Source organism: Flavobacterium sp. ZE23DGlu08, from assembly GCF_030505335.1.
In the GTDB taxonomy this organism is placed as follows: Bacteria; Bacteroidota; Bacteroidia; order Flavobacteriales; family Flavobacteriaceae; genus Flavobacterium; species Flavobacterium algoritolerans.
The window spans coordinates 2,652,342-2,710,012 of record NZ_CP130045.1; the positions used below are offsets into that span (position 1 = coordinate 2,652,342).

The following is a 57,671-nucleotide window of genomic DNA, read 5'->3' on the forward strand; positions in this document are numbered from 1 at the left end:
GAAAAAATTCGCAATTTCGAACAAGATATGTGGAATTATTAATACCGGTTTTAAAATATATTAAAAAACTCTTACTGTAATGGTAAGAGTTTTTTTGTTTTAATGTGTTTACTTTGCACTTATTTAAAAGGTATAATTTCAAATGATTGATTATTTAATTATAGGTTCTGGTTTAGCAGGTATTTCATTCGCAGAGATTGGTTTGTGGAATAATAAATCTATTTTGGTTTTGGATAATAATTCTCAAAATTCATCTAAAATTGCTGGAGGTTTGTATAATCCTGTTATTTTAAAACGTTTTAGCGAGGTGTGGCAGGCTCAAGAGCAATTAGTTTTAATGAATGAATTTTATACTCTTTTAGAAAAAAAACTAAATTGTAAGGTTGATTTCAAAAGCCCTATTTTAAGAAAATTCTTTTCCGTTGAAGAACAGAATAATTGGTTTGCAGCTTCGGATAAAGTTACGCTTGCTCCTTTTTTGTCAACAGAGTTGATTTCTAAAAAGTACATAGGAATTGATTCTCCTTATGGTTATGGCGAAGTTTTACAAACGGGCTATGTAGACACCGCTTTGCTTTTAAATAAATACAGAGAGCATCTGAAGCATAACAATTTGTTTCAAGAAGAATCTTTTGATTATGATGCTTTAATAATTAATTCTGACGGTATTCAATATAAAAATATTCACGCCAAGCATATCATTTTTGCGGAAGGTTTTGGAATGCATGCTAATCCTTATTTTAATCAGTTGCCTTTAGACGGAACCAAAGGAGAGCTTTTTATTATTAAAGCACCTGAGTTAGATTTAGATGTAATTGTGAATACGAGTGTGTTTATTTTGCCACTTGGGAATGATTTATTCAAAGTTGGCGCAACGTATAATTGGAAAGATAAAACGGATTTGCCTACTGAGGAAGGAAAAACAGAATTAGTAGATAGAATAAAGGAAATTATTACGTGTGATTTTGAAATTGTCGAGCATTTTGCTGGCGTTCGACCAACGGTGAAGGACAGAAGACCATTAGTGGGAACGCATAGAAATTATGAATCCATACATATTTTAAATGGTTTGGGAACCAGAGGAGTTATGCTGGGACCGGCAATGGCAAAAGCATTATTTGAAAATATAGAACATCAAGTTCCACTAAATAAGGAAATTGACATTAAAAGATTTTTACCTAAAGGACAGCGGTAATATTATTTTCGGTTCGTTTTTGGATCATACGAAACAAACATATTGATGTATATGTTTCTGGACCAACGCAAGACAAATGGGAATAAGACAATAAGTGATGCAATTATAGCAATAAAAGCCACTTTTAGGCTGGAGCCAAAGATTACAAATGAGATTAAAAAAGCTGCTATTCCAACAGCGACATTTAATCCATAGCTGACATACATTGCACCATAAAAAAAGGAAGGTTCAATTTGATATTTTAAACCACAATGGCTGCAATTTTCGTGCATTTTCAAGATTTTATTGAAATGTAACGGATTTTTGTCCAAATACATACTCTCATTCTGACATTTAGGACAAGTTCCTGTTAAAATGCTATATAATTTGGATCCTTTTTTTAACATTTGCAAAAAATTTAATTTTTCCTTTCTTAGAGTTACAAATTTACACATTCGAAAAGGAATAAAATAACAATACATGCTTAATATACACAATTTATCCGTTTCGTTTGGTGGTACTTATTTGTTTGAAGAAGTTACCTTTCGATTGGGTGCCGGAGACCGTGTGGGTCTTGTAGGGAAGAATGGAGCGGGAAAATCTACCATGCTTAAAATGTTGGCTAAAGATTTTGCTCCTGATTCAGGTGTTATTTCTCAAGAGAAAGATCTTCGTATGGGATTCTTACGTCAGGATATTGATTTTGAACAAGGAAGAACAGTTTTGGAAGAAGCATACGAAGCTTTTACAGAGATTAAAATTGTAGAGAAAAAGCTCGAAGAGATTAATCACTTGTTAGTTACAAGAACGGATTATGAAAGTGATGAATACAGTCAAATCATAGAAGATTTATCGGATTATACCCATCGTTTTGATTTATTAGGTGGTTATAATTATGTGGGAGATACAGAGAAAATTTTACTTGGTTTAGGATTTAAAAGAGATGTATTCGACAATCAAACCGAAACTTTTTCGGGTGGATGGAGAATGCGTATTGAATTGGCCAAATTATTATTGCAGGCCAATGATGTTTTGTTGCTGGATGAGCCTACGAATCACTTGGATATAGAAAGTATCATCTGGTTAGAAAGTTTCCTTCGAAATTATCCTGGAGTTGTGGTGATTGTTTCGCACGATAAAATGTTTTTGGATAATGTGACGAACAGAACGATCGAAATTTCCCTAGGAAAAGCATATGATTTCAATAAACCATATTCTCAATATTTAGAACTGCGTCATGAAATTCGTGAGAAGCAATTGGCAACGCAAAAAAACCAAGCCAAAAAGATTGAAGAAACGGAAAAATTAATTGAAAAATTCCGTGCTAAAGCTTCCAAAGCATCGATGGCACAATCGTTAATCAAAAAATTAGATAAAGTAGAACGTATCGAAGTGGATGAAGATGACAACTCGGTGATGAATATTACTTTTCCTGTTTCAAAAGAACCGGGGAGAGTTGTAATTGAAGCCGAAAACGTGACTAAAAGTTACGGTGATAAAACGATTTTGAAAGATATCAGTTTGTTAGTGGAACGTGGAAGTAAAATTGCATTCGTTGGACAAAACGGACAAGGAAAATCGACTTTCATTAAAGCTATAGTCGACGAATTCGAGTATAAAGGAAATATCAAGTTAGGACATAATGTACAGCTGGGTTATTTTGCGCAAAATCAAGCCGAATATCTGGATGGCGAAATCACTTTGTTGCAAACCATGGAGGATGCTGCTGCAGATACAAACCGAATGAAAGTACGCGATATGTTGGGTTCTTTCTTGTTTCGTGGTGATGATGTAGAAAAAAAGGTAAAAGTCCTTTCTGGAGGCGAAAGAAACCGTTTAGCGCTATGTAAATTACTTTTGCAACCAATCAATGTTTTGCTGATGGATGAGCCTACGAATCACTTGGATATTAAATCTAAGAATGTTTTGAAAGCCGCACTTCAAAAATTTGGTGGAACTCTATTGCTGGTTTCTCACGATAGGGATTTCTTGCAGGGAATGTCAAATTTGGTTTACGAATTCAAAGACCAAAAAATAAAAGAATATTTAGGGGACATCAACTATTTCTTAGAGCAACGCAATATGGAAAATATGCGTGAAGTGGAGAAAAAAGATGCCCAAAAAGCAGCTGCGCCTAAAGAAAGCAACAAAGCTTCTTACGAAGATCAGAAAAAAGGGAAAGCGTTACAGAATAAGTTGAGCAAAGTCGAGAGTCAAATTAAGCAATTAGAAAAGGACATTCAGCAAGATGATAAAATGCTCGCTTCTAATTATGATAAACACATTGAAGACGCTAAATTTTTCACAGCATACAATAAGAAAAAAGCAGAATTGGACAAACTTCTCTCTGATTGGGAAATAGTTCAGGAAGAAATAGATAATTTATAAAAACGAGAGTTCCAATTTTGGAACTCTTTTTTTATGCAATAATCCCAATCATTTTAGAGTGTGCAATGGCTTCGCTGCTATTTTGAAAATAACAAACAGAAACTTTCAAGGTTTCTAAATTTTTCAAAACCGTAGTTACTTTTTCTTTTTTGCTAGTTCCTGTTTGTCTAATATAAACGGCTTTTACGGTTACTGGAAAAATTTTACAGATGGCCTCGTATAGAAATGGATCGTGTTGCGAATCATCTCCAAGAAGCACGTATTCTAAATTGGGATAAAATTCTAAAATGTGTTTTATTTTGTCAAACTTATGATTGTGATTGCCTCTGCCGGTCAAGAAAAAATCAGTGAGGCTTGTTTTAATATCCTTCAATAATAAAACTGCTTTCGGGAGCTGATGAATTTCGGTGAATTTTGTGATAAAACGATACAAATTCCATTCGCTGCTGGAAACATAGAAAAAAGCATTGAATTCCTCTTTGTTTTCCCTTCCTGCTGTGCTTAACGCCTGATAATGCGTCACAACATCTTCATAGATTTTTCTCTTGTTTACGTTTTTAAATAATAAAACATATAATTTTTTTAAAGGATTCAGTGTATGCGATACTAAAAAAGTATCATCAATATCTGATATGATTCCTAAATTTCCTTTGTGAGGTCGAATGTAGCTGTCTCGGGTTGTTATGGATTCATTTTTGTAAACAATACTTACTTCGTAATCAATCCATCCATAATTAGTGTTTTGGTCTAATGGAACACAGAATTTAAAATAACCGTCGATTAATGTTTTGGTATGAATTTTGGCATTGTTGTGTTCTAAGTATACATCGGCGTTTGCCTGTGTTTTTATTTGAAACATTTTAATTACCGAAGTAGCGTTTTTCAGATTCTTTTTTTGAAAATTATACTCTTGAATTGTTGTTGGCTTAAAAACATGCCCCATCACAATCAATTCCTGTTCATTAGCATAGCCGCGATATAATTTTAAAATTGGTTTCATTTATTGTAGTACTTTTGAGTGTTGTTGAAATTAATTGTTTTTAATCAATAAAAGAAGAAAAAGTTTGAAAAATAATATTATGCTGGTTGTAAATCCAATCTCTGGTGATGTTGACAAATCAGAGTTGATTGATGCGACAACAATTTTTGCAGGAAACGAGAATTTAAATCTTGTAATTTATAATACTTCGGGAGCCTCTGATATTGAGAATATAAAAGTGCTCTATGAAACCTATAATCCGGAACGAATTATTGTTGCCGGTGGTGATGGGACAATAAAAATGGTTGCTGAGGCTATGGAAAACCATGACGTTATTATTGGGATTATCCCGGCTGGTTCTGCCAATGGTTTAGCTGTAGATTTAAATTTGCCATCCACAATCGAAGAAAACTTAGAAATCGCATTTCATAACGACTACATGGAAATAGATATGATTTCTATCAATGGGAAAAAAAGTATCCATTTGAGTGACTTAGGCGTAAATGCAGAAATGATTAAGAATTATGAAAATAGTAGTATTCGAGGAAAATGGGGATACGCGATACAAACAGTTACCACTTTGATTGATTTAGACGATCCTTTTACTGCAACAATAACAGGCGATTTTGAAACAATTGAATGTACAGCTAGGATGATTGTGATTGCGAATTCTCAAAAATACGGTACAGGAGTTTCTATCAATCCCAATGGCGTTATGGATGATGGAAAGTTTGAATTAGTTATTTTGAAAAATTTAGATTTGGTAGTACTTGGAAAAATCATTTCAGGAAATATGCCTTTAGATTCAGAGGATGTTGAGATAATTTCTACAGATAAAGCAATGGTTAGGACAAATGTTCCGGTTAGTTTTCAAATTGATGGGGAATATTGCGGTACCGAGACAAATCTGAATATTGAAATTTTACCCAAACAAATGAAAGTAGCTATTCCGAATTTAATTAGCGGGATTATTTAAAGGGGTTTCGTTCCTGCCAATTGGTTTCAGGTTCGAGATATCTAAATATTTTAGGCATATACGAATTGACTATTTGATTGCTATGGGCTATAAATCCATACATTTTTATAGGTTTTGCGCCAACAGAACTTTTAATTTCCAATGCCGTTCTTGCAAACACAATTTCCTTAAAACCTTTATTGATGGAATATGCGATCATATCATACAGCATATTCAAATACAGCATTTTTTCGCGTTGAATACTTTCGTCATACCCAAGAAAATAAGTGTCCATTACAGCACCATTTTTTATTAAAGTATTAAATCCAATTAATTTTTCATCAATAAAATAGCCATAAAAAAGAAACTTGTCTTTAAAGATTTCTTTGAAAACCCTAAAATGGTTTTTAGGTAGAAAAAAAGTATTGAAAGGCGCATTTTTGGCCACATGAAGATACAAGTCATAAATAGTATCTTCCAGAGCAATGATATCCTCCAAATGCATTTTTCTTTTCTCAATAATGGTTGCTTTTTTTCGGGCTCGTTTGTATTGATCTCTGTATTTTTTTGAAAGTGAGTCAATGTAGTCTTGTTCAGATTTCCAGTTTTCATTGATGTGAAAAACCATATTCGGTTGTGTCGAAAACTGATAATCATTTTCGAATTCCGGAATGCCAAAGTTCGTAATGTCTTCTTTGTGAAAATCTTTATAGGTGGTAATATGAATCTTTTTACCTTTGGACTGAAACATTTTTTTCAATGCTGTTGTTGCTGATCTCAGGGTTTGCAACGCTTTCTTTTTATCAATAGACTCTGACAACGCAAAAGAATTTTGCCCGGTCAGCATGTTGTTTCCAATTACAAGAACATGAGAGCCGAAATTTCTGAAAACTAAATTTCGAACAGTAGTTTTAATGCATTTGTCTCGATCTCCAAAAGATTCCAGTAGGTTTAAATCTAAAAATTGAGAGAGAGCAATCCCAACTAAAGTTTCATTTTCGAATAGTCCAATAAAATGACACACCATATTTTCCGGAGATGATTTTTCTAAAATCTCCAAGTATTTTTTGGATAAAAAAATGGTAGAAACAGCTAAGTCGTCCCAGTTTGAAGGAAGTTGCGCTGTCTCACTATAAATTTTAAAAGAATAAGGTGTAGTCAAAATTGAAGAGTAATTTTTTTTCAAAATTAGTTAATAAAGTTAAAGTATTTCTCAATGTCTCGAAATTAACTAACTTTATATAAATTAAAAAGTACATTATGGAAACCTATTCAGCAGAGACAATTCAACCAGAGTTAAAAGTGCTTAAAGACTGGCAGTTTGCTAATAATGGAATTGAGAAAAAGTTTGCCTTTTCAAACTTTACTCAAGCATTAGGTTTTATAGTGCAAGTAGGAGTGATGGCCGAGAAAAGAAATCACCATCCGGAATTATTCAATGTGTATAATAAAGTCACAATCAGGCTGACAACGCATGATGCAAGCGGAGTTACCGATAAGGATTTAGATTTAGCCAAAGCTATTGAGGGAATTCAATAAAAATAAATTTCGTTTTGAAGAATGCCAAGACGAAATTTATTTTATTTTATTTTTGGAAATTATTTCCAGGCACAAATAATTCCTCCCATAATCATAAAGCATACGATCCAAAAACCGCCTGTTACCAGAGTGTATTTGAAGCTTCTTCTTTCGTATAATGCATTAGTTCCTATAACCGGTAATACTAAAAATAGTCCAGTCATAAAACCATGTAAAGCTCCATGCTTGAAAGTTCTGAATGCCATTCCGTAATCTGCCATAAAAGCCTCATAAGAAGGTTTTGCGATACTTGGATCTCCTCCCACCATTCCTAATGCGCCAAATTGGTGTATTGTCAGCATTTGTATTATAAAGCTTATGAAAAAAGCGTACAGTAATGATAGTCCAAATGTCAAGAGCATATTTCCTCCTTTCATTTTTTCTTCGGTCATACCGGATTCTTTCATCCAAATGGTTCCAAAAACTTTTGGATTGTACCAAACAAATCCTACTACAAGTGTAGATAGCGCAGCAACAAAAAGTGCCAGAAAATTGATTTCCATAAAATTGGTTTTAAAGATTAGTAAATCAAATTTAACAAATTAATATTTAATTAAGAAAATTGAACATTCTTGTAAGATATAACTCTATAAAAATTACAAAACAGTGTAGTTCATCGATTTTATTTGCTGATTGGCTTCGTAGTGTGTAGTTTTATGTGTATTAAAAAAATAAATCTGACGTTATGAGAAATATAACTACTCTATTTTTAACCCTTTTGTTTTCATTTTCAATGTTTGCAGATGTGTCTCAATCTGAGAAAGATGCGTTAGTAAAACTGTATCAATCTACAAATGGAGATCAGTGGAAAGTAAAATGGGATTTAACATCACCTATTTCTACTTGGCATGGTGTTACGTTGCAAGACGATAAAGTTATTTCTATTGCCTTGGACAATAACAATTTGATTGGTGAAATTCCTGAAGAAATTTTAAACCTGGTAAGTTTACAAAAATTGGATTTACACAAAAATCAAATATCAGGAATAATTCCTTCTTCAATAGGGAAATTAAAAGAAATGAAAGTATTGAATCTTTCGTTCAATAGACTATCAGGAACAATTCCTTCTTCTATTTGTGAAATGAGTAATTTGAAAGATTTAGAATTGTATATGAATGCAATTTCAGGAGAATTACCAATGCAAATAGGAGCTTTGAATCAATTAGAAACACTTTCGTTATTCAATAATGAAATAGTAGGGCAAATCCCAACTTCATTATATGAAATAAAAACGCTAAAAACATTGCTTTTAAACAGTAATAAACTTTCAGGAGGATTAAGTAGTGAAGTAGTAAACATGACATCACTTGAAAATCTTAGTTTATTTGATAATAAGATGATTGGTCAGATACCTTTCGAGCTTGAGAAATTGGATAAATTGAAAGAAATGAATATTTCTTATAACATGTTTAATGGATTGACATCTAGAAATTTAGCGGTTTTAGATACCTTGAATATGACAATGATAAATGATAAGGGAGTAGCGGTTTTATTAGAAGTGAATACTGGTAAAAATACAGCTATTGCTTCTGAAGATTAATTTAGAAATAATAAAGAGTTTGCACTACTCTTTGATATTACATATTTAGTTGTTTTAATAAACTTAGTTTGTCTAAACCTGTGAAGCTTGCTTCACAGGTTTTTTTTTGTTTAGATTGTTTTGGTGTAGTTGTAAGCTCCTGATTTTTCTGAAGCTTTCAAGTCCTTAACGTGGTAAGCGTGAATGTTTCAAATTATAAGTTTAGATTAAGATTTTGAATAAATTCTCTCCCAGTTGCGGATTTTAAATATTTTTCTCTTTTCATTGCTGCTGATTTTGAATTGAAAAACTCAACATGAATAACCTTCCAAGGTCTAAATTTTAAAGTATATCCTTTTGTCCCTAAAAGATTATGAGATTTGAATCGTTCAATTAAATTAGAAGTAAAACCAGTATAATTCTTTTCGAATTTTTCAGAATATAGAATGTACACAACAAATTCATCCATAATTACAAGGTATAAAAAAACCATCAATTTTATTGATGGTTTTTTCTCAGTAGCGGGAACAGGACTCGAACCTGTGACCTTCGGGTTATGAGCCCGACGAGCTGCCTACTGCTCTATCCCGCGATGTGCGTTTGTATTTTAATAAAATTCTTAACAGCATTTGGCTTAAATCTGTGTCCGCCGTGGCGGTTATGAGCCCGACGAGCTGCCTACTGCTCTATCCCGCGATGTGCGTTTGTAATTTCAATAAAATTCTTAGTAGCGGGAACAGGACTCGAACCTGTGACCTTCGGGTTATGAGCCCGACGAGCTGCCTACTGCTCTATCCCGCGTTGTTTCGGGTGCAAATGTACGACGAATTTCTAAATTTCCAACGAAAATTTTAAAAAATGTTTTATTTCGTCTATTGACTTGATATGACTACCTTTGCGGAATAAATTATAATAGAAATGTCACATAAAGCAGGTTTTGTAAACATCATCGGGAATCCAAATGTTGGTAAATCAACACTTATGAATGCCTTTGTTGGAGAAAGATTGTCAATAATCACATCAAAAGCACAAACAACACGTCATAGAATTCTGGGAATTGTAAATGGAGAAGATTTTCAAATGATCTTATCAGATACACCTGGAATCATCAAACCCGCATACGAAATGCAGGAATCAATGATGAATTTTGTGAAGTCCGCTTTTGAAGATGCTGATGTGCTGATTTATATGGTTGAAATTGGAGAACAAGAGTTGAAAGACGAAGCGTTTTTTAATAAAATTATCCATGCCAAAATTCCTGTTCTGTTATTATTGAATAAAATCGATAATTCAAATCAGGCGCAACTGGAAGAACAAGTGGCTTTCTGGACTGCCAAAGTTCCTAATGCTGAAATTTTTCCAATATCTGCTTTGCAGAATTTTAATGTACCGGAAGTTTTTGGAAGAATCATTGAATTGTTGCCGGAATCACCTGCTTATTATCCAAAAGATCAATTGACAGATAAGCCGGAGCGTTTCTTTGTAAATGAAACCATCCGTGAGAAAATCTTGTTGAATTACAGCAAAGAAATCCCATACGCAGTAGAAATTGTTACCGAAGAGTTTTTTGAGGATGAAAACATCATTAGAATCCGTTCTTTGATTATGGTGGAGCGCGATACCCAAAAAGGAATCATCATCGGGCATAAAGGTGCCGCTTTGAAAAAAGTTGGAATGGAAGCCCGTGTCGATTTAGAGAAATTCTTTGGCAAACAAATCCATATTGAGTTGTACGTGAAAGTGAATAAAAACTGGAGAAGCAACGCAAATATGTTAAAACGATTCGGATACAATCAATAATATAATTTGGGCGTGACCACAAGGGTCAGGCTATACGTTACAATCTTTGTTGCAAAAAGAATTGCAACAAAGGATTTTCACTGCTATCCTTCACGCAAAAAACGGATAGCTTAGATTACAAAATAATAGAGTACCTTTGCAAAATATTTGAATTTATATTATGAATAACATTGTTGCGATAGTAGGAAGACCTAATGTAGGGAAATCAACCCTTTTTAATAGGCTGATACAAAGAAGAGAAGCTATTGTAGATTCAGTATCTGGGGTGACCCGAGATAGAAACTATGGTAAAAGCGAGTGGAACGGAAAAGAGTTTTCTGTAATTGATACAGGTGGTTACGTACGTGGGTCGGATGACGTTTTTGAAGGCGAAATTCGTAAACAAGTGGAACTTGCTATTGATGAAGCGGATGTTATCATTTTTGTGGTTGATGTAGAAGAAGGGATTACGCCAATGGATGATGCTGTTGCGAGATTGTTGCGTAAAGTGACGAAACCGGTTTTACTGGCAGTAAATAAGGTGGATAATGCGATGCGTGAGAAAGATGCGGTAGAGTTTTACAACCTTGGTTTAGGAGAATATTATACGTTTGCCAGTATTTCAGGAAGTGGAACAGGAGATTTATTGGATGCATTGATTGATGCTTTTCCAGTGAAACCAGAACCAACGCAAGAAGAAGTTGCATTGCCTCGTTTTGCAGTTGTAGGTCGTCCTAACGCTGGAAAATCAAGTTTTATCAATGCCTTAATTGGTAAAGACCGATATATTGTTACTGATATTGCGGGAACAACCCGTGATTCTATCGATACAAAATTTGACCGTTTTGGTTTCGAATTCAACTTAGTGGATACTGCGGGAATCCGTCGTAAAGCAAAAGTAAAGGAAGATTTAGAGTTTTACTCGGTAATGCGTTCGGTTCGTGCGATTGAGCATGCTGACATTTGTATTTTGATTATTGACGCCACTCGTGGTTTTGAAGGTCAGGATCAAAGTATTTTTTGGTTAGCGGAGAAAAACCGTAAAGGTGTTGTCATCTTAGTGAACAAATGGGATTTAGTCGAGAAAGAAACGATGTCAACTCGTGATTATGAAGCTAAAATCAGAGAAGAATTAATGCCATTTACGGATGTGCCTATTCTTTTTGTTTCGGCTTTGACAAAACAACGTTTGTTGAAAGCTTTGGAAGCTACAGTAAAAGTTTTCGAAAATAGACAACAACGTATTGCTACTTCAAAATTCAACGAATTTATGTTGAAAGTGATTGAAGCATACCCACCACCAGCTACAAAAGGGAAATATGTAAAAATTAAATATTGCATGCAGTTGCCAACACCAACACCACAATTTGTGTTTTTTGCCAATATGCCACAATATGTAAAAGAACCTTACAAACGTTATCTGGAAAATAAAATTAGAGAAAACTGGGACTTTTCAGGAGTGCCAATCGATATTTATATCAGAGAAAAGTAGCATACAAAAACAAATAAATACCAAAACGTATTAAACCCCTGTAAGTTCTATATTTACAGGGGTTTTTCATTGTTTTCTGTATTGGTTGTTTATGGTTGTTATTTGTTTGTTTTGTTTATATTTGTACCGTATTTGTACCGCAAAAATATTCAACTATGGCAATAAAAGTAAAGCTTCGCAAAAGAAAGGTAACAGGGGATAGACATAGTTTGTACCTCGATTTTTATCCAGCAGTAGTAAATCCCCAAAATGGGGAGTTATCTCGTAGGGAGTATTTAGGTTTGTACATCTTTGATAGTACAAGGAATCCACTTGACAAATTGCATAATACAAACACTTTAAACCTTGCTGAACAGATAAGACAAAAAAAAGAAAGTGAGTTTAATAAACCTGAAATATACAGCGCACTAGAGCAAGAGCAAATTAAAAAAAATAAAAAACAGGATGGGGATTTTATCGCATATTTCAAAAAACTAGCTGAAAAGAAAAATCTATCTAATCGTTTCTTATGGTTGGGGAGTTGTGACTTCTTAAAATTATTTAAAAAAAATGGGTTGAAGTTTTCAGATATTGACCCTGAGTTATGCGATGATTTTAGGGAATTTTTAGAAACCACTAAAAGCAAAAAGAGTGATAAGATGCAATTGTCGGCAAACTCAATAAAAACATATTTCGACAAATTTAGGTCGGCTTTGAAACAGGCTTATAAAGATGGCTATCTATCGGATAACATTGCAGAAAAAACCAACGCTGTAAAGCAAGTTGAATCACAAAGAAACTATCTAACACTTGAAGAACTTAACGAACTTGTTAAAACATCTTGTAGAAGTAGCGAGATTAAGACACAGGCTTTGTTTTCGGCATTGACAGGATTAAGGCGTTCCGATATTCAAAAACTGATTTGGGGAGAAGTTCAACACGTTAAGGGTAGTGGTTATCTAATTAGATTTAAACAAAAGAAAACAGGGGGTTCAGAAACTTTACCAATTACGGAACAAGCTTTTAATTTATTAGGAGAAAGAAAAGAGCCAAAGGATGCAGTTTTTACTTTGATACAGGCGACAAATCAAAGAGAGAACAGACATTTAACTAAATGGATTTTGGATGCTGGAATAAGCAAGAAAATAACATTTCATTGTTTTAGACACACGTTTGCTACATTACAATTATCAATGGGAACAGATATTTACACAGTATCGAAAATGTTAGGGCATAAAGATTTAAATACTACACAGATTTACGCCAAAATAATTGACGAAACCAAAAGGACAGCTTCAAATAGAATTAAACTTGAAATGTAAAGATGGTAGAAGAGATAAATGAAGGTTTTTGGATTTCTGATTATATCCAAACACAAATAGATAACAATACTGATCTGTATAAATTTTTCAAAAAGAATATTGACAGAAGTGGTTATTACAGAATTAAAGTAAAAGAAAATCCAATCGCAAAAATTTATACTACTGAGCTAGCAATGGTTTTATGTGGAAATGAAATAGATGGAATAAATACTTTTCCTTATCTTGAATCTTATTCAATCGCTTTCAGTAAAGGAGTAGAATATTTTAAGGAAAACCATTTTCCAACTACAAAAATACTTTATGGAGAGTATGCGAAACTCTATGTTAAAGATGTTCATAATAATTATTTTCATATTAATCACGGAAACGGATTTATAGGCTGGAATAAGGTTAAAAGAATGCATCCATGCAATTTATACATTAATAATATTGAAGATTACGGGTTTTATTCTGGAATAGTTAGTGAAGTAGATATAATGATTGAAAAATATTTTGAATTATTTAAAGAATTAGATAAAGGATGTGATTGTGAAGGTTTTATTCAATCTCAACAAACGGAAAATAAGAAAGAAAGTGAAAAGATAAAAGCACCTGTATTAGCATTATTTTGTAAATTGATTAATGCAATTGGTATTGAACAAAAAGATGAAATAGAAAGCGTAGAGAAATACTGTAAGCGTGTTTGTGAGAGATATGATTTAGTTTATACAGATAGGGTACGACAGAATTTTAATGGCAATGAAACTAAAGGTAACCTAAAATTATTAACTGAAAACGTTTTACCCTTATTAGATTTTGAAACGCAAAGTAAAATTCAACATCATTTAAAAATTAAACAGCTACCAAACCAAAATTTGTACGCTTAATTGTACGTACATATAAATGTACTTAACTTGTTTCTGACTGAATCTTTGTGGAACAAAAACACAAAGTACTATGCAAGCAATTACAATTACACAGATTACACCATTAGAACTTGAAACGCTTATTGAAAATTCAATAATGAAAGTTTTGAGTACACAACAAACTGAACAGCCAACCACAATAGACAGGTGGTTTGACCTTAATGAACTTTGCAATTACCACCCTGACAAACCAAAACCAGCCACCGTTTATGGGTGGGTATTTGCTGGTAAAATTCCAGTTAACAAAGGAGGTAAAAAATTAAGGTTTTTAAAGTCTGAAATTGATGAATGGCTAAAGCAAGGTAGAAAAATGACCGTTGCAGAATCTTCTTTGAAAGCGGAACAATATCTTAAAAATAAATAAGCGATGGAAAGTCTTGACACTAACCACCGCAAAAAAAATCTTTCTATTCCACAAAGTAAAGATACAAAAACAATGGGGTTAAAAGGATTGGGTACTGCAATTGACAATGCAATGAATAGTGTTTCAGTTTCAAGTGAAAACCAATTTCCGATTGATGCATTACCTAAACTATTCAAGGATTTAACAATTGATTTAAACAAAAGTTTGAATTTTCCTATTGACTATACGGGAACAGCAATTTTAACAGCAGTTGCAACAGTTGTAGGGACAAGCGTAAAGATTAGAGTTAAAAATAATTGGTTTGAATATGCTTCACTTTATAGTTGTATAATCGGGAACGCTGGAGCAAATAAAACTCATCCAGTCAATGCAATCTTTGCGCCGATAAAAGACTTTGACAAAATCAATCACGATAATTTTACAAGTCGTTTAATGAAGTGGAGTAAATGGAACAAATTGCCAAAAGCAGAAAAAGAAGGAACGACAGAGCCATCTTATCCAATCTTGACGAAAAGTATTTTAACCAATTTCACACCCGAAGTTTTGTATAAAAGGATGGATGAAAATTTGCGAGGTTGTACAGTTTTGAGCGATGAAATGGCGACTTTTTTTGATGGAATGAACAACTATTCCAAAGGCGACCAAATAGGGGTTTATTTGTCGTTTTGGAGCAACCAATCCACAACGATTGACAGGATAGGAAACCCAATTCCTTTATTTATTCAAAATCCTTACTTGTCAATTATAGGAGGGTTACAGCCTAGAGTTTTAGCAAATTCCTTTCCAGTTCAAAAATTGAATAACGGTTTTTTTCAAAGGTTTTTATTTGCTTTTCCTGATACCTCTTTAAAAAGTCCCATAAATGATAATGAATTGAATAGTGAAACATTTGATAAGTACGTGAAATTTATAAAAACCTATTATAAAAATTCAAATGTAGTAGAAATAGAGGGACATATTAACAGTAAAACTTTAAACTGGACTGTCGAAGCTAAAGTGTTTTTTTATAACTGGCAAAAAGATAATTGTGATTTAGTAAATGAATATAGCAACTCTATTAAGGGAGAAATTGCATCAAAATTTGACAACCATTTCGTAAGGCTGGCTTTGTTGCTTCAAATGATGGAAAACCCTAATAGTGATTTTGTAGAGCTCACAGCAGTGAAAGGAGCAGAAAAATTATGTGCCTATTTTATGAATTGTAGTTTTAAAGTATTGGCAGTTATTCAAGACCCAACGGAATATTTAGGAACATTAGCCGATAATAAACAAAATTTTTACAATAAGCTTAAAGAAAGTTTTACCACCGCTGAAGCTATAATGTTAGGGTTAAATTTTGATATTCAGGAAAGGAGAGTAAAGGAATTTTTAAAAGATACAGTTCTATTCAAGAGAATTAAGCACGGTTTTTATGAAAAAAGTATAAAACTGCAACAGGGCTAAAATTCAAATTTTTTATAAATGCACTTCGCATTATCGGCATTATCAACATTTTAAAAGTGCTTAAAGTGTTGAAAGTGCAAAATGCAAAACAGTATTTGAATCTATGAAACAGTATAAATACACTCTCGATAAAAGCAGTAAAAAGTTTCTTTGTCCGAAATGCAATAAAAAAACCTTTGTCAAATTTATTGAAACAGAAACCAATATTTATTTAAGTGATGAGTTTGGACGTTGTGACCGTGAAAGCAATTGCGGTTATTATCGAAAACCTGAAACGGAATTTCAAAACACTTATGAAGTGGTTAATGTTCCAAAGTCAAAACCGAGTTTTCACAATCTTGAATTGGTAGAGAAAACCGTTTTAGGAAGTTATCAAAATAATTTTATTGAGTTCCTGAAAACTTTGTTTAATCCTGATGAGGTTGAAAAAGCAATTCAAAAGTACTTAATAGGAACGTGGAAAAGTTGGAAAGGAACGACAGTGTTTTGGCAAATTGACCAACTAGAAAAAGTGCATCACGGCAAAGTTATGATGTACGAACAAATAACAGGAAAGAGAGCCAAAAACAAAGATGGTAACGGAATTTTTAGCACAGTACGAAGTCTTTTAAAATTAGAGGACTTTGTTTTGAATCAGTGCTTATTTGGGCTTCATTTAATTGATGAAAATACAAAAGAAGTCGCATTGGTGGAAGCAGAAAAAACAGCCATTATAATGAGTGTTTTTAAACCTGAATATGTTTGGCTATCGACTGGAAGTAAAAGCGGTTTTAAGTATGAATTTCTAAAACCTATTAAGAAATTTAAAATAGTTGCATTCCCTGATAAATCGGAATATTTCGACTGGAGTGACAAAGCGATAGAATTAAACGGATTTGGTTTTAAAATTTCAGTAAGTGACTGGCTCGAAAACACAGACTATCCAAACGGAACAGATTTAGCGGATGTTTATATTAATGAATTAAAAAAGCAAGTTCCATCGATTGACTGGCAACCAATGGGAGAACCCGAATTTTCAAAAGGCAGTTTGGAAGTTTATAAAATAGTACAAGAGCGTAAAGCTAAAAAAACAGAATTGACTAAAGAGGAATCATACAAAGCAATTCAATATTTTATTGAAAATAATGGCACATTTTAAGTTTAAAGCCAACTATTGTTTTACTACAACGTCTAATAATTCCTTTGGCTCAATATCTAAAGCATTGGCGATGTTTATTATCGTTCCTAAGGTTGTGTTAATCTCTCCTCTTTCTATTCTGCCTATTTGTCTCTTGGACATACCACAGTCGTTAGCTAAATCTTGTTGAGACATATTTTTTTTCTCACGCAATTGTCTTATGTGAACACCAAAATTTGTAATAAAAATGTCTTTTGAAATATCCATATTCAAAAGTCCCTAGATTTATTTTTTGTTTGAGGACTTCTATGTCCTCGATTTGGTTATATTTGAAAATAATAATTAAAGAAAGAATGGAAAAAATAATATTATTTGCGGTGCTATTTTTTAGTACAATAGGGTTTTCTCAAAACAAAAATTTTATAATTGAAGACAAATTAATTATATGGAAATTGGTGTATGAAGATTCAACAAGTATTTCTGAATTAAAAAGCAATCCACGTTTAGAATTTATTACAGATTCAACAGGGTATATTAAAAAAACTAATTTCAATGATAAAAAGGTTAAACAACTGATTGCGGAATTTAAAATTGAATCTAAAAAAGGAAAATACCGTGTTTCAATTTTTAATGTTAAATTCTTTGTTGAGCCAATTGGAATTAATTCGGGAATGTTTAGCACTCAAACAATTTCAGAACACACAATTGAAGAATCTTTAATAAAAAAGAATGGCACAATTAGAGAGTCATATCTTGGGTACAATTTAACCGAAACATTGAACCCACATTTTGTAGAATTATTTACGATTAAGAAATTAATTAAATCAGAATGGTAAAATAAAAAGTGAATTCTAACGAAAATGCACCCCTCCATTTAAAACTAAAATCTCTATGAAAATTTTAAAATGGCTTTTTGACAATAAAAATGAGGACGTTAAAGAATTTGAAAGTCAAGAAAATAATGATTTCAAAATTACAAAAGCCGAAATTGAACCTGAAGCAATATGCCCCTATTGTAAAGCTACATTGAAAAAATTTCCAATCAGAAAAACAAAATGTCCTAATTGTAAAAAATCGATTTTCGTTAGGAGATTAAATGAGTCGAAACTTAAAGATCTTCTAACTGAAGAACAAGCACAAGAAATTGACATCGAAAGAGAAAAGGAATATTCAAAGTATAGAGGATTCCTTGATTTAGAAAAATTCGGTGTTACAAAAGATGAATTTATAAAACGAAAAGAGGAGCATTATTTGAAGCATGGAATTGAAAACAATAACAATGATGTTGTTTGGTCTCTTTTTAATGAATTACTAATTAAGAATGCGAATGATGTTGATAAATTAAGAATGATTTATTATACAATGGCTGTCCTACTTCAGCAAGAAGGTAAAGATAATTTCAATTTATTACAACTAAGCGCAAAAGCTACATTAGACAGTCTTCAATTAAGAAATCAATCGAGTAATTTAGTTTTTAATTTTACAATTATGGGTTGCGGAAATTCGTGTGAGAATTGTAAAAAACTAAATGAGAAAATTTTAACTATGGAAGAAGCATATTTATTGCCAGTGCCTTGTAGTGAATGCACTCATTCAATTGGTTTTTGTAGATGTACTTACGGTTCTTTGCCTATTCGAGATGAAGAAGGAATGCTAATATTTAAGAAATGAATTTTTATTTAAATATCATTAAAAGTGGGTATTGTGACAGTCTTACAAATACTATTCCTTTATGAAAGTACTAAAAAATTATCTACAATAAGGAAAACCGTAAAGTATTGTTGAATTTATAGGTTATCATTACTGGATTAATTATTTAAACAAATGAGAAATGAAAAAAATATTAACTCTATTAACATTGTCGGTTGTTTTGTTTTCGTGTAAGAATTCAGATAACAAAAATCAATCTAATGAAATTGTAAAAACTGAAACTAAAATTGACTCCAGTAAAATTATGAAACAAGAAGCTATAAGACTGCTAAATGAAGCAGATGGTTGGGTAAAAAAAGGAGTGCTGAAAGAAATAGCCACTTCAAAAGTTAATGAGAATATTAATCCGTTAATGAAGAAATTTGAAGTAATACTTTCTAAGTTGGATAAAAAAGATTCGTTAGCCGTGCAAGAATATAGAATTAAGCAGATTAATAAAATGATTGATTTACAAATGCAACAATAAAGAAATGAAAAATATAATATTAATAATCTTATTTTATATTTTATTAACTTCATGCACAAAGGATGAAGTTCAAGAAGAACCAATTCCAAAAGCTATTTGCTATAGAATAACATCTGTGGGTGTAGATTCGAGAGGTAATTTTATTACAATAGAAATAAACTCACATATTGAGAGATATAAAGTTCAAAATTATATGGACTATTATCAAAAACGTCAAATTTGTGATTTAGCAAATCTAACAAAAGAACCAATGTAGAGAATATAAAATTGAAGATAAACAAGAAGTATTGACTATAGTAATAAAGAAAGGCGAACCATAATGGAACGCCTTTTATTTTTAAGATAATTTAGCATTCGCTTTATGACAACCGCTACAAGTATAATTATTAGCTATGAATAATATTTATTATATTTGTTTTATCTATAATAGACAATAATAGACCAATGGCAACAGGAGCAAAAACAGGCGGACGAACTAAAGGAACTGTAAACAAGACAACTTCAGAATTAAGAGAGAAATTTTCTTTGTTGTTGGGAAACAATTTTGATAAACTTCAAAGTGATATTGATTTACTCGAACCTAAAGACAGGATTAAGACTATTTTAGAACTTGCAAAGTTTGTTGTTCCTACATTAAGAGCGATAGAATTAAGTACAGAAAATGAAAATGGGATAAATCCAGTAGTTATAAATTTAGGTAACGGCATAAGTCCTGAAGAAATACGGCACATTCAAGCTGAACTGGAAAAGAAGTATTAAATGATAATTAAGACAAGACTTTTGTAAATATTTGTACCTTATTTGTACCGTTTGTTTTTAACTTATTGATTAGTAGATGTAAATATTTATATCAGAGAGAAATAGTTTTTATTTCTAAATTAAAATAGAAAGTTTATTGAGTTTGCAAAAGCTCGATAAACTTTTTTTATTTTTATGAAAAAATATGAATGCAATAAATGGCAAAGTAGTTTGGATTACAGGCGCTTCAAGCGGAATAGGAGAGGCTTTAGCGTATGAATTAGCTGGTAAAAATTGCAAATTAATTCTTTCGGCTAGAAATAGTGATGCTTTAGAAACGGTAAAATCTAAATGTTCAAACACAGAAGTCGCCATTTTACCTTTTGATTTGGTTGATTTTGACAACGCCAAAAATCATGCAGAAAAAGCCATTGCCGCCTTTGGAAAAGTGGATCTGCTTATCAATAATGGCGGTGTTAGCCAGCGCTCGCTGATTGTAGAAACCGATTTTGAAGTAGATAAAAAACTCATCGAAACAGATTATCTCGGGACGGTTGCCTTAACAAAAGCATTATTACCTCATTTTATCAAGAATAAGAAAGGCCATTTTGTAACCATTACCAGTTTGATGGGGAAATTTGGTTCGCCATATCGTTCAGGATATTGTGGTGCAAAACATGCTTTACATGGTTTTTTTGATGTTTTGAGAATGGAACATCAAAAAGACAATATCAGTGTGACACTCGTCTGCCCTGGATTTATTCAAACTAATGTAGCTAAAAATGCCTTGACTGCAGACGGATCAAAACAAAATATAGATGATGAAGCAACTCAAAACGGAATGCCAACAAGTGTTTTTGCCAAAAAATTTGTGAAAGCAGTTGAGTCAGATAAATTTGAAGTTTATATTGGTGGCAAAGAAACGCTGGGGGTTTATATGAAACGATTTTTCCCAAAGTGGTTGCATTATTTTGTTTTAAAAAGCAAAGTAAGATAAATTTCAATATTGTCTAATGAAAATTTAAATCAGAAATTGATAAGAATAAAAAATCCCGAGCAATCGGGATTTTTGTTATTTAATAAAATTATAATATTCCTAATTTTCATCTTCTTCCAAAGTTTCCATTGGATGATCACCGTACCAATCTTTAAATGTTTTTGTGGTTGTATAATCATCATGTAGTACGGTATAAACCATAAACAAGATTAATGGTATGCCAACGCAATATAAGGTCATTATTACCGGCAAAGCTACGTTAGTTTGACATAAACCGGCAAATACAAAAACATAAATGGTAGTAAACCAAACGAGTTTAATTGCAAAATTTTTCATGGCTATATCTTTTTATTAAAGTTACGCCGGAAATTCAAAATATTTAGTTAATGTATTGGTAATCAATGTTTAAAATTAAAATAAATCATTGATTATTCATGGTAGTGAAAGGTCATAAATACTATTCTAAACCTTTTTTTGGAGTTTTATTTTATGAAAAATACTGAATCGGATAATATCTCTATTGAAATAATCAATTCCATTGGTTCGGCGTTGAAAACTGTTTAGATAACCCAACTCTAATGCAATGTTTTTGTTTATGCCATATTGTAGCGCAGCATAAATCCTATTTTGATCAAAAGTGTTTTTAATAATAGTTTTTCCCGCATTGAACATTATTTCATCTGAAAGAATAGTTTTTAAAAATTGATTCTCTTTTTTCCAAAAAATGTAATCGGCTTGAAGTCTGTATCTGAATCTCCATGTAAATGTAGAGCCGGGTAACAATGATTCTTTATTGGCATTATGAATGAATCGTTCTTCTGCTTGAAATCGTTGCAGCAATGTTACTTTATTAACGTTTAGCTTCCAAGTAAGATCTTGTTGTCCTCTGTATTCCGGTATTTTAAAATCATAGGAAACTTCAGGTTCTTGTGTAGCAACAGAGAAATGGGCAAAGCCAATTCCTGCTTCTAAATGTTCGTTGATTTTATAGCGGCCTTGAATTCGTATGACATATAAATTCTCTTTTACTGGTTTTAAAAAGACTCTATTGTCAAACTCGGTATGCAAAGACCATTTTTCATTTAATACCAATTGATTGTTGTATCGTGTCCAAAGAATGCTTTGATGATCTATGTTTTTCTCTGTTTGCGCTTGACAGAGAACTGTTACAAATAAAAAGAAAATGATTCTAATGGTTTTCACGGAGTTTTATTTCAATTTTGGCAAATTTACAAAAACTCTATTAATTCTATGGGTTGTATTTTTTTTTTAAAAGGACTTCAATTAAATATTTTAATTTGTCAAAATTTACATCGTTTATTTAGAACTATGTGTCTATTAGTTTCAGTAAAACACCTAAGAGTGCAGCAATACCAATAATATGTGGTTCTTGTATTTTTTTAGTGTAAATGAGAGTTAATATTGCTCCTATAGCAATCAGTATTGTGGGAAAATCTATAATTGAACGAGAGGCAATGACAATTACCGCTCCTACTAAAGCTCCTATCACCGCAGCGGTAATTCCATCTACAAAGGCTCTGATGCTTTGGTTTTTGGCAATTTTTTTGAAATAAGGAGCAGGAATCACAGTAAAAAGATAACAAGGCAGGAAAGTCGCTAACGCAGCAACAACAGCTCCTTTATAGCCGGCAACCAAAAAGCCAATAAAACCAACTGTAATGACAACTGGTCCAGGAGTGATCATAGCTACGGCTACGGCATCAACAAATTGATTCTCCGTTAACCATCCATATTCATTGACAACTCCACTATGTAAAAATGGAACAATTGCCAGCCCGCTTCCAAAAACAAATGCTCCGGCTTTTGTAAAGAACCAGGCCAAATCACCTAATTTTCCAAGTTCTATAGTAGAGAATCCAGCAGAACCTATTAAAAAATAAGAAGTTGTTTTAGGTCGTTTGATCCATTCCGGCGGAGCTTTGACAACCATGTATAAAAAACCTAAAGCGATGAATAAGAGCACCTCTTCTTTTTGAGTTACAGCCGTTAGTATAGCACAACTGATATAAAAAAACCAAAGTAGCCAGTTTTTTTTAATCCCTGAAATTTCAAATTTACTAATCGATTTGATGGTAAGTTTGTAGGAACTCATTACGATGATTCCAATTACGGCAGCACTTACTCCGTAAAATATGGCTTGCATCCAAGGTAAACTTCCATAGGCTTGATAAGCTATTCCTATCAATATAACCATGATGAAGGAGGGAAGAACAAATGCAAATCCTGAAACAGTTGCGCCCAAAATACCATAGTGAACATATCCAATATAAATGCCTAATTGAGCAGCCAAGGGACCGGGAGCTAATTGAGAAAGAGCCAGTCCTTCTTTAAAATCAGATTCGCTAATCCATTTTCGAGTTTCAACTAAATCATTTTGCATATAACTGACCAAAGCGACTGGACCTCCAAAACCAGTTGTCCCCAGTTTAAGAAAATATTTTATTAAATCCAGTAAAGTATAATTTGGAGTTGTTATTTCTGGCTGAGACATATATTTTAATTAAATGGTTCAGGATGTTAAATGCGATTCTAAATTGGAATTATAGAGTCATGGAAGTTGGTCTCTGATTTCCAAATCGGAAGTTAGTTTTAAATCTATTTAAACTTTAGTTTGAATTAAAAACACCGCAGTCGTTATAAAACGAATTGCGGTATTTTTGTATTTATAATTTAAAAGTTTGGAACTACTATAATGAATATTTCAATGTAACTCCATACGTTCTTTGATCGCCTAATACACCTGCATATTGTCCTGAATTCCCACCGGCAGGCAATAGTTGTTCGTAATAATCTTTATCTAAAAGGTTACGTCCCCAGAATTGTACAGACAAACCATCTGTTGCACGGAAACCTAAACGAGCATTAAATAGGGCATAACCCTGAACTACTAAATATTTTGAAGCAGAAGGACTTGAAGAGAATTCAGAACGTGCATAAGAATCAATTCCAAGGAATATTTTTCCTGCATTTCCAAAGAATTTTGCTTTATCTGAAAGTTCTCCTCCTAAAGATCCTGCCCATTTCGAAGCACCCGGTAAAGTAGTTCCGGAAACATCTTTAAAGGATACTGCCGCTCCTGTTTCTTCTAATGGAAGAGGTGCATTTGTAAATTTAACATATTTACCGTCTGTATAGGTTGCTGCTCCATTGATGGTTAAATGTTTGCTGATTACAAAACTCGCATCCAGTTCTACCCCTTTTACCTGTACTTTATCTGCATTGGCAAGATAGCCACGGTTTACACCTAATTCTGCTGCCTGTACATTGGTTTGAAAATCTTTGATATCAGTATTAAAGAAGGTTAAATTGAATATTGAGTTTTTAAACGGTGATGTTTTTACTCCAATTTCATAATGATTTACTTCTTCAGGTTTAATTACGGCAAGTTCAAGAATTGGCTGTCCGGCAAGCGTAGGTAATCCAGCTACGTTTACTCCAACAGGTTTGTAGCTTTTTGCAAAGGTTGCATACGCATTAATCTTGTCAGTAGCTTTAAAAGAAACGGTTATGTTTCCAGAAAAGTCAGTGTTATCAGTGTTAGATGAAAATGATTGATCTGTATAAACTAATTTTTTCAAAGCAATTAAAGCTGGGTCACTCGTTTGAAGCCCTCCGTATGTTGTACGGTTATAATCAGCATCTTTTTTGTCAAAATTATGGCGTAAACCCGGTAATACGTGTAAACGTTCTGTTATAGCCCAGTCCAATTGACCAAATACTGCTGCACTGGAAGCTCTAATACGGGCATCGGTTTTGATACCGTAACCTTCAAATAGATTTGGTGTTTTCCATAAATTACTGGTGGTACTTTGTGCAAATCTCCATTGTGCATTACCGGATTCTTCTGTACCATCTGTTTGTGATGTCTGGTCAATAAAAAAGACACCTACAACACCACTTAATTTAGAGGTAAGCTGACCTGCATAACGTACTTCTTGTGTTATTTGTGTTTGTCTGGTTGGGTTTTGCGATTTTGCTAACACTTGTAATCCTGTAAAATCCCTATCGTTTGATGGATCCCAATTCCAAAAACGCCAAGCGGTAGTTGCCGTAAGTGTTCCGTTTCCAATTTTTGTATCAACATTAAGAGATATACCTCCCATATCTTGTCCGGAACGCCATGGAGTATCGTGGTCAATTTTACGATCAAACGCATTCAAACTCGGAAGCTGGTAATTCAAATCAGCAATAATGGCATCAAATTGACGGTAAGCTGCTCTTTGTGTGGGTGCTACACCAGCAACTACCTGAGCATATCCATCTGGACGTTGCGTGGTAATATCTGCAGCTATTATAATATTGGTTCTTTCAGAAGGTGTATAAAGTAATTGTCCTCTTATTCCTTGATTATTGAGGGAATTTGTAGGTCTTCCTGTTGCGACATTATCAATTAGGCCATCACGTTGCGTACCGGAAAAAGAGATACGACCTGCAATTTTTTTAGCTAATGCTCCTGTAACAGATGCTTTGGCTTGTAGGAATGCATAATTTCCATAGCTCACTTCAAAGTCAGCACCTGAAGTAAAACTCGGTTTGCGAGTAGTGATGTTAAAGGCTCCTGAAGTTGTGTTTTTACCAAATAATGATCCTTGTGGGCCTCGCAATACCTCAATTTGTTCGATATCGATAAAATCTAGAGTGGTTGCCGCTGGACGGGCATAATAAACACCATCAACATAGAAACCAACACCTGGATCAATTCCATCATTTGTAAGTCCAAAAGGAGAGCCTAGACTTCGAATATTAATACCTGTATTTCTTGGGTTTGAAGAATATAATTGAACTGATGGAACAAGTTCTTTTATACGATTAACGTTAAAAGCTCCGGTTTGTTCTGCTTGTTTTCCTGTTATTACTGATATTGCGATTGGCACATCTTGTACTTTTTCTATTCGGCGTCTTGAGGAAACTACCACCTCTACCAAAGCATTTTCTTCAATAAGCGTTATTTGCAATGAAGGTATTGCTAAAGAAGTAATTTCTATTTCTGCAGTTTTGTATCCTACATTTTGAACTAAAAGAGTTAAAGGGAGTTTTCCTTTTGTGTCTATTATAAATTTTCCGCTAGAATCAGAAATTGTGTTAGAAGTTGTTCCTTTTATAACAATATTTGTTGCTTCTAACGGAATGTTTTGGTTTGTTGTAACTAAACCTTCAATGTTTTGTGCAAATGATATTGAGAAAGTTAAAACGGATAATAGAGTAAGTATATTTTTTATAGAATTTTTCATTTATATTAAGTATATGTAATTAGTAGAATTTAATTTAAATTTTTTTAAACTAACACATACACATCATTTGAGAGCTCTTTTTTTCAATTACAATTAGTTGATTTTTTCCGGGTTGCTTATTCAATAAAGCAAACTTACTTTGGTACGTTTTCATACGTTTAAATTTGGATTGTTAATTATGTATTAAATCTGGGGCAAATATATGATTAATTCTATAAAATTAGTAGAGTTTAAAAAATATTTTTTTATTTTTTTACTAATGAAGCAATAGTGATGCCTTCCATTGCCTTTAAAGTTTCTTCTCTAATGGTAATCAATCCGTGTCGTAATAGGCATTCCGATTCATCGATGCAATCAGAACAGCGTTCATAAAAATTTAATGATGCACAAGGAAGTAAAGCAATTGCACCATCAAAAAGCCTATGAATATCGGCTAAAGTAATGTCGTTTTTAGATTTTAGAAGATAATAACCGCCAAATTTACCTTGTTTACTTCCTACGAAATGTCCGCGTTTTAAATCCAATAAAATCTGTTCCAAAAACTTTTTTGGAATAGAGGCTGCCTCAGCAATTTCGATAGTTCGAGAAACATGGGTTTCTTCTTGTTGCGCTAAATATAAGAGGGCTTTTAGCGCGTATTTGGCTTTATGTGAAAGCATTTTACTGTAATTGATTTATGTTTTTTTGAATTTCGGATGTAATTATTTTTTAAAGATAGGGAATGAATATTACCAATCTCCGCCAGATCCACCGCCAGAGAAACCTCCGCCACCAAATCCTCCGCCGAAACCGCCTCCGCCAAATCCACCACCAGATGAACCTCCACCGAAACCACCTCCGCCACTGTTTCTTCCAAGACTGCTTAGAATAATGACATCCAATAAACTTGGGCCAATACCGCCGCCTCTGTTACCGGAATTTCCGCCACCACCTTTGTTTCGGGATATCAATACCAGTATAATGATGACAATAACGATTAAGGGTAAAATGGGGAATCCTTTATCTTTGGTTGTTTTTTTTACTCGCTCTCCTTTGTATTTTCCTTTGAAAACATCAAATAAAGCATCCGTTCCTTTATCAAGTCCTTTGTAATAACTTCCCGCTTTAAATTCTGGAATAATAATGTTTCGTGTAATTTCTCCACCAATACCGGCAGTCAATCGATCTTCAAGACCATATCCTGGTGAAATCCATATTTTTCTTTCGGCTTTTGCCAATAAAATAAGTACACCATTATCGTTTTTTGCAGTTCCACCAATTCCCCAAGCATGTCCCCATTTTGGAGTAAGGATACCAATATCTTCTCCTTTGAGGCTTTCTATGGTAATCACTACAATTTGAGTAGTAGTAGAATCTGAATATTTAATTAGTTTTTCTTCTAATTGTGCTTTTTCTGTTGCGCTTAGAACATTAGCATAATCATAAACAGAAGTTTGTAAAGTTGGTTTTTCAGGAATGGTAAATTGCGCAAAGCCAATTTGTGTGAATAGCAAACATACAAACAGCTTTAGGAAAATTAGGGTACTCTTTTTTTGTAATAGCATTATCCTCTAGATATTTCGTTTGATAATTCATTTGTATCGCCTTCTTGCCAAGGGAAATATTTTTGCAATTGTTCGCCTGCTCTGGCAATTCCATCAACAAGACCTTGCTTGAAATCCCCTTTTTTGAACTCAGCCACCATAATATCGCGGGTACAATTCCAAAAATCATCTTGTACGACATCATTAATACCTTTGTCACCACAAATTACAAAATGTCTGTCTTCTACCGCTAAGTAAATCAAAACGCCATTTTGGAGCTCAGTTTCATCCATTTTCAGTTCATGAAAAACTTCCAAGGCGCGATCATACGCATCCAAGGAAGTTGTTTTTTCTATGTGAACTCTAATCTCGCCAGAAGTATTTTTTTCAGCCATACGAATAGCTTCAACAATTTCTTGTTCTTCTTCTTTGGTTAAAAAATCTTCTACTTTTGACATTGAAATATTTTAAAGGTTGTTTCTTGAATTTAAATTTGATTTATTTAGACTTCTAAAAATCTAGAAGTCTAAATAATCTAACTTTAGAATTTTACTTCAACTGGTTTATCAGCACCTTCAACTGCATTAAAGTATGCTTTCTCTTTGAATCCAAACAATCCTGCGAATAAGCTATTTGGGAATGTTTTAATATGAGAGTTGTATGGTTTAACAGCTTCGTTGAAACGCGTTCTCGCTGTTAGAATTTGATTTTCTGTACTGGCCAATTCGTCTTGTAATTTTAAGAAATTTTGGTTGGCTTTCAATTCAGGATATGCTTCAACAGTTACTAATAATCGAGACAACGAACTGCTCACACCGCTTTGTGCTTTGTTGAATTCAGCTAATTGTTCCGGAGTAATATTTGCTGGGTCAATTTTTACAGAAGTAGCTTTAGAACGCGCTTCGATAACTGCTGTCAACGTGCTTTTTTCAAAATCAGCGGCACCTTTTACAGTATTTACTAAATTTCCAATAAGGTCATTTCTCCTTTGATACGCTGTTTGCACATCACCCCAAGATTGTTCTACATTTTGGTTTAAAGTTACTGCGGTATTATTAATTCCTTTAACCCAGCTGTAAATTACAAAAATTACAACTGCTCCGATAATCCAAGGCAAAAATCTTTTCATGTTTATTTAATTTAAGTTTATTGTTTAATTGTTTAAAAATTCCAATCGATAAGTAGTCTTAAATGGCTACAATTCGTTTTTTATATTTGTTAATTGTGTGCGTATCGTTTCTAATTTTCGAATGATATCAAATTTATCCAACGTTTTTTTCTGTCCTTCTTTCAAATGGGTTTTGGCACCTTCCAGCGTAAAACCTCTTTCTTTGACCAAATGATAGATCAGTTGTAAATTAGTGATATCCTCCGGAGTAAACATTCGATTGCCTTTCGCATTCTTTTTTGGTTTCAGAATATCAAATTCATTGTCCCAAAAACGAATCAGCGATGCATTCACGTCAAATGCTTTGGCTACTTCGCCAATGCTGTAATATCTTTTATCTTTAGAAAGCTCAATATGCATGTTTCTTTTATTTGACTTTTAATTCTGCAACCTGTAGACTTTTTTCTCCTACACCTGATTACTTTTCAGGAGCATTAATCTAATGATTGATTCTCTTGATTTGCTAATTGTGCAATCACAACATATTCTACAGCCGAAATATTTCCGTAATAAAAATTAAGCGGATTCACCACTTTTTTATCCTTGTGAACCTCATAATGCAAGTGCGGTCCTTCGGATCTTCCCGTGCTTCCTACATAACCTATAATGTCGCCTCGTTTTACACGTTGTCCTGCTCTCGCTTTATATTTGCTCAGATGCGCGTATAAAGTTTCGTATCCAAATCCATGCCGAATAACAATATGATTTCCATATCCTGAGGCAGTATTGTCCGCTTTTGCTACAACTCCGTCGCCTGTGGCATAAATTGGAGAGCCTGTTTTAGCTGTAAAATCCATGCCTTCATGCATCTTCCTTGCTTTTGTAAAAGGATCCGTTCGGTATCCAAAACCAGATGCCATTTGCTTTAAATTTTCATTTCGTACTGGCTGAATGGCAGGAATAGCTGACAAAAAATCACTTTTGGCTTCTGCCAATTTCAAAATTGCATCCAATGATTTCGACTGAATCGCTAATTCCTTGCTAAGGACATCAATTCTTTTTGTGGTATTGATTACCAACTGGGAATTGTCATAACCTTCTAGTGTTTTATACCTGCTTATTCCCGGTAAACCCGCTTTTCGAATAGAATCCGGAATCGCTGATTTGTTGAAATACACACGATACAAATTATTATCTCGATTTTCAATAGCTTCAATAACGCCATTTACCTGATCCATTTTTTTGTTCAGCAGCGCATAATTCAATCTCAAATTTTCAATTTCACGCGCTTGCAAACGGTCTTTTGGTGTTTCAAAATAAGGAGTGTTCAATAAAACAATGAAACTCAAAAAACCAAACAATGCCGATGCCAATAAAAACAGAATAATAACACCAAGTTTTCTTCTTTTTCGTGTTTTTATTTTTCTATAGGCTAGATTTTCGGAATCGTAATAATATTTTACTTTCGACATATTTTAAAATACCCTATTTTTGCACACTGTAAAAGGTTAGACGAACAAATTTAATAAATGTTTCATTTGTTACACCCTTTTTTCAATAATAAATAAAATAATGTGCCTATTCCAGCTATTCGTTACAAGTTCTCGTTTATAAATCTTTTTTTCTAATGAGCCAGCAGGAGCTTATCCCGAGACTTCGGGAGTCGCTCTGCCATCTCAAGAAAAAATAAATTTATAAATCTCGAAGCTTTTCACTGCTATCTGGGGCAAAAAATGTTGATTTGATTATTTGGTTATTCGTTTATGCGATACAGCCGATTAACCAAATTAACAAATAACCGAACAAACAATAAAAATGAAATCACAAGACGTACGTAAACAATTTCTGGATTTTTTTGCATCAAATGGACACTTAATCGTTCCATCGGCACCCATAGTTCTAAAGGATGATCCAACACTGATGTTCAACAACTCAGGAATGGCGCAGTTCAAAGAATATTTTCTGGGGAACGGAACTCCAAAAAGCACCAGAATTGCCGATACGCAAAAATGTCTTCGTGTTTCAGGAAAACATAATGACTTAGAAGATGTAGGTTTTGATACGTATCACCACACCATGTTTGAAATGTTGGGGAACTGGTCTTTTGGTGATTATTTCAAAAAAGAAGCCATCAACTGGGCTTGGCAACTTTTGACAGAAGTGTATAAAATTCCAAAAGAAAACTTATATGTTTCCGTTTTCGAAGGAAATCCGGATGAAAACGTACCGTTCGATCAGGAAGCTTGGGACATTTGGAAGGAATTGATCGATGAAGACCGAATCATTCTTGGAAACAAGAAAGACAACTTCTGGGAAATGGGAGATCAAGGTCCGTGTGGTCCATGTTCAGAAATTCACGTTGACATTCGTTCTGCAGAAGAAAAAGCTTTAGTTTCAGGAAAAAATTTGGTAAACAATGACCATCCGCAAGTTGTGGAAATCTGGAACAATGTATTTATGGAGTTCAACCGTAAAGCCGATGGTTCTTTAGAAAAACTGCCTGCAAAACACGTTGATACCGGAATGGGATTTGAGCGTTTGTGTATGGCATTGCAAGGAAAAACTTCGAATTATGATACCGATGTTTTTACGCCACTTATTGAAAAGGTAGAGCAAATTACAGGATTAAAATACACTTCAAACGAAGTTTTAAATATCAGCGAAGAGCAAAACAAAACCAATATTGCTATTCGTGTAGTAGTTGATCACGTTCGCGCGGTAGCTTTTGCTATTGCCGACGGACAATTGCCCTCAAACACAGGAGCTGGTTACGTAATTCGTAGAATTTTACGTCGTGCAATTCGTTACGGATTTACGTTCTTGAACACCAAAGAACCTTTCATCAATCAATTGGTTGCTGTTTTGGCGAATCAAATGGGGGAATTTTTCCCGGAAATCAAATCGCAACAACAATTGGTTACCAATGTGATTCGTGAAGAAGAAGCTTCTTTCTTGAGAACATTAGACCAAGGATTACAATTATTAGAAAATGTAGTTGCCGAAACTAAAGGTTCAACTGTTTCTGGAACAAAAGCATTTGAATTATACGATACTTTCGGATTTCCAATTGACTTAACTGCATTGATTCTTAGAGAAAAAGGATTCGAACTGGACGAAGCTGGTTTTAATGCTGCTATGCAAGAACAAAAAAATCGTTCCCGTGCAGCATCAGAAGTTTCTACCGAAGACTGGTCAGTGTTGATTCCTGGAAATGTAGAAACATTTGTAGGGTATGATCAATCAGAAAGTGACGTGAAAATCACTCGTATCCGTAAAGTTGACAGTAAAAAAGATGGTGTTTTATACCAAATTGTTTTAGATAATACGCCATTCTATCCAGAAGGTGGAGGTCAAGTGGGTGATAAAGGAACGTTGGTTTCGGCAAATGAAACCATAGAAATCATCGACACTAAAAAGGAAAATAATCTGATTTTGCATTTTGCAAAAAAATTACCTGAAAATGTAAACGCTGGTTTTGTGGCCAAAGTAAATCAGGATTTGAGAAGTTTATCTTCCAGAAATCACTCGGCTACGCACTTGATGCACCAAGCATTGAGAAGTATTCTTGGAACGCACGTAGAACAAAAAGGATCTTTAGTAAATCCAAACTATTTGCGTTTTGATTTTTCGCATTTTGCTAAAATGACGGAAACTGAATTGCAACAAGTAGAAGATTTTGTAAACGCAAGAATCCAAGAACAATTGCCACTTATCGAAAGAAGAAATATTCCTTTTGCGCAAGCGGTTCAAGAAGGAGCGATGGCGCTTTTTGGAGAGAAATATGGTGATGAGGTTCGTGCGATTAAATTTGGCGAAAGCATGGAATTATGCGGTGGAATCCACGTGAAAAACACAGCTGAAATCTGGCATTTCAAAATCGTTTCTGAAGGAGCGGTTGCTGCGGGAATTCGTCGTATTGAAGCCATTACAAGTGATGCGGTAAAAGCACATTTCGCATCGTATGAAAGCACATTGAATGAAGTAAAAACAGCCTTGAAAAATCCTCAGGATATTTTGAAAGCCGTTCATTCGATGCAAGAAGAAAATGCAAAATTGTCCAAACAAATCGAGGCTTTGGTAAAAGATAAAGTCAAAAACTTAAAAGCGAGTTTAATTGCTGAAATACAGGAAATAAACGGCGTTCAATTCTTGGCAAAACAAGTCGATTTGAACCCGGAAGGAGCTAAGGATTTGGCTTATGAATTAGGAAATTTAGGGAATAATTTATTTTTAGTTTTGGCTACAGCCGACGAAGAAAAACCAATGTTAACCTGTTATGTTTCTAAAGAATTAGTCGCAGAGAAAAACCTAAATGCAGGACAAGTTGTTCGTGAATTGGGTAAATTTATCCAAGGTGGTGGTGGCGGACAACCGTTTTTTGCTACAGCAGGAGGAAAAAATGTCGCAGGAATTCAACAAGCTTTGGAAAAAGCGATTGACTTTGTAAAGTAGAACAAATTTATTTTTTATAATAAAAACCCTTTTAGGACAGATGTTCTAAAAGGGTTTGTTTTTTTGTTCGACACACTATTTATGGGGTCTTCCTTATTGTGGCATAGATAAGTTTAAAAATAGTAGTTTAACTGAAATATAGGGATTGTAACGATGAATATTGTCGTTTTTACTTTATTTCTCTAGGTTTGATCGATGTAGCACCCCAAGGTTTGAGGAAGGTGAATCGATTTATTTATTATAATGAAAAAAACAAAAAATATTTTTTGGGTATTATCAATTTTTTTATTGACACTTTATTCGTGTTCAAATGATAATGACGATAGTCTAAAATTGCTAAAGAAAGTTGTTGAAACTTCAGAAAATGGGACTTCAGAAACAACTGTATATACTTATAATGGAACTGAAATAGTTAGTATTGATGGCGTTCAGAAACGTACTGATTTCACGTATACGGATGGTTTAATTACAAAAACTGTAATACTAAATAAAACAAATCAGCTTTCGGAGACCATTGAATACAGTTACCTTGTGGGTAAATTAGTTGAAGTTGAATCTTTAGGTAATTACAGAATAAATTACATTCATAATACAGATAAAACGGTTTCTTATGAAAGATTCAGAATTTCAGGCAATCAGCAAGTAAAAGAATTTCATGGAACATTGTATTTTGAGAATGAAAATTTGATCAAAAATGAAAGGATTTCAGATACTATGCCAGTAGGAATCACCTCAAGTGAGAGTATAACTTTTGACTATGATGCTAAAAATAATCCGTTGTATAATGTCTTGGGATATAAAAATTTATTGGACCATATGGAGACCATATCGTCTAATAACAGTTTAATAAATACAGTAATTGCAACTACTACAAATGGAGACCAAGTATTATCGGTAGCTAATTTTTATAAAAGCTCTTTTAAATACGATTCTGAGAATTATCCAACAGAACGGGTTTCGGAAACAGCAATTTTAGCTAATGGAAATACGGGGTATTTAAAAACACAATACTTCTACTAATGTAAGAAATGCTCACTGATTCTTCCAGACATAAATCAAAACTCAAATATCGAATTAAAAAGATATTTGAGTTTTTTTATACAATTAATAGTGTTAAATTGTTTTTTATAGTTTAATTTATTAAAAATTATAATATGAAAAAAATAACTTTAATCTTAAGTGTTTTGATGCTAGTGTCATCGTGTTCAAGTGATAGTAGTAGTGAAAGTGATACACCTGTAACACCATCATCAATACTCGTCAAAAAAATTATTGAATTAGATAAGGATGGAAAAGAAATGAGCACGACTGATTTTGTTTACAACGGGAACAAAATTGTCAGCGAAGTTATAGCAAAAAAAGATCTTTCTGTAGTTGGGAACATAGGCTTTTTGTATAATTATAAGACTGAATATACTTATACGGGTAATTTAATCACTAGTATAAAAGTAAAAAACATTATTGCTAATCAGGATAAACTTGTTCTGAAAACAGATTTTTTGTACGATAGTAACGAAGATTTAATTTCTTCTACCAGAGAACAATATTTTGACACGTTTAAAGGTATATTGAGAGTAGTATATGCTAAAATAAATACTAATACAGTTAATTGTAAAATGTACTCCAGTGATTCAAGAGATAATATAGAAACGTTTGTATGGGAGGGTAAGTTTTCTTTTGATGTAAATAAAAATCTTATTAAATCAGAGTCTTTGGATGCTAGTTTTCTTTTTGGCACTTTTGAATACGATACGAAATCGAACCCTAAAAAGGGCGTTTTAGGTTTAAATAAGATTATGTTTCAAGAGATTCCACCTCTTTATAATGTCTCAGCTTTACAATATCATTTACATAAGTTTAATAATGTTTTGAAATCTAATATTTCGGGCTCTTTCCCTAAATTTAATCAATATACGTATAATGCTAATGGATATCCAAGTGAGATGAAAGAGTATTATATCTATAATGGAAACAATATTCACGATGTAACTTTTCAATATTTTTATGAATAAATTTTTGAGTTTATAGGATTGATAAACCCTTTCAGAGTTTTAAACTTTGAAAGGGTTTTTTATACCAATGAAAAAAGAACTAAACCTCATTTAATTCGCTAAAATTATTCAAATTTGTAGTAAATAAAATAGCAATGCAATTCAGAACCCAAATTCCCATTCCTAAAAGTGATTATCCAATAGATTATAATGCTACTATTATGTCTTTAGGTTCTTGTTTTGCGGTAAATATGGCGGAGAAACTGGACTATTTTAAATTTAAAAACAGCTGTAATCCAATTGGGATTTTGTTTCATCCGTTAGCGATTGAAAAGTTAATTGATTTTGCAGTTTCAGGAAAGCAATTTACAGAAAACGATATTTTTTTTCACAATGAACGGTGGCATTGTTTTGATGTACATTCAGATTTGAGTAATTCTAGTAAGGAGGAATTATTAGCATCATTAAACACAATAATTAAATCAACAAATCAACAAATAACCGAATCAACACATTTCGTCATCACGTATGGAACCTCATGGGTTTATCGTAATATAGAAAGCGATTCTATTGTGGCGAATTGCCATAAAGTACCTCAAAAACAGTTCAAGAAAGAATTACTTTCTGTTGAAGAGATAAAAGAAAGTATAGCAAATACAGTAGAATTAATTCATTCTGTAAATCCAAATTGCACTATTATTTTTACCGTTTCACCGGTACGACACATCAAAGATGGTTTTGTCGAAAACCAATGGAGCAAAGCCAATATAATTAGTGCGCTTCATGAGTCTTTTGACTTTCGACTTTCGACTATAAATTACTTTCCTTCTTACGAGATCATGATGGATGAACTTCGGGATTACCGCTTTTATGCCGAAGATATGTTGCATCCCAATCAAGTGGCAATCGATTATATTTGGAAGCGATTCCAAGAAACTACTATTTCTGAAAATGCTTTTGCGACGATGGATGAAGTAGAAAATATTCAAAAAAGTCTTTCCCACAAGCCTTTTAATCCAGATTCTGAAAGTCATTTAAAGTTCGAGACCAAAGTCAGAGAAAAAATCACTAAATTGGAGAATCAATATTCATTCATGAAATTTTAATTATGCTTAGAAGAATACTTATTGGAATAGGAGTTGTTGTTGGAATATTTTTATTATTCAAATACTGTGATTTTAAGAAAAACGATGATGAAGATATCACGTACAATACGAATCTTATTCAACAACAAATTCTGAACGTTGGGAAATTGGTTGTTACAGAAGGACATTTCTCTGAAGTGATAACCTATAAAAATCAGCAAAAATATTTGTTGGACATGCTTTCTTTCGAGAAAAAAGCCTTGGTTGTCGTCAATGCGGATGTGACTGTAGCGTATGATTTGCACAAAATGAAATACGATATCGATGAAAAGAATAAAACCATAACAATTGTAAGTATTCCAAAAGAGGAAATAAAAATAAGTCCTGATATTCAGTTTTATGATGTAGAACAAAGTAAATTAAACCCATTTACAGGAGATGATTACAATAAAATCAACAAATCGGTAAAAGCGAATCTGGCGAAGAAAATAGAAAAATCATCGTTGAAAACAAATGCTCAAAATCGCTTGATAAGCGAATTATCTAAAATATTGATTCTGACCAATACCATGGGGTGGAAATTGCAATACGAAGGAAAGGTTATCGAAAGCGAGAAAGATTTTGGGCAAAAAATAAAATTATAATTAAAAAAGAACCGCAGATTAACCCATTTAATAATTTGCGAATCTCCGGTTCCTTTTTTAAGCTTTCTCTTTATCGAAAATCAAGTCCAAACCACCAGCAATCAAATGTGCTACTTCGGGTCTTTTTACTTTCAATTGATCAAGATAAACCATTATTTCCTGTAGCAATTGAGGTTCGTTTCGGTCCTTCAAAAGCTCTGCGATTTCAACAGCTAACAACCAGTCGTTTGGATGATTGGTGTGTAATTTATCAAAAATTGGAGCTAAAGAAGCTTCAGTATCCTTTGTTTCTCTTATGTTTCGAATCGTTTGATATAAAACCTCTAAATCATCACGTTCCGCAGTGTGTTTCGCTTTGATGGTTTTGCTTGTTGGAACATGCAAAATCAAATCAAAACTATTCACATCAGCAGGTCCTGAAAATGCTGAAATCACTTTTTTACCTACAGCCATATCGTAAATTCCCCATTCTGGTTGAAACAAAATAGTTTCTCCGTGTGTCACGGTACAATTCTTTAAACTGATTAGAATAATCTCTCCGTGTAGGTTTCTGGATCCGGTAATAATTTCCCCTTTTACGGTGATATCACCTTCAAATTCTAAGGTTACAGTTTTACTTTCAGTGATAGAATAAGCACTTAAATCTCTTGGACTCATGTCTTCAATCGCTAGATTTATACCTTTTAATTTTCCAATCGGACTTCCAAAACCTTCGGCATGTTTAATTGTTCCATGACCTACTAACTCTTTTTCACGGTATGATAATGCTGTTTTTCCGGTTGTTTGGATATAAACGGGTTTTCCTTCTTCTTCAATAACATTGGTAAAAACGCCCGAAATCTGAATTCCGGTACTCAATTCAATTGTTCCTAAAGCATTGGAATGAATCAGTTTATTAATTCCGGATAATCCTCCGGTTCGCAACGCCATTTTATTGGCAAACTCTTCCAAAACCAGGCTTAAATAAGCAAAATCTGGAGTAACGTAAAGTTGCGGCTGCAGTTTTGTAATATCAAAACTCTGGTTCGCCGCTGATATATCGTAAGGTATTTTCTTCACATTATCCGTCATGCACCACGCACTTTCTCCAATAGACGAAAGCAGTCCGGCACCATAAATTTTTGGATTGTCGATAGTTCCAATCAAACCATATTCCACAGTCCACCAATGCAGGTTTCTAATTTGTGCCATTTCTGATAATTCACCCATATTATTCTGCAAATCTTCCACTGCTTTTTCAGCAGCATCAATATCGGCTTGCGGTGTATCTTCAGCTTCTTTCAAGATTGAAAGCAGTCTGATAGCTTCATACATTTGGTAATCTTTATGCGAAGAAATCGCTTTACAGCCTATTTCCCCAAAACGACGCAGGTATTCCGCATATTCGGGATTGGCAATAATTGGCGCATGACCGGCACCTTCGTGAATAATATCCGGCGCGGGCGTGTATTCTATATGTTCGAGTTGGCGAATGTCAGAAGCAATTACAAGCACATTATACGCCTGAAATTCCATAAAAGCATTCGGCGGAATAAATCCATCCACGGCCACTGCAGCCCAACCTATTTCGGTCAAAATACGGTTCATGCCATACATGCTCGGAATATTGTCAATTTCGATTCCCGTTTTTTTCAAGCCTTCCAAGTAGGAACTATGCGCCACTTTTGATAAGTAATCTACATTTTTGCGCATCACATAACGCCAAACCGCTTGATTTATGGGCGTATAATCGCTATAATCCTGAGGCTTAATGAATTGTTTTAAGTGCTTTGGCAATCGGTCTAATAACGGATTGCTTTCTATAGTTGAGTTCATATCGAAAACGTTGTAGTTCTACTGCAAAAGTACGAATTTCAGGAGCTATTTCCCGCTTTTCATTGCAAGTTTTTGCAAACCCGTTTGTTTTTCTACGGTTCCCGCAGGAGCTTCCTTTGGTCGCTCTGCAGCAACAAGAAAAACCAAAACGGCCTTCGCAAAAAGCTTTTCATTGCAATCGGGGCTAGGGGAGTTGGGGATTGACAGCTTTTTTTTGGATTTACTACTTCACCAACTCAAACACCAAAACCTGTGTTTTTTGTTTATCTGAAAAATTATTATCCGAAATAAAAATGATGGATGGATTACCATTTGTCAGTTTTGGTCCAAAAGTAAGTCCTTCGATATTATCAATAAAAATTCCCAAGTCATCCATGTTTAGGATTAGTTTTTTAGAAGCCAATTCCAATTTTTGGTTTTGTAAGGAAAGGTGGTTTTTAACATTAGTTGCCTTTTTTAAATCACATAAAAATACTTTTATTGTGCAGGCTTGTGTTCCGGTCGAGTAGGAGCGTTCCACAACCAGCAATTGGTTTTTACCATAATACTGAATTGCTGAAACGCCATTTACACCAAAAGCTCCTTTCGGATTGGGTTCACGAGCAATGGGTTCCAGTTGGTAGCCAAATTGAGCAATGTTCTTTTTTGTTTTGGCATCAAATAGATACAATCTGATTAAACCTCCTTTGCTGGTATTGGCTTGGTCGCCATCTTCAAATAAAGGTTCTTCAATATTGGTGTAAATATTTTTGTAATTAAAATCGAATGTAATTCCTTCTAAAGTTCCATTATTTCTCGGGCCTTTTTCTAGCTTTTTCATTTTTAAATTTTCCGGTAAAGTAACATTGCCTAGAAAATCACCTTTTAAATCCATAAAATTTAGTGAAGGATTTTGTAAAACTTCCTTGTCGGCAGTTAGCACTCGCGCACCTTCGCTGCTCCAAATCAAAGTATTCGTTTTTGGATTGAATCGGATATCTTCGGGATCTGCTGAAGTAGTTGGTGTGGTGTTCCAATCGCCATACGCTGTTCCGGTTTCGTTTTTTAAAGTGCTGACACTTTGGAAATCGATGCCTTCTACTTTATTTTCGAGCAAACGAATTTTTGCAGTATAAAATCTAGAATCGTTAAACATCGATCTGTCATCACATATCAAATAATACAAATCATTTTTTGCATCATAATCAATTCCGGACAATCCGCCCACTTTGGTATTCTGAAACGTTTTGTCAAAAGGTATTTCAATGGAACTGACCAGTTTTAAACTTGGAGTTGGTTTGTTTTCAGCGGTTTGTTTTAAATTGGAACAAGAAAGAAGAAAAGCGGGTAAAACGACAAGAAATAATAATTTGCGCATAAAAAAATGTGTTGTTGTTTGCAAAAAGGATCTGATTTTTGGATTAAAAACCCACTTTAAAAACTATGAATTGTTCGTTTGATTTTTTTCAAGATTGCGGAAATAATCAATTTTGTAATGGAACATTTCAGCCATATTTTTAGCACGTAGTTTCGCTTCTTCGGCTAATGGACCTGTAAATAAACTATCGGTAGTTGCTGTGAAAATTTCCATCCAGCGGTCAAAATGTTCTTTGGTAACCGGTAATTGTTTGTGTGGTGGAAATGGACTTCCGGAATAAGAATGAACTTCGAGCAAAATAGTTTGCCAAAAGCGATACATTTTTTCCAAATGTTCTGGCCAGCGATTTCCTATTTTTTCGTTGAATATGGGTCCAATAAATTCGTCTTTTTGAACTTTAGAATAAAAAGTATCAACCAGTAATTTGATATCTTCGAATGTGGTAATGTCGTTAAATTGTGCCATGATTGGGTATAAAAAAAGCCTACGCAAAGGTAGGCTTTTATGTTGAAATGTAATGGTAAACTATTTTGCTTTAGGAGGAAATTGCTCTAAAATTTTTGCGACAAATTCATTGATTTGTTTTTCTTTTTCAGTGCGGTTTTCAGTTAGATAACCAACACCTTCACCTTGCCAAACCAATTCTTTTTTCTTGGCATCAATTAAATCAATATACAATGTTCCTTCGGTTGAAGAGGAAACATAAGTGCTTCGACCTCCCCATAAATAAGGATTCCATCCGTAACCCCATCCATATCCCCAACCAGCATTGTATTGGTTTACGTCTATTCGTTCTCTTTCTTTGGTAAGAATATTAATCAGCAAATCTGGATTTTCACTTTTGGTCATCCCTTTTTTGCTTAATTCTCGGTCTATGGCATTAAGGATTCTTTTTTTATCCAATTCTGAAATTTCAACTCGATCGATGCCTTTTTTATGGAAAGCATACGTTTTATATTGACTAAAATTTATGTTATTATCATAATCGGAATACACTCTTACGGAACTGCAAGATGCAGCTACAAAAAGTAGGAGTACTGGAAGGAGTTTAATTGCTTTCATGGGTTAGTTATTTGATTACTATATGTTTACTAAAGTTACGTTCAAATTTTTAAAAATCCAACAAATTGTCGGCTACTATATTAGGGATGGTTACTTTCAATAAAGGTTGCGTCTCCATCGCTCTTTTTATTGCAAATAATGCTCCATCATTTCTAGCCCAGCTTCTTCTGGAAATTCCATTGTTGACATCCCAGAAAAGCATTGATTCTAAACGTCTTGAAGCTTCTTTAGATCCATCAAGAACCATACCAAATCCACCGTTTATTACCTCGCCCCAGCCTACGCCACCGCCATTGTGAATGGATACCCAAGTAGCACCTCGAAAGCTGTCTCCAATTACATTTTGTATCGCCATATCAGCTGTAAATCTTGAGCCGTCATAAATATTTGAAGTTTCTCTGTATGGAGAATCAGTACCGGAAACATCATGGTGATCCCTGCCTAAAACGACAGTTCCTATTTCACCTTTGGCAATAGCCTGATTAAATGCTTCGGCAATTTTAACACGACCTTCAGCATCAGCATACAAGATTCTTGCTTGGGAACCTACGACTAATTTATTTTCTTGTGCGCCTTTTATCCAATGAATATTGTCCTGCATTTGTTGCTGAATTTCTTCGGGAGCTGTTTTTGCCATTTCTTCCAAAACCTGACAAGCGATTAAATCTGTTTGGGCTAAATCTTCTGGTTTTCCCGAAGCACAAACCCATCGAAAAGGACCAAAACCATAATCAAAACACATTGGTCCCATAATATCTTGTACGTAACTCGGATACCTGAAATCAATATGATTCTCTGCCATAACATCAGCACCGGCTCGGGAAGCTTCCAGTAAAAAAGCATTTCCATAATCAAAGAAATAGGTTCCTCTGGCAGTGTGTTTATTAATTGCCGTGGTATGTCTGCGTAATGTTTCCTGAACTTTTGTTTTAAATAAATCAGGATTATTAGCCATCATTTCATTGGCTTCTTCAAAGGAAAGATCAGCTGGATAATAGCCGCCCGCCCAAGGATTATGCAAGGAAGTTTGATCGGATCCTAAATCGATATGGATATTTTCTTTATCAAATTTTTCCCAAACGTCAACTACATTTCCAAGATACCCGATAGAAACAACTTCTTTATTGGCTTGCGCCAAAGCGACTCTTTTTACGAGTTCATCCACGTTTTCTATCACTTCATTGATCCATCCTTGACTGTGACGAATGTGTGTTATTTTTGGGTTTACTTCGGCACAAACGGTGATACAACCGGCAATATTTCCGGCCTTTGGTTGCGCGCCAGACATTCCGCCCAAACCAGAAGTGACGAATAAGCCGCCTTTTGGACTGCGTTTTATTTTACGAAAACCGTTCAAAACCGTTATAGTTGTTCCGTGTACGATTCCCTGTGGACCAATGTACATGTAGCTTCCTGCCGTCATTTGCCCGTATTGAGAAACACCTAATGCATTCATTTTTTCCCAATCGTCCGGTTTAGAATAATTAGGAATTACCATTCCGTTAGTCACGACAACTCGCGGAGCTTCTTTATGGGAAGGGAACAATCCCATTGGATGACCGGAATACATGGTCAGCGTTTGTTCCTCTGTCATTTCAGACAAATATTGCATCGTCAAAAGATATTGTGCCCAGTTTTGAAAAACGGCCCCATTTCCACCATAAGTAATCAGCTCATGCGGATGTTGTGCTACGGCATAATCCAAATTGTTTTGAATCATCAGCATAATTGCTTTGGCCTGTTCACATTTTCCTGGATATTCAGCAATAGGTCTTGCGTACATTTTATAATCCGGACGCAAACGGTACATATAAATACGACCATAGGTTTCCAGTTCTTCTGAAAATTCTTTGATTAATTCAGCGTGATGCTGCGGTTCAAAATAACGTAAGGCATTGCGAAGTGCCAATTTTTTTTCTTCAACCGAAAGGATTTCTTTGCGCTTTGGTGCGTGATTGATGTCAATTTCGTATGGTTTTGGTTTTGGTAAAACCGATGGAATTCCTTGTTGTATTTGTTCTTGAAAAGTCATTTTTAGCTGTTGATTCGTTAATTTTTTTGTGTTGATTCATTTAAGAAGCTTAAACTTTATGTAAAAAAATGTAACAACTAAGGATAACGAATATCCGACCTGTGGTAGGATTTGTGAATTTTGATTCTATATTTCTGTGAACAAATATCCATTTTATTTGATGTTTTTTAAAACTGACGTTTTCTTATTTTGTTGATTTTGATTCTAAAATGCGGTTACTTTTTATTGGTTCCTGTTTTTTTATCAAAACCATAGGGACAATGGCGACAGCCACTTTTACAGCAATAACCACGTTTTAAATGGTATTTTTCAGTAAAGCATTTATAGCCCTCGGGTGTATAATAGAAATCTTCCCCTTCTATCAATTTATTTTCATTACTTTGGTCAATCATGTTTGGGATTATTCTATTGTAAAATTTATTTGGATTGCTAATTCATTAAAATCAACTCAAACGATTGAGATTTTCATTAAATAGAACCCTTTTATCATTACAAATTTATAAATTTTATAGCGAATGTTTCTGATTGTTGCTAAATATTTAATTCCTAAAGGATATCGTGGATTGGCTGTATTTCCTTTTGTATTTGTAAAATATGAAATGGATAAAGGAAATAGAATTTTTGTCAATCACGAGAAAATTCATCTTCGCCAACAATTAGAATTATTAATACTTCCCTTTTTTATTTGGTATCTGATAGAATATTGTGTTCGATTGGTTCAGTATAAAAATGCAAATCTGGCTTACAGAAACATTAGTTTTGAAAGAGAAGCTTATGCAAATGAATCAAATTTCGAATACTTAAAAAACAGACCTTCTTTTCGAGTCTTAAAATATTTAGACATAAAAAAGGAATAGTCTTTCGATAATAATTTGGTTACATTCGATTGTATTTTATCGCTTTTTGTTTGTTGAGTTAAAACAATTCTACAGTATTAACTTACAGGGTTTTAAAGATTTTTTTATTTAAAATGCGTAAATGTTTAATTGCTATTGTTTAATTTTAAATTGTAAGAAATTATATATTTTAAATTAAAAAAGATGTATTTAATCGATTATTTGTACTTTTTATCGGTGTTTATGCTGATTCCTATTCTATTTTTTTTGTAACTTTAAATAAAAATAACTCAAAACAGCTTTTATTAGCTGAAATCCTTGATTTAGGAATGTGTTTTTAGACCTTTTTAAGGCTAAAGTAGATTTCATTTTTTAAAAATTAAAAGGACATTATTTCAAGTGCAATGTCTTAATAAAGAATATAATTTATTTCATACAAATTAATTTAAAATGTTGGCTTATGGACTCAAAATTACTTAAACGAACACTGTTGATTGTTACCGGATTATTTTTACAGAACAGTGTAAATGCCCAGATGTATGTAAGTCCTAACAGTTATGTTTTTGCAAATAACCAAGTAGTTTTTGTGAAACAGCAACTGGAGTTAAATGCTGCCAGCAGTAATTTCTATTTAAGGACAGATGCTCAGTTGGTTCAAGGTGCTACATCAGGAAGTGCTAATAAAGGACTTGGAAGCTTGTCTGTTTTTCAAGAAGGAACAACAAACAATTATCAATTTGATTATTGGTGCTCTCCAGTTGGTGGCAGTAATGCAATTGCAGGAAATTCTGCTTTTGGAATCACACAACTAAAAGATATTTTAGATGTAACTAATAGTGCTAATTCAACACCTTTGGCAATGAATAATTATAATGGCACTGCCAGCCCATTTGCAATTGCACCTTACTGGATTTTTAAGTTAACTGCTTCATCCAATTATTCAGATTGGATTCAGGTAGGAACAACTTCGAATATTAATGCAGGAGAAGGGTTTACGATGAAAGGGAGTTCAGGGACTAATTTAACAACAGTAAATGGAGTTCAGAACAATCCTGGAGGTATACAGCGCTACGATTTTAGAGGGAAGCCTAATGATGGGACTATTTCCATTCCAGTTGCATTTGAACAATTTACATTGACAGGAAATCCATATCCATCGGCAATAGATTTGTCTGCTTTTTTAATTGAACAAACACATTGTACCGGAATTGCTTATTTCTGGGAGCAGGATAAAACAGTTGATTCCCATTTTATTGCGGATTATAAAGGCGGATATGGAACTTTTTCCCCTATCTCCAGAGGAGGATCAGGTATATACGTGCCAGCTACTTTTTATTCCTATGATGGCTCTGGGAATGAAGCATCGGCTTCTGGTGCAGGAGGAAATTATGAAAGACGTTTTTCTCCTATTGGACAAGGTTTCATGATTGATGGTTTAGTTAACGGAACTGTGGAGATGAAAAATAGCTACAGGGTTTTTGTTAAAGAAGGCGCATCGAATTTTTCTGAATTTGAAAGAAATATAAATTCAAATAAAACAAAGACTACTTCGACTTATATGGCTGATATTCCATCAGTATCCGGTTTTGATTACAAAACCGTAAGTGTTTTACCAACACCTCAAATCCGATTTAATACCTTATTGAATAATCAAGGAGTTCGTCAAATTGTTCTGGCATTTGTTCCAGGTGCTACTGATGGAGTTGATCGTGCGATGGATGCAATATCTTCCAGTGATGATTGTCCGGCAGATGTTTATTTTGTGATAGATAACGATGAATATCTTATCAATGCAGTGAATTTTGATATGGATAAAAAGATTCCAATTGGTTTTAAAAATACAAATCAAGCTAATTTTAAAATTACAGTAAAGGGAATGTTGAATTTTACTGGGACCAATGCCGTTTATTTACACGATAAAACAACCGATTTATACCACGACATCAAAAACGATTTCTATGATTTGACATTGCCGGCAGGAGTAAACAACACACAGTTTGAAATTACTTTTAAAAACAATGTTGCTTTAGGAGTTGACGAAACAGCTCGCCAAAGTTTTGTGGTTTATCAAAATAACACAACTAAGAACTTAACCATTAGTAATCCATTATTACTGGATCTTGCTACTTGCAATTTGTATGATGTAGCCGGAAAATTAATTTTTAATAAAAAAGATTTAGGATCGAATTCGTCTTATACCTTTTCTACTTCGGGACTTAGTGATGGAATTTATATCGTTAAAATAGCAACTAAAGATAAAATTGAAGTTGGTCAAAAAATAATTATCAGAAGATAAGAGTCAACATAAATGAAAAAAATGCAATCTGTAAGGGTTGCATTTTTATTAGATATAATTTTACCTTTGTGCCAAAATCACTTCCCTTGAATCAACAGGTAACATCTCCGTTTCTAAACTCTATTTCAGTAGCCATCAAACGGGAGGATTTGATTCACCCTTTTGTTTCCGGAAATAAATTCAGAAAGCTGAAATACAATTTGCTGCAAGCGAAAAAGGAGCATTTTGAAACGCTGCTTACTTTTGGCGGGGCTTTTTCAAATCATATCGCAGCAGTAGCTTTTGCAGGAAAAGAAAAAGGATTTAAAACCATAGGAATTATTCGTGGGGATGAATTAGGGAGTAAAATAGCAGAGAATCCCACATTGGCATTTGCTCAAAATTGCGGAATGCAACTGGAATTTATTTCAAGAGAAGAGTACCGCTTAAAAAGCGAGGCTTCATTTTTAGAGAAATTAAAACAGCAATTTGGCGATTTTTATCTAATACCTGAAGGAGGAACAAATGCTTTAGCCATCAAAGGGTGTCAAGAGATTCTAACTCCGGAAGATGCTGAATTTGATTATATTTGTTGCTCAATAGGAACTGGCGGTACCATTTCTGGAATTATTAACAGTGCTTTACCGCACCAAAAAGTTTTAGGATTTCCCGCTTTAAAAGGTGATTTTTTGAAAGAGGAAATTCGTAATTTTGTCCAAAATGAAAATTGGGACTTAATTACGGAGTATCATTTTGGGGGTTACGGGAAAGTAAATGAAACCTTAATTGGATTCATTAATCAGTTTTACATGGAAAATCAAATTCCCTTGGACCCCATTTATACGGGAAAGATGGTTTTTGGCGTTATAGATTTAATTCAAAAAAACTATTTTCCTGCCGAATCAAAAATTTTACTAATTCATACAGGTGGAATTCAGGGAATTCAAGGAATGAATATGAAATTAAGAAACAAACAATTACCAACAATCAATATCAATGTTTAAAAAAATCCTACTGCTTCTTACCATAATTACTTTGATAGGTTGTAATGCCGCAAAACCTGTTATTGTAACAAAGAAAGCTCCCATAAAACCAAAACCAGAGGTAGTACGCACGATAAAAAAACCAGCTGCGTCAAGTCCTGCCACTACAAGACCAACAGTTGCAAAACCGGTAAAAAAAGAACAAAGTAATCGAGAAACAGAAGTAATTGTTTCAACTTCAAAAACAGTGGTTACTAATGATGTTATTGTATCGTATATTTCTAAATTTAAAGAAATTGCAATGGGTAACATGAAAAATTATGGGATTCCCGCAAGTATTATTTTGGCTCAGGGGATTTTAGAATCAGGTGCAGGAAGAGGTGATTTAGCGATAAGTGCCAATAATCATTTTGGAATAAAATGTCACGTAGGATGGACAGGAGAAAGCGTTAAGCATGACGATGATTCTGACCAGGAGTGCTTTAGGAAATATGACAATCCTTCAGAATCCTTCAAAGATCACGCGTTATTTTTGACAGGAAGAAGTAGGTATTCCAAGCTGTTTGAATTCTCAAAAGGCGATTATAAAGCATGGGCAAAAGGGCTAAGAGCTGCAGGTTATGCTACAGATCCAAAATATCCGGATAAGTTGATTTCTTATATTGAGCGCTACAATTTGCATCAATATGACAATCAGGTTTTAGATGTAAATTATGTGCCTAATGAAAAACAAATGGTTGAAGAATTAACGATTGAATCTAGAAATACAATCAATCAAGACTTATTTTCATACGTTGTTCAAAAAGGGGATACGCTGTATTCCATTTCAAAAAAATTCGATTTAAAGGTTGATGATTTAAAACAAAAAAATAATCTTTCTGACAATACACTTTCTATTGGACAGAGGTTGATGGTAAAATAATTGAAAAAATAACTATAATTCATAATTCATAAATGTTGTATAAAAGAAGCAGTCAGCTTTTTGCTGAAGCAGAAAAAGTAATTCCAGGAGGTGTAAATTCGCCAGTAAGAGCTTTTAAAGCGGTGGGTGGAACTCCAATTTTTGTCAAAAGTGCCAAAGGTGCTTATTTGTACGATGAAGATGGAAACCGTTTGATTGACTATATCAATTCTTGGGGACCGATGATTTTAGGACACGCTTACGAACCGGTAGTACAAGCCGTGATTGAGAAAGCTAAGTTAGGAACCTCATTTGGGATGCCAACAGAATTGGAAACTCAAATTGCAGCTTTGGCTGTTTCCATGGTTCCAAATATCGATAAAATTAGATTTGTAAATTCAGGTACCGAAGCCTGTATGAGTGCTGTAAGATTGGCTCGCGGATTTACCAAAAGAGATAAAATAATAAAATTTGCAGGTTGTTATCACGGTCATTCGGATTCGTTTTTAATCCAAGCCGGAAGTGGAGCAATTACTTTTGGTTCGCCAAACAGTCCCGGAGTTACAGCTGGAACGGCCAAAGATACTTTGCTTGCAAAATACAATGACTTAGAAAATGTAGCGACTTTAATTGAAGCCAATAAAAATGAAATTGCAGCTATAATCGTAGAACCTGTTGCGGGGAATATGGGTTGTATTCCGCCAAATAAAGGCTTTTTGGAAGGCTTGCGCCAATTGTGTACCGATAATGGAATTCTATTGATTTTTGATGAGGTTATGACTGGTTTCAGACTCGCTAGAGGTGGTGTTCAGGAATTATTCAATATAACTGCTGATATTGTTTGCTTCGGGAAAGTAATTGGTGGAGGATTGCCTGTTGGTGCTTTTGCTGCCCGTGAAGAAATTATGAATTACCTAGCTCCGTTAGGTCCCGTTTATCAGGCAGGAACATTATCAGGAAATCCATTAGCAATGGCTGCAGGATTAGCGATGTTACAGGCTTTAGATAGTGACCGTGCTATTTTTCAAAGATTAGAAGAGAAAACAGCATATTTGGCTGCGGGAATTGATAAAGTGTTGAAAGCAAATAATGTTACCTTTACAATTAACAGTGTTGGATCAATGATTTCGGTTCATTTTGATGCTGCTCCAGTTGTAGACTTTCAAACCGCTGCAAACGGCGATAACGAAACGTTCAAGAAATTCTTCCACGGATTATTACAAGAGGGAATTTATATTGCACCATCAGCTTATGAAACGTGGTTTATTACTGATGCATTAACGTATGAGGATTTAGATTTTACCATTCGGGCAATAGATAAAGTTTCGAAAACATTTTAATAAAAAAAAGCCCCTGATTAGGGGCTTTTTTATGAACTAAGATGAAATAGTTTAAGTAAATGGATTATTTTTTTTCGCCCATTTTTGCTGGTTTTCCGTCTTTATGGTGCATCATCCTTTTTTTCATTCCGTGATGTCTTTTATCTTTCATGTCATCCCATTTTTTATATTGGTCTGCTGAAAGAATTTTTTTCATTCTTTCTTTCATTACAATTTGCTCGTCTAACATTTTGCTTTTTTTAGCAAAAAGTTCGTCAGAAGTAAGTTGTTTTTTATCCGAATCTTTAGTTGCTTTTCGTTCTGCCATTTTAGCTTCTCTTTTGGCACTTTGTTCCGCGATGATTTTACTCATTTCTTTTTGCTGTGAAGCATTCAAATCTAATTCCAGAGTCAATTTTTTTAAATGCAATTGGTTTCTTTGCTCAGGAGTCATTTGCTCCATTTTGGCTCTCTCTGGTCTTGCTTTTCTTTCTTGTGCAAAGCTTGTCATTCCGACAACTAATAATGCAACGATAAATAATTTTTTCATATGTATTGTTTTAAGTTTTATGCATATAGGACAAGGATAGCATTTAAAAGTTTAATCGTTAACAAAAGTTTATCGTTTGATTTTCTGATTAGAAGTAGAAAAATCATAAAAAATACTTGATTAAGTATGATTCCAGTCATAATTAATGCGCTAATCTAATCGCAAATTTGTTAAACAATTCTAAAAACAATTTTATGTACAAATTAACTTTTTTTGTAGTTGCATTCGTAATGTTAACTTCATGTGGTGATAAAACCAAAACTAATGATGACTTTTCAAAAGATACTGCTGCTCCTTCTGAGGAATCTGCGACCAACCCAACCGATGCGGCTACGTATGATCCAAACAGAGGTATTGGAAAACATACATCAGTTGATTTAGGTGATAAATTGGATGAAGCAATGGCTGCCGAAGGAGAAAAAATCCAATCCGTTAAATGTTCTTCTTGCCATAAATTGACTGATGAAAAATTAGTTGGCCCAGGATGGAAAGGAGTTACTCAAAGACAAAAACCAGAATGGATTATGAACTTTATCACCAATCCTGACCCAATGATTGATAAAGACCCAAAACTTCAAGCACAATTAGAACTTTGCTTGGTTCGTATGCCAAATCAAGCTTTGACAGATGTTGATGCAAGAAACTTGTTGGAATACATGCGTAAAAACGATGGGGTAAAATAATTTAATTCAAAATAAAATGAACAATATTTTTATAAAAACAAGTCTTGCGATAGTCTTGGTAAGTGCACTTTTTGGTTCTTGCAGACCAAAAGATACTGCAGATGCCGTAAGTGGGGACGCAGCTCAAAAAGCGTATGTTGCTCCAGGAAAATATGACGAATTCTATAATTTCGTTTCAGGAGGTTTTAGTGGTCAAATGAGTGTATATGGTTTGCCAAGTGCAAGATTATTGAGAGTAGTTCCAATATTTTCCCAAGATCCTCAAACTGGTTACGGATACAGCGAAGAAACGAAACCAATGTTGAATACTTCTCACGGTTATGTGCCTTGGGACGATCAGCACCATTTAGAATTGTCTCAAACCAAAGGTGAGGTAGATGGTCGTTGGATTTTTGCAAATGCCAATAACACACCCAGAATTGCCCGTGTTGATTTGAAAACGTTCAAAACGGTTGAAATAATCGAATTGCCGAATAGTGCAGGAAATCACTCTTCTCCATTTATTACTGAAAACACAGAATATGTGGTGGCTGGAACCCGATTCAGCGTTCCTACGGATAATGCAAACGGTGATGTGCCTATAAATACCTACAAACAAAATTTCAAAGGCTATTTGAGTTTTGTAAAAGTAGGCAAGGAAGGTCAGATGGATATCGCTTTCCAAATTGAAGCGCCGGGAGTAAATTTCGACTTGAGTCATGCCGGTAAAGGCAAATCTCACGGTTGGTTTTTCTTCTCTTGTTACAATACAGAACAAGCCAATACTTTACTGGAAGTGAATGCTTCACAGAATGATAAAGATTATATTATGGCGGTGAATTGGAAAAAAGCCGAAGAGTACATTAAAGCCGGAAAAGGAAAAAAAGTGAAAGCTAAATACGTACACAATACTTGGGACGAAAAAACGCATACAGCAAAATCTGAAATGAGAACTGAAGTATTAGTTTTGGATTCTAAAGTGTTAAAAGACATTTGCTACATGATTCCTTGTCCAAAATCACCTCATGGATGTGATGTAGATCCTACAGGAGAATACATTATAGGCAGCGGAAAATTAGCGGCTTTAATTCCTGTCTTTAGTTTTGACAAAATGAAAAATGCTATTGCAAAAAAACAATTTGATGGCGAATACGAAGGTATTCCGGTTATCAAATACGAAGCAGCTTTGTATGGTGAGGTTAAAAAACCGGGATTAGGACCATTACATACTGAGTTTGATGGAAAAGGAAATGCATATACTACTTTCTTTGTTTCTTCCGAAGTGGTGAAATGGGACATTAAAACATTGAAAGTTTTAGATAGAGCACCTACTTATTATTCTCCTGGACACCTTTCTATTCCTGGTGGCGACAGTAAAAAACCATTTGGAAAATACATGGTCGTTTATAATAAAATTACCAAAGACAGATACTTGCCTACTGGACCTGAACTAGCTCAAAGTGCGCAATTGTTTGATATTAGCGGAGATAAAATGAAACTTATATTAGATTATCCAACTATTGGAGAACCCCATTATGCACAATCTGCTCCGGCTGATTTAATTAGGAATAATGGTCAGTTGAAATTCTATAAAATCGAAGAAAATAAACACCCTTATGTTGCCAAAGGAGAAAAAGAAGCTAAAGTAGTAAGACAAGGAAACCAAGTTCATGTGTATATGACTTCCATACGTTCTCACTTTGCTTCTGACAATATCGAAGGGGTTAAAGTGGGTGATGAGGTATATTTTCATGTCACTAATTTAGAACAAGATTGGGATGTACCCCATGGATTTGCTATAAAAGGTGCTGATAATGCCGAGTTGTTAATCATGCCGGGTGAAACAGCCACTTTGAAATGGATTCCGAAAAAAGTAGGCATATTTCCTTTCTATTGTACTGATTTTTGTAGTGCGCTACACCAGGAAATGTCAGGATATCTAAGAGTTTCTGCTACGGGAAGTAGTGTTCCTCTCACATTTAGCTTAGGAACAAATATACCGGCTAAATAAGAATCACTTCAAATTCAAGAGGGAACAAATTATTTAGTTTGTTCCCTTTTTTAATAAAAAAATCATGAATAATTCAAACATTTCAACGCTTTCAAAAGTGATGCTTTTGTTGGTGATGGTACTATTAGTGTTATCTGTTTTTGTTCCAATGTGGAGAATTGAATTGTCCGCACCACAATATCCGGAAGGTTTAGTATTGCAACTACATGCTAATAAAATAGGTGGTGATGTCGAGATTATTAATGGATTGAACCATTATATTGGCATGAAAACCTTACACAAAGAAGATTTTATAGAGTTTACCGTATTGCCTTATATCATTGGTTTTTTTGCATTATGTGCTTTGGTAGTTGCGGTAGTTGCTAAGAAAAAAGGACTTTATGCTTTGTTTATTTCGTTCATTCTTTTTGGAATATTAGCAGCAGTCGATTTTTATCGATGGAACTATGAATACGGACATAATCTAGATCCAAATGCAGCAATCAGAGTGCCAGGAATGTCGTATCAGCCGCCATTAATAGGATACAAACAACTTCTGAATTTTGGAGCGTATTCTATTCCGGATAGTGGAGGATGGATGCTGATCGCATCGGGATTTTTATTGTTTTTACTAGTTATTAAAGAGGCTAATCTGTTGCAGAGATTCAAAAAATCAAGTACAACAACAGCTTTGTTTGTCTTTTTATCTTTGTCTTTTTTTTCCTGTGCCAAAACAGAAGTGGTTCCCATTAAATTGAACGTTGATACGTGCGATTTCTGTAAAATGACAATCGCCGATGGTAAATATGCGGCCGAAGTAATTACTGAAAAAGGAAGAGTCTACAAGTTTGATGATTTCATGTGTATGGTACATTATGGAAAAGAAAATTCCAACACAAAAATGACAACTTATTATGTGAATGATTATACCCAAGACAATGTTTTAATTACTGCTGAAACTGCTTTTTTCCTTTCCGGAGGAACTATTCAAAGCCCTATGAGAGGCGGAATTATTGCTTTTTCTTCTGAAAATGACGCAAAAGAATTTGAAATAAAATTAGAAGCAAAACCAGTTACTTGGGAAGCAGTAATCGCAAAATAAACCAGTCTTTTTTTGTATTTAAATTCAGACGGTTTAATTTTAAAAAATAATGAAAAAATTCCTCTACATATTTCTGTTTTTTTCTTCATTCCTTCATGCTCATGTGATTGAAGTAGGTGCTAATAAACCTATAAAATCAATAAAAAAAGCAATTATCTCGGCTAAAGTTGGTGACACTATTTTAGTTCATAAAGGAGTTTATAAAGAAGGCAATATTGTTATTGATAAAAGAATTTTTTTTCTGGGTAAAGGATTTCCAGTTTTAGATGGGCAAAAAAAGTATGAAGTACTTTCCATTAAAGCGGATAGTGTGGTTGTGCAAGGTTTTAAAGTGATAAAATCAGGGTATGCTTCACTCGAAGATCCCTGCGCGATTAAAGTCTACAATAAAAGCCATGTTGTTATTCAGAACAATATTCTAGATGATAATTTCTTTGGAATTTATATCCAAAATGGTAAAAACTGCCTGATAAAAAACAACACCATTGTGGCGTATGGCAAAGAAGAACAGCAAATAGGCAACGGAATTCATTGTTGGAAAAGTGAAAATCTCCAAATTATCGCTAATACTATTTCCGGTCATCGTGATGGGATTTATTTTGAATTTGTGACCAATTCCGTTATCTGGAGAAATATTTCAACTAACAATATTCGGTATGGTTTGCATTTTATGTTCTCTAATGACGACGCCTATATTACGAATGTTTTCAAGAATAACGGTGCCGGCGTTGCGGTAATGTTTACCAAAAATGTCAAGATGTTCAATAACTATTTCGAAGAAAATTGGGGTGATGGCGCTTATGGATTATTCCTTAAGGAAATCACGGACAGTCATATCATAGGAAATAAATTTTCTAAAAATACTTCTGGAATTCACATGGAAGGAACCAATCGAATTCGAATTGAAAAGAATGTATTTGAAGCCAACGGTTGGGCCATGAAAATCCAAGCCAGTTGCGTAGATAATGAAATCGTAAATAATAATTTTATTGGAAATACTTTTGATATGGGAACTAACGGAAGTTTAGTTTTAAATACGTTCAATACCAATTATTGGGATAAATATGAAGGATATGATTTAGACAAAAATGGTGTCGGTGATGTACCGTATCATCCGTTGAGTTTATTTGCAGTTTTAGTTGAAAATAATCCCTCGGCGATGTTGCTGTTCCGGAGTTTTATGATCACACTTTTGGATAAATCCGAAAAAGTGTTGCCCAGTATAACGCCGGATAATTTTATTGACAATTCGCCATTAATGCATTCATTACCATTATGATTGAAATAAAAAATATATATAAAAAATTTGGAAAATTAGAGGTTTTAAATGATATCAATCTTTCTTTTAAAAAAGGAGAATGCATTGCTTTAATTGGTCCAAATGGCTGTGGAAAAACCACTTTGATAAAAAGTATTTTGGGAATGGTGATTCCTTCAAAAGGCGATATTTTATTCAATGAAAAATCAATTTTAAAGGAATTTAAATATCGGGAACAAATAGGATATATGCCGCAAATAGGGCGTTATCCGGATTATATGACAGTTGGGCAAATCATCGAAATGATAAAAAAAATTCGGAATTCGAATCAGGTTTTAGATGAGGATTTAGTCCATGCATTTGAACTCGAAAAAATAGTTGATAAACAAATGCGGACACTTTCTGGTGGAACAACGCAAAAAGTAAGTGCTACGCTGGCTTTTTTGTTTAATCCTGAAGTGTTGATTTTAGATGAACCTACAGCGGGATTAGATCCATTGGCTTCCGAAATATTGAAAGAGAAAATTATAAAAGAAAAAGAAAAGGGAAAACTCATTTTGATTACTTCCCATCTTTTGAGCGAATTAGATGACTTGATTACCCAAATTATTTACATGCAAGACGGGACAGTGCATTTTCATCAAAGTATCGCGGATTTATTGGAATCAACAAACGAACAAAAAATATCCAAAGCAATTGCTAAAATCTTAAAAAACAAAAGCAATGAACAGAATCATTAAAATCATTTTTCTAGACATTCTGAAGAACAAGATTATACTGGCGTACACGCTTATTTTAGCCATTCTTTCCTGGAGTTCATTTGGGCTGGAAGATAATTCTGCCAAAGGATTGCTTACCATTTTGAATATAATTTTATTCACGGTTCCGCTGGTTTCCATTCTTTTTGCCACGATTTATTTGTATAATAGTACAGAGTTTATTGAGCTTTTATTAAGCCAACCCATTAAACGCAAGAAAATTTGGTTGAGTTTATTTCTCGGACTTTCGTTAGCAATGGTTTTAGCCTTTTTTATTGGTGCCGGAATTCCGCTTTTAATTAATGCACCGGATAGTGTAGGGATTATGATGCTCGTTATAGGTTGTCTGATTACGTTGGTCTTCGTGGCTTTAGCATTTTTAAGTTCGATACTGACGAGAGACAAGGCAAAAGGAATAGGGATTGCCATCATGGGCTGGTTATATTTTGCACTGCTTTTTGATGGAATAATTTTGTATTTATTGTTTCAATTTTCAGACTATCCAATAGAGAAAGCAATGATAGGCGTTACGGCACTTAGCCCAATAGATTTAGCTCGAATTCAAATCCTATTGCATCTGGATGTTTCTGCGATGATGGGATATACCGGAGCTATTTTTAAAGATTTTTTCGGGACTTCATTGGGGCTGTTACTTTCTTTTTCGTTATTGTGTTTGTGGATTATTATTCCATTTTTCATTTCATTAATTAAATTTAAAAACAAAGATTTATAATGTTTAAAGATATACTTCAAAAACTAGAAAATGCCGCTAATCCAGTGGCGCAAGTGGTTCAAAATACTTCTTGCAGTAAAGTAATGGTGATTGCTTTCAAAAAAGGAATGATTCTCAAGGAGCATAAAACGGATGTTCCTGCCAAATTATTGGTGATAAAAGGAAACGTGATTTATAAAGAGGAGAACCAACAAAACGAACTCTTTCTTTATGACGAACAAGAAATTCCAGTAGCAGTTTTGCATTCCGTAGAAGCATTGGAAGACAGCTTGTGTTTATTGTTTAAAGGCTAAAAAATCTAGAAATGAAAACAGATATAAAAAACAGAAACGACATTGAGAAACTGATAAACACTTTCTACGGTAAAATAAAAACAGATACTAAAATCGGTTATTTTTTTACAGATGTAGCCAAGGTGAATTGGGAAGAGCACTTGCCTAAAATGTATGATTTCTGGGAAAATGTTATGTTTTCTAATGGGAATTACACCGGAAATCCTATGACTAAACACAAAGAGTTACATCAAAAAAGCGAAATGAAAGAAGCTCATTTTCAGCATTGGAATGCCTTGTTTAATGCTACCGTAGATGAATTATTCACGGGAGAAAAAGCAGAAGAAATTAAACAAAGAGCCATGAATATTTCGGCAGTATTAATGTACAAAACCATAGGATGAAAAGCATAAAAAAAGCGTAAACTACTTTAGTTTACGCTTTTTTCAATCTGGCAAAATGAATTAATAATATTATTTTTTTGGAAGTAAAACATCATTGATTACGTGTATAATTCCGTTTGATGTTGGTATTGATGCCACTATTTCGGAACCATTTACAAACACTTTGTCACCTACTTTAGTGACTTTTATTTTTCCTGCATTCACTTGTTCATATTCCTGCCCGTCTTGCATGTATTCAGTCTTTAGATTTCCTACGTAAGTATGGTATTCTAATATATTTTTCAAATCATCTTTTTTTCCGGGTTCTAATAATCCTTCAACGGTTCCTTTTGGAAGTTTATCAAAAGCAGCGTTTGTTGGTGCAAAAACCGTAAACGGCCCGGCATTGCTCAATACATCCAC

At 33.9% G+C, this 57,671-nt stretch carries 61 protein-coding genes and 2 tRNA genes (2 of these 63 cut by a window edge); 37 read left to right on the forward strand and 26 right to left on the reverse strand.

All coding sequences use genetic code 11. The features are described from left to right. Both gldN and Q1W72_RS11575 read left to right on the forward strand, forming a co-directional pair. Positions 1-42, forward strand: the end of a protein-coding gene (gene gldN / locus Q1W72_RS11570) for a gliding motility protein GldN (protein ID WP_099716271.1). 849 nt of this gene lie to the left of the window's left edge; the window shows 42 of its 891 coding nt (coding positions 850-891); its start codon lies off the left edge, out of view; the stop codon is at positions 40-42. A gap of 100 nt (positions 43-142) precedes the next feature. Continuing rightward, on the forward strand, positions 143-1,195 hold the full coding sequence (locus Q1W72_RS11575; RefSeq protein WP_302135377.1) for an FAD-binding oxidoreductase: 1,053 nt from the start codon (positions 143-145) through the stop codon (positions 1,193-1,195). 2 nt (positions 1,196-1,197) lie between these two features. Here the strand turns inward: Q1W72_RS11575 and Q1W72_RS11580 are convergent, their stop codons facing one another. Then, positions 1,198-1,581: a DUF983 domain-containing protein gene (locus Q1W72_RS11580; protein ID WP_282710653.1), complete on the reverse strand. Its 384-nt coding sequence runs from the start codon at positions 1,579-1,581 to the stop codon at positions 1,198-1,200. Positions 1,582-1,654: 73 nt separating this feature from the next. Here Q1W72_RS11580 and Q1W72_RS11585 point away from each other — a divergent pair, with 73 nt between their 5' ends. Next, positions 1,655-3,562, forward strand: a complete 1,908-nt coding sequence (locus Q1W72_RS11585) for an ATP-binding cassette domain-containing protein (protein WP_099714474.1) — start codon at positions 1,655-1,657, stop codon at positions 3,560-3,562. Positions 3,563-3,593: 31 nt separating this feature from the next. Here the strand turns inward: Q1W72_RS11585 and Q1W72_RS11590 are convergent, their stop codons facing one another. Further along, the gene (locus Q1W72_RS11590; protein ID WP_302135380.1) at positions 3,594-4,562 is read right to left on the reverse strand and encodes an App1 family protein; all 969 of its coding nucleotides are present in this window, start codon (positions 4,560-4,562) and stop codon (positions 3,594-3,596) included. Between the two features lie 64 nt (positions 4,563-4,626). On the opposite strand from Q1W72_RS11590, the gene Q1W72_RS11595 reads away from it, so the two are divergent. Then, positions 4,627-5,517 carry a diacylglycerol kinase family protein gene (locus tag Q1W72_RS11595; RefSeq protein WP_099716273.1) on the forward strand — a complete coding sequence of 297 codons (891 nt, stop codon included), beginning with the start codon at positions 4,627-4,629 and terminating at the stop codon, positions 5,515-5,517. Here the strand turns inward: Q1W72_RS11595 and Q1W72_RS11600 are convergent. Beyond that, positions 5,510-6,658, reverse strand: coding sequence for an 8-amino-7-oxononanoate synthase (locus tag Q1W72_RS11600; RefSeq protein WP_302137942.1), 1,149 nt, complete (start codon positions 6,656-6,658; stop codon positions 5,510-5,512). The genes Q1W72_RS11595 and Q1W72_RS11600 overlap by 8 nt on opposite strands. Before the next feature lie 98 nt (positions 6,659-6,756). Between Q1W72_RS11600 and Q1W72_RS11605 the strand changes: the two genes are divergently transcribed. Further along, positions 6,757-7,035, forward strand: coding sequence for a 4a-hydroxytetrahydrobiopterin dehydratase (locus tag Q1W72_RS11605; RefSeq protein ID WP_302135383.1), 279 nt, complete (start codon positions 6,757-6,759; stop codon positions 7,033-7,035). A 59-nt stretch (positions 7,036-7,094) separates the two neighbouring features. On the opposite strand, the gene Q1W72_RS11610 is transcribed toward Q1W72_RS11605, so the two are convergent. Next, a complete protein-coding gene (locus Q1W72_RS11610) occupies positions 7,095-7,577 on the reverse strand; it encodes a DUF1761 domain-containing protein (RefSeq protein WP_099714477.1) in 483 nt (160 codons plus the stop codon). 182 nt (positions 7,578-7,759) lie between these two features. On the opposite strand from Q1W72_RS11610, the gene Q1W72_RS11615 reads away from it, so the two are divergent. Then, positions 7,760-8,614 carry a leucine-rich repeat domain-containing protein gene (locus Q1W72_RS11615; RefSeq protein ID WP_302135386.1) on the forward strand — a complete coding sequence of 285 codons (855 nt, stop codon included), beginning with the start codon at positions 7,760-7,762 and terminating at the stop codon, positions 8,612-8,614. A 193-nt stretch (positions 8,615-8,807) separates the two neighbouring features. Here the strand turns inward: Q1W72_RS11615 and Q1W72_RS11620 are convergent, their stop codons facing one another. The 3 genes from Q1W72_RS11620 to Q1W72_RS11630 all read right to left on the reverse strand — a co-directional run bounded on the left by Q1W72_RS11620 (position 8,808) and on the right by Q1W72_RS11630 (position 9,394). Beyond that, on the reverse strand, positions 8,808-9,062 hold the full coding sequence (locus Q1W72_RS11620) for a GIY-YIG nuclease family protein (protein WP_302135388.1): 255 nt from the start codon (positions 9,060-9,062) through the stop codon (positions 8,808-8,810). A 50-nt stretch (positions 9,063-9,112) separates the two neighbouring features. Then, positions 9,113-9,185 (reverse strand) — tRNA-Met (locus tag Q1W72_RS11625). Positions 9,186-9,321: 136 nt separating this feature from the next. Next, positions 9,322-9,394, reverse strand: a tRNA-Met gene (locus Q1W72_RS11630). Between the two features lie 117 nt (positions 9,395-9,511). Here Q1W72_RS11630 and era point away from each other — a divergent pair. The 7 genes from era to Q1W72_RS11665 all read left to right on the forward strand — a co-directional run bounded on the left by era (position 9,512) and on the right by Q1W72_RS11665 (position 17,015). Continuing rightward, positions 9,512-10,393: a GTPase Era gene (era, locus tag Q1W72_RS11635; RefSeq protein WP_099714480.1), complete on the forward strand. Its 882-nt coding sequence runs from the start codon at positions 9,512-9,514 to the stop codon at positions 10,391-10,393. A 160-nt stretch (positions 10,394-10,553) separates the two neighbouring features. Continuing rightward, complete coding sequence (der, locus tag Q1W72_RS11640) at positions 10,554-11,864, forward strand: ribosome biogenesis GTPase Der (protein WP_099714481.1); 1,311 nt, start codon at positions 10,554-10,556, stop codon at positions 11,862-11,864. Between the two features lie 155 nt (positions 11,865-12,019). Then, on the forward strand, positions 12,020-13,165 hold the full coding sequence (locus tag Q1W72_RS11645) for a site-specific integrase (RefSeq protein WP_302135391.1): 1,146 nt from the start codon (positions 12,020-12,022) through the stop codon (positions 13,163-13,165). Positions 13,166-13,167: 2 nt separating this feature from the next. Further along, positions 13,168-14,031, forward strand: coding sequence for a hypothetical protein (locus Q1W72_RS11650; protein WP_302135393.1), 864 nt, complete (start codon positions 13,168-13,170; stop codon positions 14,029-14,031). Between the two features lie 70 nt (positions 14,032-14,101). Continuing rightward, the gene (locus tag Q1W72_RS11655) at positions 14,102-14,434 is read left to right on the forward strand and encodes a helix-turn-helix domain-containing protein (RefSeq protein ID WP_302135395.1); all 333 of its coding nucleotides are present in this window, start codon (positions 14,102-14,104) and stop codon (positions 14,432-14,434) included. 3 nt (positions 14,435-14,437) lie between these two features. Beyond that, the gene (locus Q1W72_RS11660; protein ID WP_302135397.1) at positions 14,438-15,877 is read left to right on the forward strand and encodes a DUF3987 domain-containing protein; all 1,440 of its coding nucleotides are present in this window, start codon (positions 14,438-14,440) and stop codon (positions 15,875-15,877) included. A gap of 103 nt (positions 15,878-15,980) precedes the next feature. Continuing rightward, positions 15,981-17,015, forward strand: coding sequence for a DUF6371 domain-containing protein (locus tag Q1W72_RS11665; RefSeq protein WP_302135399.1), 1,035 nt, complete (start codon positions 15,981-15,983; stop codon positions 17,013-17,015). 12 nt (positions 17,016-17,027) lie between these two features. Here the strand turns inward: Q1W72_RS11665 and Q1W72_RS11670 are convergent, their stop codons facing one another. Further along, a complete protein-coding gene (locus tag Q1W72_RS11670) occupies positions 17,028-17,261 on the reverse strand; it encodes a helix-turn-helix domain-containing protein (RefSeq protein ID WP_302135400.1) in 234 nt (77 codons plus the stop codon). Positions 17,262-17,347: 86 nt separating this feature from the next. On the opposite strand from Q1W72_RS11670, the gene Q1W72_RS11675 reads away from it, so the two are divergent. The 6 genes from Q1W72_RS11675 (at position 17,348) to Q1W72_RS11700 (ending at position 20,905) form a co-directional block, all read left to right on the forward strand. Then, positions 17,348-17,830 (forward strand): hypothetical protein, encoded by a 483-nt coding sequence (locus Q1W72_RS11675; protein WP_302135402.1) that lies wholly within the window; start codon positions 17,348-17,350, stop codon positions 17,828-17,830. 55 nt (positions 17,831-17,885) lie between these two features. Then, positions 17,886-18,665 carry a hypothetical protein gene (locus Q1W72_RS11680; protein ID WP_302135404.1) on the forward strand — a complete coding sequence of 260 codons (780 nt, stop codon included), beginning with the start codon at positions 17,886-17,888 and terminating at the stop codon, positions 18,663-18,665. A gap of 160 nt (positions 18,666-18,825) precedes the next feature. Then, positions 18,826-19,170 (forward strand): hypothetical protein, encoded by a 345-nt coding sequence (locus Q1W72_RS11685; RefSeq protein WP_229942970.1) that lies wholly within the window; start codon positions 18,826-18,828, stop codon positions 19,168-19,170. Between the two features lie 4 nt (positions 19,171-19,174). Continuing rightward, positions 19,175-19,426, forward strand: a complete 252-nt coding sequence (locus Q1W72_RS11690; protein ID WP_229942971.1) for a hypothetical protein — start codon at positions 19,175-19,177, stop codon at positions 19,424-19,426. A gap of 188 nt (positions 19,427-19,614) precedes the next feature. Then, positions 19,615-19,929, forward strand: coding sequence for a hypothetical protein (locus Q1W72_RS11695; RefSeq protein WP_302135407.1), 315 nt, complete (start codon positions 19,615-19,617; stop codon positions 19,927-19,929). Between the two features lie 184 nt (positions 19,930-20,113). Then, on the forward strand, positions 20,114-20,905 hold the full coding sequence (locus tag Q1W72_RS11700) for an SDR family oxidoreductase (RefSeq protein ID WP_121342752.1): 792 nt from the start codon (positions 20,114-20,116) through the stop codon (positions 20,903-20,905). A 99-nt stretch (positions 20,906-21,004) separates the two neighbouring features. Here Q1W72_RS11700 and Q1W72_RS11705 read toward each other — a convergent pair whose 3' ends face one another. The 10 genes from Q1W72_RS11705 to Q1W72_RS11750 form a co-directional block, all read right to left on the reverse strand. After that, complete coding sequence (locus tag Q1W72_RS11705) at positions 21,005-21,241, reverse strand: hypothetical protein (protein ID WP_121342751.1); 237 nt, start codon at positions 21,239-21,241, stop codon at positions 21,005-21,007. Between the two features lie 126 nt (positions 21,242-21,367). Beyond that, a complete protein-coding gene (locus tag Q1W72_RS11710) occupies positions 21,368-22,108 on the reverse strand; it encodes a DUF2490 domain-containing protein (protein ID WP_302135411.1) in 741 nt (246 codons plus the stop codon). A 124-nt stretch (positions 22,109-22,232) separates the two neighbouring features. Continuing rightward, positions 22,233-23,417, reverse strand: coding sequence for a chromate transporter (locus Q1W72_RS11715; protein ID WP_302135412.1), 1,185 nt, complete (start codon positions 23,415-23,417; stop codon positions 22,233-22,235). A gap of 196 nt (positions 23,418-23,613) precedes the next feature. Beyond that, a complete protein-coding gene (locus tag Q1W72_RS11720; protein ID WP_302135413.1) occupies positions 23,614-26,157 on the reverse strand; it encodes a TonB-dependent receptor in 2,544 nt (847 codons plus the stop codon). Positions 26,158-26,402: 245 nt separating this feature from the next. Further along, positions 26,403-26,816 carry an Rrf2 family transcriptional regulator gene (locus Q1W72_RS11725; protein WP_282714718.1) on the reverse strand — a complete coding sequence of 138 codons (414 nt, stop codon included), beginning with the start codon at positions 26,814-26,816 and terminating at the stop codon, positions 26,403-26,405. A 69-nt stretch (positions 26,817-26,885) separates the two neighbouring features. Then, positions 26,886-27,701 (reverse strand): YgcG family protein, encoded by an 816-nt coding sequence (locus Q1W72_RS11730; RefSeq protein WP_302135416.1) that lies wholly within the window; start codon positions 27,699-27,701, stop codon positions 26,886-26,888. Further along, on the reverse strand, positions 27,701-28,138 hold the full coding sequence (locus Q1W72_RS11735; RefSeq protein ID WP_099714489.1) for a TPM domain-containing protein: 438 nt from the start codon (positions 28,136-28,138) through the stop codon (positions 27,701-27,703). Before Q1W72_RS11735 ends, Q1W72_RS11730 begins: the two co-directional genes overlap by 1 nt. Before the next feature lie 83 nt (positions 28,139-28,221). Continuing rightward, positions 28,222-28,809, reverse strand: coding sequence for a LemA family protein (locus Q1W72_RS11740; RefSeq protein ID WP_099714490.1), 588 nt, complete (start codon positions 28,807-28,809; stop codon positions 28,222-28,224). Positions 28,810-28,875: 66 nt separating this feature from the next. Next, entirely contained in the window at positions 28,876-29,208 is a 333-nt protein-coding gene (locus Q1W72_RS11745) for a MerR family transcriptional regulator (RefSeq protein WP_099714491.1), read from the reverse strand. 74 nt (positions 29,209-29,282) lie between these two features. Continuing rightward, on the reverse strand, positions 29,283-30,260 hold the full coding sequence (locus Q1W72_RS11750; RefSeq protein ID WP_099714492.1) for a M23 family metallopeptidase: 978 nt from the start codon (positions 30,258-30,260) through the stop codon (positions 29,283-29,285). Positions 30,261-30,603: 343 nt separating this feature from the next. Between Q1W72_RS11750 and alaS the strand changes: the two genes are divergently transcribed. The 5 genes from alaS to Q1W72_RS11775 all read left to right on the forward strand — a co-directional run bounded on the left by alaS (position 30,604) and on the right by Q1W72_RS11775 (position 36,960). After that, positions 30,604-33,240, forward strand: coding sequence for an alanine--tRNA ligase (gene alaS / locus Q1W72_RS11755; RefSeq protein WP_302135419.1), 2,637 nt, complete (start codon positions 30,604-30,606; stop codon positions 33,238-33,240). A 243-nt stretch (positions 33,241-33,483) separates the two neighbouring features. Continuing rightward, the gene (locus Q1W72_RS11760; RefSeq protein ID WP_302135421.1) at positions 33,484-34,260 is read left to right on the forward strand and encodes a hypothetical protein; all 777 of its coding nucleotides are present in this window, start codon (positions 33,484-33,486) and stop codon (positions 34,258-34,260) included. A 134-nt stretch (positions 34,261-34,394) separates the two neighbouring features. Next, complete coding sequence (locus Q1W72_RS11765; RefSeq protein WP_302135423.1) at positions 34,395-35,252, forward strand: hypothetical protein; 858 nt, start codon at positions 34,395-34,397, stop codon at positions 35,250-35,252. A 134-nt stretch (positions 35,253-35,386) separates the two neighbouring features. Further along, complete coding sequence (locus Q1W72_RS11770; protein ID WP_302135425.1) at positions 35,387-36,337, forward strand: GSCFA domain-containing protein; 951 nt, start codon at positions 35,387-35,389, stop codon at positions 36,335-36,337. Positions 36,338-36,339: 2 nt separating this feature from the next. Next, positions 36,340-36,960: a DUF4230 domain-containing protein gene (locus tag Q1W72_RS11775; RefSeq protein WP_302135426.1), complete on the forward strand. Its 621-nt coding sequence runs from the start codon at positions 36,340-36,342 to the stop codon at positions 36,958-36,960. Between the two features lie 57 nt (positions 36,961-37,017). Here the strand turns inward: Q1W72_RS11775 and Q1W72_RS11780 are convergent, their stop codons facing one another. The 6 genes from Q1W72_RS11780 to Q1W72_RS11805 form a co-directional block, all read right to left on the reverse strand. Beyond that, positions 37,018-38,775, reverse strand: a complete 1,758-nt coding sequence (locus tag Q1W72_RS11780) for an aromatic amino acid hydroxylase (RefSeq protein ID WP_302135428.1) — start codon at positions 38,773-38,775, stop codon at positions 37,018-37,020. Between the two features lie 223 nt (positions 38,776-38,998). After that, positions 38,999-40,132: an esterase-like activity of phytase family protein gene (locus Q1W72_RS11785; RefSeq protein ID WP_302135429.1), complete on the reverse strand. Its 1,134-nt coding sequence runs from the start codon at positions 40,130-40,132 to the stop codon at positions 38,999-39,001. A 63-nt stretch (positions 40,133-40,195) separates the two neighbouring features. Next, positions 40,196-40,597: a group III truncated hemoglobin gene (locus Q1W72_RS11790; protein WP_302135430.1), complete on the reverse strand. Its 402-nt coding sequence runs from the start codon at positions 40,595-40,597 to the stop codon at positions 40,196-40,198. A 60-nt stretch (positions 40,598-40,657) separates the two neighbouring features. Beyond that, positions 40,658-41,194: a DUF4136 domain-containing protein gene (locus Q1W72_RS11795; protein WP_121342739.1), complete on the reverse strand. Its 537-nt coding sequence runs from the start codon at positions 41,192-41,194 to the stop codon at positions 40,658-40,660. Between the two features lie 49 nt (positions 41,195-41,243). Then, on the reverse strand, positions 41,244-43,226 hold the full coding sequence (locus Q1W72_RS11800; protein WP_302135432.1) for a urocanate hydratase: 1,983 nt from the start codon (positions 43,224-43,226) through the stop codon (positions 41,244-41,246). Positions 43,227-43,441: 215 nt separating this feature from the next. Next, positions 43,442-43,618, reverse strand: a complete 177-nt coding sequence (locus Q1W72_RS11805; protein ID WP_158589746.1) for a DUF5522 domain-containing protein — start codon at positions 43,616-43,618, stop codon at positions 43,442-43,444. Between the two features lie 123 nt (positions 43,619-43,741). Between Q1W72_RS11805 and Q1W72_RS11810 the strand changes: the two genes are divergently transcribed. The 5 genes from Q1W72_RS11810 to hemL all read left to right on the forward strand — a co-directional run bounded on the left by Q1W72_RS11810 (position 43,742) and on the right by hemL (position 49,561). After that, a complete protein-coding gene (locus Q1W72_RS11810; protein WP_302135435.1) occupies positions 43,742-44,083 on the forward strand; it encodes a hypothetical protein in 342 nt (113 codons plus the stop codon). A 439-nt stretch (positions 44,084-44,522) separates the two neighbouring features. Continuing rightward, positions 44,523-46,358 (forward strand): T9SS type A sorting domain-containing protein, encoded by a 1,836-nt coding sequence (locus Q1W72_RS11815; protein ID WP_302135437.1) that lies wholly within the window; start codon positions 44,523-44,525, stop codon positions 46,356-46,358. An 86-nt stretch (positions 46,359-46,444) separates the two neighbouring features. Then, positions 46,445-47,341 carry a 1-aminocyclopropane-1-carboxylate deaminase/D-cysteine desulfhydrase gene (locus Q1W72_RS11820; RefSeq protein ID WP_302135439.1) on the forward strand — a complete coding sequence of 299 codons (897 nt, stop codon included), beginning with the start codon at positions 46,445-46,447 and terminating at the stop codon, positions 47,339-47,341. Then, complete coding sequence (locus tag Q1W72_RS11825; RefSeq protein ID WP_302135448.1) at positions 47,334-48,242, forward strand: glucosaminidase domain-containing protein; 909 nt, start codon at positions 47,334-47,336, stop codon at positions 48,240-48,242. Before Q1W72_RS11820 ends, Q1W72_RS11825 begins: the two co-directional genes overlap by 8 nt. 32 nt (positions 48,243-48,274) lie before the next feature. After that, positions 48,275-49,561: a glutamate-1-semialdehyde 2,1-aminomutase gene (gene hemL, locus Q1W72_RS11830; protein ID WP_302135450.1), complete on the forward strand. Its 1,287-nt coding sequence runs from the start codon at positions 48,275-48,277 to the stop codon at positions 49,559-49,561. Between the two features lie 64 nt (positions 49,562-49,625). Here hemL and Q1W72_RS11835 read toward each other — a convergent pair whose 3' ends face one another. Next, positions 49,626-50,090: a hypothetical protein gene (locus Q1W72_RS11835; protein WP_302135452.1), complete on the reverse strand. Its 465-nt coding sequence runs from the start codon at positions 50,088-50,090 to the stop codon at positions 49,626-49,628. A 194-nt stretch (positions 50,091-50,284) separates the two neighbouring features. Here Q1W72_RS11835 and Q1W72_RS11840 point away from each other — a divergent pair, with 194 nt between their 5' ends. From Q1W72_RS11840 to Q1W72_RS11875, 8 genes are all read left to right on the forward strand, one after another. Further along, on the forward strand, positions 50,285-50,773 hold the full coding sequence (locus Q1W72_RS11840; protein WP_302135454.1) for a c-type cytochrome: 489 nt from the start codon (positions 50,285-50,287) through the stop codon (positions 50,771-50,773). Positions 50,774-50,789: 16 nt separating this feature from the next. Further along, positions 50,790-52,763 (forward strand): Sec-dependent nitrous-oxide reductase, encoded by a 1,974-nt coding sequence (nosZ, locus tag Q1W72_RS11845; protein ID WP_302135456.1) that lies wholly within the window; start codon positions 50,790-50,792, stop codon positions 52,761-52,763. 64 nt (positions 52,764-52,827) lie between these two features. Next, positions 52,828-53,844: a nitrous oxide reductase accessory protein NosL gene (locus Q1W72_RS11850; RefSeq protein WP_302135458.1), complete on the forward strand. Its 1,017-nt coding sequence runs from the start codon at positions 52,828-52,830 to the stop codon at positions 53,842-53,844. 49 nt (positions 53,845-53,893) lie between these two features. Then, on the forward strand, positions 53,894-55,123 hold the full coding sequence (locus Q1W72_RS11855) for a nitrous oxide reductase family maturation protein NosD (RefSeq protein ID WP_302135460.1): 1,230 nt from the start codon (positions 53,894-53,896) through the stop codon (positions 55,121-55,123). After that, positions 55,120-55,842, forward strand: a complete 723-nt coding sequence (locus Q1W72_RS11860; protein WP_099714513.1) for an ABC transporter ATP-binding protein — start codon at positions 55,120-55,122, stop codon at positions 55,840-55,842. The genes Q1W72_RS11855 and Q1W72_RS11860 overlap by 4 nt, the downstream gene beginning before the upstream one ends. Further along, entirely contained in the window at positions 55,826-56,593 is a 768-nt protein-coding gene (locus Q1W72_RS11865; RefSeq protein ID WP_282732121.1) for an ABC transporter permease subunit, read from the forward strand. The genes Q1W72_RS11860 and Q1W72_RS11865 overlap by 17 nt, the downstream gene beginning before the upstream one ends. Further along, positions 56,593-56,886, forward strand: coding sequence for a hypothetical protein (locus Q1W72_RS11870; protein ID WP_099714515.1), 294 nt, complete (start codon positions 56,593-56,595; stop codon positions 56,884-56,886). The genes Q1W72_RS11865 and Q1W72_RS11870 overlap by 1 nt, the downstream gene beginning before the upstream one ends. An 11-nt stretch (positions 56,887-56,897) precedes the next feature. Next, positions 56,898-57,269 (forward strand): group III truncated hemoglobin, encoded by a 372-nt coding sequence (locus Q1W72_RS11875; protein ID WP_302135463.1) that lies wholly within the window; start codon positions 56,898-56,900, stop codon positions 57,267-57,269. A gap of 69 nt (positions 57,270-57,338) precedes the next feature. Here the strand turns inward: Q1W72_RS11875 and Q1W72_RS11880 are convergent, their stop codons facing one another. Continuing rightward, on the reverse strand, positions 57,339-57,671 hold the 3' portion of the coding sequence (locus tag Q1W72_RS11880; RefSeq protein ID WP_302135465.1) for a fasciclin domain-containing protein. The gene runs 225 nt beyond the window's last position; only the last 333 of its 558 coding nucleotides appear in the window; the start codon falls outside the window, past its right edge — the gene reads right to left on this strand; its stop codon occupies positions 57,339-57,341.

Bases quoted from the DNA above. Each gene is read 5' to 3' on its own strand.
- Q1W72_RS11660 (WP_302135397.1), top strand. From the start codon at position 14,438: ATGGAAAGTCTTGACACTAACCACCGCAAAAAAAATCTTTCTATTCCA.
- Q1W72_RS11785 (WP_302135429.1), bottom strand. From the start codon at position 40,132: ATGCGCAAATTATTATTTCTTGTCGTTTTACCCGCTTTTCTTCTTTCT.
- Q1W72_RS11835 (WP_302135452.1), bottom strand. From the start codon at position 50,090: ATGAAAAAATTATTTATCGTTGCATTATTAGTTGTCGGAATGACAAGC.
- Q1W72_RS11680 (WP_302135404.1), top strand. From the start codon at position 17,886: ATGAAAATTTTAAAATGGCTTTTTGACAATAAAAATGAGGACGTTAAA.
- Q1W72_RS11650 (WP_302135393.1), top strand. From the start codon at position 13,168: ATGGTAGAAGAGATAAATGAAGGTTTTTGGATTTCTGATTATATCCAA.
- Q1W72_RS11620 (WP_302135388.1), bottom strand. From the start codon at position 9,062: ATGGATGAATTTGTTGTGTACATTCTATATTCTGAAAAATTCGAAAAG.
- Q1W72_RS11770 (WP_302135425.1), top strand. From the start codon at position 35,387: ATGCAATTCAGAACCCAAATTCCCATTCCTAAAAGTGATTATCCAATA.
- Q1W72_RS11810 (WP_302135435.1), top strand. From the start codon at position 43,742: ATGTTTCTGATTGTTGCTAAATATTTAATTCCTAAAGGATATCGTGGA.
- Q1W72_RS11855 (WP_302135460.1), top strand. From the start codon at position 53,894: ATGAAAAAATTCCTCTACATATTTCTGTTTTTTTCTTCATTCCTTCAT.
- Q1W72_RS11605 (WP_302135383.1), top strand. From the start codon at position 6,757: ATGGAAACCTATTCAGCAGAGACAATTCAACCAGAGTTAAAAGTGCTT.
- Q1W72_RS11725 (WP_282714718.1), bottom strand. From the start codon at position 26,816: ATGCTTTCACATAAAGCCAAATACGCGCTAAAAGCCCTCTTATATTTA.
- Q1W72_RS11790 (WP_302135430.1), bottom strand. From the start codon at position 40,597: ATGGCACAATTTAACGACATTACCACATTCGAAGATATCAAATTACTG.
- Q1W72_RS11575 (WP_302135377.1), top strand. From the start codon at position 143: ATGATTGATTATTTAATTATAGGTTCTGGTTTAGCAGGTATTTCATTC.
- Q1W72_RS11840 (WP_302135454.1), top strand. From the start codon at position 50,285: ATGTACAAATTAACTTTTTTTGTAGTTGCATTCGTAATGTTAACTTCA.
- nosZ (WP_302135456.1), top strand. From the start codon at position 50,790: ATGAACAATATTTTTATAAAAACAAGTCTTGCGATAGTCTTGGTAAGT.
- Q1W72_RS11825 (WP_302135448.1), top strand. From the start codon at position 47,334: ATGTTTAAAAAAATCCTACTGCTTCTTACCATAATTACTTTGATAGGT.
- Q1W72_RS11780 (WP_302135428.1), bottom strand. From the start codon at position 38,775: ATGAACTCAACTATAGAAAGCAATCCGTTATTAGACCGATTGCCAAAG.
- Q1W72_RS11745 (WP_099714491.1), bottom strand. From the start codon at position 29,208: ATGCATATTGAGCTTTCTAAAGATAAAAGATATTACAGCATTGGCGAA.
- Q1W72_RS11695 (WP_302135407.1), top strand. From the start codon at position 19,615: ATGGCAACAGGAGCAAAAACAGGCGGACGAACTAAAGGAACTGTAAAC.
- Q1W72_RS11610 (WP_099714477.1), bottom strand. From the start codon at position 7,577: ATGGAAATCAATTTTCTGGCACTTTTTGTTGCTGCGCTATCTACACTT.
- Q1W72_RS11580 (WP_282710653.1), bottom strand. From the start codon at position 1,581: ATGTTAAAAAAAGGATCCAAATTATATAGCATTTTAACAGGAACTTGT.
- alaS (WP_302135419.1), top strand. From the start codon at position 30,604: ATGAAATCACAAGACGTACGTAAACAATTTCTGGATTTTTTTGCATCA.
- Q1W72_RS11760 (WP_302135421.1), top strand. From the start codon at position 33,484: ATGAAAAAAACAAAAAATATTTTTTGGGTATTATCAATTTTTTTATTG.
- Q1W72_RS11765 (WP_302135423.1), top strand. From the start codon at position 34,395: ATGAAAAAAATAACTTTAATCTTAAGTGTTTTGATGCTAGTGTCATCG.
- Q1W72_RS11775 (WP_302135426.1), top strand. From the start codon at position 36,340: ATGCTTAGAAGAATACTTATTGGAATAGGAGTTGTTGTTGGAATATTT.
- Q1W72_RS11800 (WP_302135432.1), bottom strand. From the start codon at position 43,226: ATGACTTTTCAAGAACAAATACAACAAGGAATTCCATCGGTTTTACCA.
- Q1W72_RS11875 (WP_302135463.1), top strand. From the start codon at position 56,898: ATGAAAACAGATATAAAAAACAGAAACGACATTGAGAAACTGATAAAC.
- Q1W72_RS11670 (WP_302135400.1), bottom strand. From the start codon at position 17,261: ATGGATATTTCAAAAGACATTTTTATTACAAATTTTGGTGTTCACATA.
- der (WP_099714481.1), top strand. From the start codon at position 10,554: ATGAATAACATTGTTGCGATAGTAGGAAGACCTAATGTAGGGAAATCA.
- Q1W72_RS11655 (WP_302135395.1), top strand. From the start codon at position 14,102: ATGCAAGCAATTACAATTACACAGATTACACCATTAGAACTTGAAACG.
- Q1W72_RS11735 (WP_099714489.1), bottom strand. From the start codon at position 28,138: ATGTCAAAAGTAGAAGATTTTTTAACCAAAGAAGAAGAACAAGAAATT.
- Q1W72_RS11685 (WP_229942970.1), top strand. From the start codon at position 18,826: ATGAAAAAAATATTAACTCTATTAACATTGTCGGTTGTTTTGTTTTCG.
- Q1W72_RS11805 (WP_158589746.1), bottom strand. From the start codon at position 43,618: ATGATTGACCAAAGTAATGAAAATAAATTGATAGAAGGGGAAGATTTC.
- Q1W72_RS11675 (WP_302135402.1), top strand. From the start codon at position 17,348: ATGGAAAAAATAATATTATTTGCGGTGCTATTTTTTAGTACAATAGGG.
- Q1W72_RS11645 (WP_302135391.1), top strand. From the start codon at position 12,020: ATGGCAATAAAAGTAAAGCTTCGCAAAAGAAAGGTAACAGGGGATAGA.
- Q1W72_RS11740 (WP_099714490.1), bottom strand. From the start codon at position 28,809: ATGAAAAGATTTTTGCCTTGGATTATCGGAGCAGTTGTAATTTTTGTA.
- Q1W72_RS11705 (WP_121342751.1), bottom strand. From the start codon at position 21,241: ATGAAAAATTTTGCAATTAAACTCGTTTGGTTTACTACCATTTATGTT.
- Q1W72_RS11795 (WP_121342739.1), bottom strand. From the start codon at position 41,194: ATGAAAGCAATTAAACTCCTTCCAGTACTCCTACTTTTTGTAGCTGCA.
- Q1W72_RS11750 (WP_099714492.1), bottom strand. From the start codon at position 30,260: ATGTCGAAAGTAAAATATTATTACGATTCCGAAAATCTAGCCTATAGA.
- Q1W72_RS11730 (WP_302135416.1), bottom strand. From the start codon at position 27,701: ATGCTATTACAAAAAAAGAGTACCCTAATTTTCCTAAAGCTGTTTGTA.
- Q1W72_RS11590 (WP_302135380.1), bottom strand. From the start codon at position 4,562: ATGAAACCAATTTTAAAATTATATCGCGGCTATGCTAATGAACAGGAA.
- Q1W72_RS11690 (WP_229942971.1), top strand. From the start codon at position 19,175: ATGAAAAATATAATATTAATAATCTTATTTTATATTTTATTAACTTCA.
- era (WP_099714480.1), top strand. From the start codon at position 9,512: ATGTCACATAAAGCAGGTTTTGTAAACATCATCGGGAATCCAAATGTT.
- Q1W72_RS11870 (WP_099714515.1), top strand. From the start codon at position 56,593: ATGTTTAAAGATATACTTCAAAAACTAGAAAATGCCGCTAATCCAGTG.
- Q1W72_RS11700 (WP_121342752.1), top strand. From the start codon at position 20,114: ATGAATGCAATAAATGGCAAAGTAGTTTGGATTACAGGCGCTTCAAGC.
- hemL (WP_302135450.1), top strand. From the start codon at position 48,275: ATGTTGTATAAAAGAAGCAGTCAGCTTTTTGCTGAAGCAGAAAAAGTA.
- Q1W72_RS11615 (WP_302135386.1), top strand. From the start codon at position 7,760: ATGAGAAATATAACTACTCTATTTTTAACCCTTTTGTTTTCATTTTCA.
- Q1W72_RS11865 (WP_282732121.1), top strand. From the start codon at position 55,826: ATGAACAGAATCATTAAAATCATTTTTCTAGACATTCTGAAGAACAAG.
- Q1W72_RS11715 (WP_302135412.1), bottom strand. From the start codon at position 23,417: ATGTCTCAGCCAGAAATAACAACTCCAAATTATACTTTACTGGATTTA.
- Q1W72_RS11720 (WP_302135413.1), bottom strand. From the start codon at position 26,157: ATGAAAAATTCTATAAAAAATATACTTACTCTATTATCCGTTTTAACT.
- Q1W72_RS11665 (WP_302135399.1), top strand. From the start codon at position 15,981: ATGAAACAGTATAAATACACTCTCGATAAAAGCAGTAAAAAGTTTCTT.
- Q1W72_RS11860 (WP_099714513.1), top strand. From the start codon at position 55,120: ATGATTGAAATAAAAAATATATATAAAAAATTTGGAAAATTAGAGGTT.
- Q1W72_RS11815 (WP_302135437.1), top strand. From the start codon at position 44,523: ATGGACTCAAAATTACTTAAACGAACACTGTTGATTGTTACCGGATTA.
- Q1W72_RS11585 (WP_099714474.1), top strand. From the start codon at position 1,655: ATGCTTAATATACACAATTTATCCGTTTCGTTTGGTGGTACTTATTTG.
- Q1W72_RS11850 (WP_302135458.1), top strand. From the start codon at position 52,828: ATGAATAATTCAAACATTTCAACGCTTTCAAAAGTGATGCTTTTGTTG.